The following is a 57,671-nucleotide window of genomic DNA, read 5'->3' as shown; positions in this document are numbered from 1 at the left end:
AAGCTGTTGCCGTTAGCATGGGGCCAGGGTCTTATACAGGTTTGAGGATAGGTGTTTCTACTGCTAAAGGCTTATGTTTTGCTTTGGATATTCCGTTAATTGCTATCAATACTTTAACAGCAATGGCTAATGGATTTATTAAAAAATGCTATTCTGTAAACGGAAATACCATTTTTTGCCCCATGATAGATGCCAGAAGGATGGAGGTGTATACGGCTTTTTATAATAAGGACGTAGAGTTTTTAAAAGTTACAGAAGCAGTAATTGTAGATGAAAATTCTTTTAAGGCTATTTTAGATACTTATATTGTTTATTTTTTTGGTGATGGAGCACCTAAATGCGATGAGGTTTTAGGTAAACATATAAATGCCAGAATAATGGATGATTTTTCTAATTCTGCCGAAGATTTAATAGAACCAGCTTATGAGAAATTTAAAGAAGGTGCTTTTGAAGATATAGCCTATTTTGAACCTTATTATTTAAAGGATTATGTAGCTGGAAAGAAAAAAGCTTAATTTCTTCTTTTACCAGCTTTTTTACTGTTTCTTGCTGCTTCTTTTCTTATAGATCTTCTTTCTTTATTGCTTAACCGATATACAAAGCCCGTTTCTTCGTCATTTAATCCATCAACAAAATCTGCCATTCCATCACTTTGAACTTTTCTGCCAAACTTGATATTAAGACCCATAAAAACATTCATTTGTGTGGGACTTTTACCAATATTACCATCTTTACTTATCAAACCTTTGGTAAAATAGTAGCTAGGAAGAAGTTTTTCAGAGCCTAAATAAAACTCGGTACTTATAGATTGTAACATCAATAAACCACCAATTTGCAAACCATCGGGTTTTTCATACGTGGTATTGATAGCGATATTAAATGCACCTTTTTTAAAATTGTTAAGTAAAGCTAATTGGGTACTCCTACCATCAATATACTGCGTAGCCACAAAAACAGATTTATAAAAACCAAAATTTCGGGAAGCAGCAATTTGTATATGAGCGGGTAAAAAGCTGTTAAACTTCTCTAAACTGGCATTTCTCACAATCATCTCGCTAAGTTCTGTTCTGATATTACCATTGGGTTTAATTTCCTTTATTTTGGTTGGTACCAAAGTATCACTAAAAGTAGAATAAACAGCATTTTTATGCCATCTGATAAAACCTAAATCTTTTAAATGCGCTGTAACATAAATGCCATTTTTAAAAGTATAAGAACTACCAAGGGTAAGGGCTAATCCTGGATTTTTGAAATTAGGTAATAAGTTTTTAATTTTTATAGTATCTGCACCTAAATTAGAACGATAAGTACCATTAAAATAAGCTTCATAACCATCATCTAAAGGGGTAATAGCCGATTCTTGAATATTAATTTTATGATAAGTTGTGCCACTTAAAAAGCTTAATTTAGCACCAAAAGCAAGTTTTTTATTATAATTTTCTCGGTAAGTTAAACCAAATTGCCAGAAAGATTGGTTTAATGTATTGCTATTGAAAACACCTGGAAAGGGATCATTGAAATTTTCGTAGCTATCTAAAAATGCAAATAAAGCATTGGGTAATTGGGTCTGACCAATATTTCTAAATTGTATAGATGCCCCAATCTCTCTTTGATATGTTAGACTTTTAAATAATTTAAACATAGCCAGGTAAGCATTGATATCACCTGATAATTGATTTTGATTGTTGGCTGCTAATAATGGACCGCCTTTGATACTATCTCTATTAAAAATATAAGATTTTAAACTGGTTTCTATATCTCCTTTAAAACGTAGTTGCGCACCAAAGGAGGGGAACAAAAAGCTTACTGCGTATTTGCTACTAAGTTCTGGAGTAAAAGCGGTATTTACAGGGTTTTCAAAAGAATCAAATACAGTTTTAGAATGTATAAGCGATGTTTCCTGAGCTTTAGCTGCTAAACAAGTTAATGATATAAAGCTTATAAACACCCAAATTCTCATGATTAAATTTATCTAAAAATATGGGTTAAATAAAGTTTATTTTAACAAGGAGTCTAAAAGTAAAGAGTCTGCCTGTGTATTTGTATCTTCTAGCTCAGGAACTTTACTCATATAAAGGTTTGTGAAAAATTTATCCTTATCGGCACTAAATTGTACCGATATACCGTAAATATTTTTCCATCCAAAATCATCACTTTTAAATTGTTGATTTACTTTGCTGCTTAAATAAGATTTTATAACAGCCTTAGCATTACTGTTGTGTAAAAAATAAAAGATATTTCCTTGGTTTGATAAATATTGCTGAAACTGCAAATTTCTATCTGTTCTGCTTAAGAAATTTTGCTCCTCATAGTTTTGAAGAAAACCATGAAGTGCCTGCATGCTGTTAGAAACCAACAAATGATTTTCAATTATAGCATAATAAGGTCTTCTAAAGCCTTTGAAAGGATCACCTAGATGGTAGTAGAGGATATCAGAATCATCAAATCTGGATATTTTTGAATTGATGGGTGTACTAATGGTTGATAAAATAAAAGATAGTCTCCCGGTATTGTTAGTTTTAATGATACCAATTTTATTTCCAGATGCTACCTGTATACTTCCAAACTCTTTACCTAACACCAGCGGAAATTCTTTCTCGATATTGATAGAATGTCTTTGAGAGATATTTTGGAGTTGGCTATTCTTTTTGTTACGCTCTTTTCTTTTCTCAAATAAGGCGTTTAAATCCTTTTGAAAAGTTTGCTGATTTGAAACGAAGTAAAATAGGTAAGAAGCTGCATCAAAAGGAACTAAATCTAAAAGTGTACATTTTCCTGATTGTTGGTTTAAAAATAAAGCTGGATAGCTACCTTTTTGTTCTAGCTCTGTTATTCCGCTAAACATAAAAGCATTTTTTTGGTAATTGATGTTTAAGCTAGAAAATGCTGGAAACGTTTTTAAATTCTCTGTTTCTGCGGGTTTGTCTTTTTTAGAAAATCCAGCTAAAAAAGAAGCTAAGTTTGGGTAATTGATATATAAGTTGGCAATAGCATTCTTATTTCTTACCGAGCTAAAACTCTCGCCTTTAAAGAATTTTTGTTTTTTATTTGAGCTTTCTAAAAGAGCTTTTTGAACAAGATTTTCGTTAAAACTACCTATCCAAACATTTTTTGCCAATGTAAAGTAGAATTTGCTTTGGTTATTAAATGTGAGGGTATAACTTGTAGTTTTATTTAGAACTTTTTCTTCTATTTTAAACTTTTGCTTTAAATTCTGGATGCTTTCTTGGCTACTTTCTAGTTGTTTATTATTTAAAGGAGCAATAATTAATACATCGGCTTGGTTTTTATCTGTTTGGTGTACAGAAAAGTAAAGTTCTGATGTAGATAAAGCATCGTTAAAACTTGTATTATCAATAAAAGTATTTTTAAGTGCTGTTAAGTGTTTACTGATATTCTGTCCTAAAACAGCTTCAAAAAGTGTGAAATCTTTAAAAATGTCATAAAAAGAAGTTTCATTCTTATATTCAAAAATCAGAGAAGCATCTGCGGGTATCGTGTTAAAAGCTTTTTCTGTAGTACTTTCAGACGAAGAAATATTATTAAAATACAGCCATGCAGTAGCAAAAGCGGCAATTATAAGCAAGCTAATCGTGATTATTATTTTTCTCATTTTATATTTCCTCTCAACAAAAATAGATTTTTGTATTGAAGCACCGAAAATTGATTGCATCTTTATTAAATTAGCAATTTACACTGCGGGTTTATGAACAAGAGAATTATCATCACAGCAGCTTTTTTTGGAGCTTTAGCCGTAATTTTAGGTGCCTTTGGTGCTCATGCGTTAAAAAAAATATTATCTGTAGATAGCCTTGATGTTTGGCATACTGCTGTTCAGTATCATTTCTATCATACGTTTGCATTATTATTTTTAAGTACTTTTGCCAGGTATAAAAATGCTCTTATAAATTTTTCTTCATACTGTTTTACCGGCGGTATTTTACTATTTAGTGGCTCTTTATACATCTTATCTTTAAAAGATTATATGGGCTGGGATGGCGCTTCTTTTCTTGGTCCGGTTACACCCATTGGCGGCTTATTGTTTATTTTGGGTTGGTTAAGTTTATTATTAGCAGCCTTCAGAGATAAATGATAGATTTTGATCATCACACCTCCAGAAAAACCTTATTTGCTGAGGTAATTTTACCTTTGGCAATACCTAAGTTTTATACTTACCGAGTTCCGTTTGAATTAAATGATGAACTAGCTATAGGGAAGAGGGCTGTAGTGCAGTTTGGAAAGAGTAAGATTTATACCGCTATTGTTGCTTCTATTACAGATAAAGCGCCAGTGGCTTATGAAGCCAAATACCTGATTGATATTATTGATGACCAGCCCATCATCACCCAAAAACAATTAAAACTATGGGATTGGATTGCCGAATACTATTTATGTTTTACTGGCGAGGTTATGGCTGCTGCTTTGCCTTCTGCACTAAAATTAGCCAGCGAAACAAAAATTATTCTGAGTCATGAAGAAAACATAGATAAAAGCAACCTTAATGATAAGGAATACATTGTTGTGGATGCTCTTGAAATCCAAAACGAGCTTAGCCTACAAGAAATTGCTAAAATACTAGGTCAGAAAACTATATTTCCCATCATAAAAAGCTTGCTGGATAAGCGAATTGTTTTTATATCAGAAGAAATAAACGAAAAATTTAAACCTAAAACGGTTAAGCATCTTCGTTTAAATAGTTTTTATGATGATAAAGAACATCTGAAGGCATTGTTTGAACTTCTTGAAAAATCGCCAAAGCAATTAGATGCTTTACTAGCTTATTTGAAACTTCAAAAAGAGCAATTAAAAATCACCAGAGCTACCCTTGCAGAAGCTAGTGGTGCCAGTGCAGCTGTGATAAAAGCTTTAATAGATAAAGGGATTTTTGAGGTTAAAGAAGAAACTGTCAGTCGTTTTAGTTTTGATGATGAAGAAAATACCAATGATTTTATTTTAAGTGAACCTCAGCAAAAAGCTTTTGATGAAATCAGGCTATCTTTTAAAGAGAGGCCGGTTACACTTTTGCATGGTATTACCTCTTCTGGTAAAACTCAACTGTATATCCGTTTAATGGAAGAGTACTTAGCCTTAGGCAAACAAGTACTTTATTTGCTTCCAGAAATAGCTTTAACAGCGCAAATAGTAGAACGCTTAAAGTTCCATTTTGGAAATCAGATTGTGGTTTACCATAGTAAATTTAATGATAATGAAAGAGCTGAAATTTGGCAAAAAGTTTTAAAAAATGAAGCTAAAATCATTTTAGGAGCTCGCTCTTCCTTGTTTCTTCCTTTTGCAGATTTAGGTTTCATCATTGTTGATGAAGAGCATGAGGCCAGTTATAAACAGTACGACCCAGCACCACGCTATCATGCCAGAGATGTTGCTATTGTTTTGGCTAATATTTATCAGGCTAAAGTTTTGTTAGGCTCTGCTACACCATCTTTAGAAAGTTACTTTAATGCAACCACCCAACAAAAATATGGTTTGGTTAGGTTGGATGTGCGCTATAGCGGCGTAAACTTGCCAGAAATAGAGGTAGTGAGTATAACAGAAGAAAAGGCCCGTAAAACCATTAAAGAGAATTTTACAAGCGTACTTATAGATCGTATACAAGAAGCTATAAAAGTTAAAGAACAGGTTATTTTGTTTCAAAACCGGAGAGGTTATGTACCTATTTTAATTTGTAAAACTTGTGGTAATACACCCAAGTGCATCAATTGTGATGTTAGCTTAACTTACCATAAGGCATCAGGCAAACTACATTGCCATTATTGTGGTTACAGAGAAGATAATATTACCGAGTGTCCGGCTTGTGGTTCTAAGCATATCGAGTATAAAGGCTTAGGTACAGAAAAAGTAGAGGATGATTTACGGGTATTACTTCCTGATTTAAAAATTGGCCGCTTAGATTACGATACTACGAGAAATAAAAATGCCCATCAACATATCATCAATGATTTTGAAGAAAAGCGTTTGGATGTTTTGGTTGGTACACAAATGGTTGCCAAAGGTTTGGATTTTGATAATGTTACTACTATAGGTGTTATCAATGCCGATAGTATGCTACAGTTTCCTGATTTTAGGGCTTATGAGCGTAGTTTTCAAATGTTATCACAAGTTGCAGGTAGAGCCGGAAGAAGAGAAAAGCAAGGTAAAGTAATCATTCAAACTTATGATACCAAAAACCGGGTGATACAGCAAATTGTGAATAATGATTATGAAGCCATGTACAGGCATGAGATTTTAGAAAGAAAGCAGTTTAAATATCCTCCTTTTTACCGTTTAATTCATATCGATATTAAACATAAAGATTTTGCTAAAAACCAACAAATTGCAGAAGGTTTTGCCAGAGAATTAAAGAAAACTTTGGGCGATTTGGTTATTGGTCCTCAAACACCGCTTATTGGGCGTATCCGCAACTACTATATCCAAACTATTATTTTAAAAATAGATTTACAACATCAATCTATACCTAAAATAAAAGAATATTTGAGAAAGGAAATTAGCAATTTTGATGCTAATAAACTCAATAAGGGAAGCTATCTGGTGGTTAATGTAGACCCTTATTGATGTCCAAAATTATATTGCAAACTTAGCATACTTAAAGGTAGGTTATTAAAACCCCATCTTCTAAAATTAGCAATAGAAGTTGTTCTATTACCGTCGTTTAAAGTTTTAGTTTCTCTATCATTAGAGTAAAGTATATCTAAACCAGCTTCTGCACTAATGGTAAATTTTGATTTTAATAAATTTACTTTTACACCAATTAAGGGATGAATAAGTGCTCCATTTTTTTCAACAATAACATCATATAAAAGTGCATTGTTACTAACATTGTTGGCAATACCATCAAAATAAATTCTTCTATATCCCAAATCTAAGCCATAAAAAGGTTGGAAAACTCCGTAAATAAGGCTACGTTCAAAACCAGCTTTTAAAGTAAAATCAGAAAAATTACCGTTTACGGTTTCACAATCCCGACAAACATTTTTAAAGCTATAATTATTATTAGAATATTTAGAACCTACAAACCTATAGCTAATTTGGTTATCGTTAAATTTAAATACAATGCCATTTAAATAAGAAGGTGTAAAGCTTTCAGCGTCTCTAACCTCATTCATTAATTTAGGAAAATCGCCAAAGCTGGCGGCTTTAATTCCTATACTATAGCTGTAATTATTTTGAGACTGAGAAAACGCTTGAAAGTAAAATATAATACCTAAAGTTAAGAGTAATATTTTTTTCATTTTATTGGCTGAAAAATTTTTACAAGTATAAAACTTATTTTCCTCTTCCTTGCATAACAATTAGAATTGTGTAGCATAAAATCTTAAAGTCTAATGCTAGCGATCTATTTTCTACATAAATAATATCAAAAGTAAGTCTTTTAATCATTTGCTCTACATTTTCTGCATATCCAAACTTTACTTGTCCCCATGAGGTTATACCAGGTAAAACTTTATGCAAGTAATGGTAATGAGGTGCTTTTTTTTCTATTTGTTTAATGTAAAAAGCTCGTTCAGGCCGTGGTCCAACCAAAGACATTTCTCCTTTTAAAATGTTAAAAAACTGAGGTAATTCGTCTAGTCTCGTTTTTCTTAAAATTTTACCTATTCTGGTAACACGTGGGTCGTTAGATTTTGATAAAGAAGGCCCTTTTTCTTCCGCATCTATAAACATGCTTCTAAACTTGTAAATGTTAAATGGTTTCCCATCTTTTCCAATTCTTTCTTGATGATAAATACCAGGACCTTCACTATCTAGTTTAATCATGATATAAATGATGATAAACAAAGGAGCTAAGAAAAACAGTACTGTTATAGCGATTGTATAATCTAATATTTTTTTTAAGCTTCTTTGCCAAAAAGGCATGTGGTCTGGGTGTAAAGTAATTAAAGGGATAGAAAAAAGATAATTTAGCTTTACAAAGCCCGACAGTATTTCATAAATATCAGGTATGATATTGATAATAACTGTTGTTTGTTCTAATTGATTTAAAATATCTTTAAGTTGATGATGCTGATTGGTTTCTATAGCAATAATAACTTCCTCTATCTGGTAGCTTTCGATGATAACTTTAATATCATCAAAAGAGCCTAGTTTTGGTAGCTTAACCATTGGGGTATCTTCTTCATCTATTAAACCAACATAACCTAAAATATGAAACCCCAGATTTTTCGGCTGTGATTTAATATCTGCCAAAATCTGTTTAGCTTTTTTATTATTACCAATTAAAATGGTATTAAAGCTTATTTTTCCTTTACGTATTTGTCTTTTTATCCAGGTATGAAATAGCAATCTACCAAAACCCATGATAAAAAAATGTGTCAATCCAAAGTTTAAAGCTGCTTGAATGTTGTAACTGTTATGCTTAAATAATAGAATATACAACAGAGTGATGATGATAGATTGATTAAATGTTCTGATAACTTCTTTAAATCTGGATTTTCTAGTGAATTGGGCATAAGTACCCGTAAAAGCATAAATTAAAAGAAGTATAAATAAAGAAATAAGTGTTATTAAGTTGTTTTTAATCAACAAAATTTCTGTAAAAAAGATAAAAATGAGAGCAACAAGAGTATCAAGAAAGATAAAAAGTAAAAGTTTTTTTTGTTTAAGCATTGATGTTCTGCTACTTGTGTATTTTATCATTAAAAGTGAAGAAGTAAAGCTAATAAAATTGCTTTAAATTCGTTTCAGATTCTATTTTTGTAGCAAATGGGATATAAATTTGTAGATAATTATCGCGAAAAGGGCGCAAGGAAGAAGCTGGTAGAAGAACTCAGAAAAAAAGGTATTTCTGATGAGCAAGTATTAAAAGCCATTGGTACTGTAAAAAGACATTATTTTTTTGATGAAACTTTCTGGAGCCAAGCTTATTTGGATAAAGCATTCCCTATTGGCGAAGGGCAAACTATTTCTAACCCCTATACGGTAGCTTACCAAAGCGAATTATTACATATTAAAAAAGGAGATAAAGTTTTAGAGATTGGTACAGGTTGCGGTTATCAAACCTGTGTGTTGTTAGAGTTGGGGGCTAAAGTTTATACCATAGAAAGACAAGAAAAACTATTTGAAAGAACCAGGCAAGTATTGCCTCACATTGGTTATCAGGCCGAGTTTTTTCTAGGCGATGGCTCTAAAGGTATTGCAGAGCATGCCCCTTACGATAAAATTATTGTAACAGCAGGAGCTCCTTTAGTTCCACAAATTTTATTGAAGCAATTAAAGATAGGAGGTATTTTGGTAATACCCGTAGGGGATGAAAAAAGCCAAAAAATGGTAACTGTACTACGCGTTTCTGAAAATGACTTTGATAAAATTGTGTTAGATACTTTCAGATTTGTACCCTTATTAGGAGACCAAGCATGGTAAATATAGCTGTTTGACGTTTAACCAACTAATAAATAACTCCCGAGCTATCGGGACTAACAACCTAACCAACTAACAATCTAACAACCTAAGCACCTACACATACTTCTTCTTCACCATATCTAACTCTCTTTTTACATCTCTTTCTTTGATAGTATCACGTTTATCAAAAGCTTTTTTACCTTGGGCTAAGGCTATTTCCATTTTAGCAAAGCCTCTTTCGTTGATAAAAATGCGTAAGGGGATAATGGTAAGACCTTTATCTTCGCCTTTAACCAGCAATTTTTTGATTTCCTTTTTATTGAGTAGTAGTTTTCGGTCTCTTTTTGCTTCGTGGTTGTAAAAAGAGCCATGAGAATATTCGGCTATATCCATATTTCTCACATACAGCTCGTTATTGATGAAAGAACAAAAAGAATCGCCAATATTTGCTTTTCCTTGTCTGATAGATTTAATCTCGGTACCTAAAAGTTTAATGCCAGCAACAAATTTTTCAAGAATGCTATACTCAAAAGTGGCTTTCTTGTTTCTGATGTTTACACTGGATGTTATTTTATTAGACATACTGCGAATATCGTGAAAAAATTGAGTAATTGAAGTTTTATGAAGGCTACTTTCCTAGTTAGTTTTTAAAATTTCAAGGAGTTTATCACTACTTAAATATTCAAACCACCGACTTTTAACAGCGAAATTACTATCTAAAATAAGTGTTACCGGGGGTATAAATTGTTTTTCTCTAGTACCAAGTAAAATTGCCAGCTCATGAAATTTAGCTTTCTTATTAAATGTTTTCCCATCAAAAAAGATGGGTGTTTTAGTTTCTGCATCAAACTTGACTGCATAATAATGTTGGCTTATTTCTTTAATGATAGCCGCTTTTGAGTAGACTTCTTTATCCATTTTTTTGCAGTAAACACACCAATCAGTATAAAAACTAATGATAACAGGTTTAGGCTTAATTTTTAAGGAATCATCTAGTTGCTCAAAACTTAGCCATGCAATTTCCTGAGCCACTCCAGACTTTATCATCCCTAAGCAAAATAATACAGCTAGCAAAAACCTCAACATGCTACAAACTCCTAAATTTCAAGCCTAAATAAAATGTTCTTGGTCTGGCTGGTCCGTAAACATAATCAGAGTCTCTGGTAGGCCCTGTATCAAAATCTTTTTGGAAACTATTAAATATATTTTGAACGCCTAAACTGCAATCTATCATCAGGTTTTTTAGCTTAAACTGATAGGTATTTTTTAAATTTAATTCTAAAAAACTTGGGGTTTTAACCAATAGAGGTAATCCATCAGCATTGATAACTCTGGCAGCAGTCATATTTCCGGTATAAACAGCACTGATATCAAAACTTAATTTTTGGGTAGCCTTGTAATTACTATTAAAGTAGCCATAGCTACGTGGTGTTTTTAAAAATTCGGTAATACTAACCCTTGTATTTGTTAAATCATTAGGATTATCATAAATAACCTGAGCATCATTGTAAGCAGTTTTTTGCCAGGTTCCGCCAGCTTGCAAGTTAAACTTAGCAGAAGGCACTATATTGAGCTCGAAATTTGCACCACTTACATAAGCACCTTCTCCATTACTTACTTCTTCTAAAATAGTTCCGTTTCCTAAAGAAGCACCAGTATTAATGGTCACAAACTGGTTTTTTAAAGTGGTGTAAAAACCTTCTGTAAGGAAACTTACTTGCGTATTGCCCCAAGTACAAGCATAGCTTAAAGATGCTGTAAAAGCATCAGAAAATTCGGTTTTTAGGTTTTCTGATAGTATCACAAACCTTTGCTCGCCCGCTACAGATGATATGTGCATATCTTCATTAAAAGCCTGTGGCGCTCTAAAACCTCGGGCATAGCCACCTCTAAACTGCCAATCTTCATTAAATTTATACAAAAGCGTAAAACGCGGACTCAATACACCTTTTCTAAGATTTGAGTTGCGGAATATATTTTGTAAAGTATAATTCCCAGTTACATGTGTGATATCGTATCTGCTACCTAACAAAGCAGTTAGTTTCTCGTTTGGCTTCCATTCGTACTGGGCATATAAACCAAAAGTGGTCAAAGATTGATCTATAATTCTGTTGTAGCCAGCAATCTCATCATCAACTTGGTTATGTTGTAGTTCTGTACCCATCACAAAAACAGAGGTGTTTTCTAGATTTTTGGAAAACTGTAAGCCTCCAACAACAGAAATATCATCTGTAAAACCGTAAGCATTATTAGCTCTGGTACTATCTATTGCGGTATAGCTGCCTCCTAAACCACCATAATAGCTGTTTCTTTTTCCTTTTTGTGTTGATATATAAGCAGAGTATTTATTCTTTAGATTTTTACTGTACTGGTCAAAAGTTAACCCCCCTAATAAAATGTTATGGTCTAGCTGCTCAGTAATATCTGTAAATTGTGGTGCCAGATGAAGGCGGTCTCCACCTCTCCTAAATTCTTTTATAGCGCTAAAATCTAGCGTAAGCCTGCTTCTATCGCTGGGTTTTAAAAAAGCTTTTCCGCCAAAGGTATTGTTCTCCATACGGGTGATTTCTGTAAAACCATCTGCATTGGCATCAAAAGGAGAACGATTTCTAAACATCCCATAAAATGTAGCACCACTTTTTAAATCTTCTGCGGCAATGCTACCATTAAAATTTATAACGTTGTCTGGTTCTCTGCCATTTATTAAAGCTATGTTAGAACCTATTTCCCATGAGTTTAATACAGGGTCTTTGGTAATGATATTGATGGTTCCGGCTATGGCATTAGAGCCAAAAAGTGCCGAGCCACCGCTTCTTACCACTTCCACACGCTCTATCATACTGGTGGGGATTTGGTCCAAACCGTAAACGCTACTTAAAGCGCTAAAAATTGGTCGGCTATTGATTAAAACTTGTGAATATGCGCCTTCTAAGCCATTTAATCTTACTTGGGTAAACCCGCAGTTTTGACAATTATTTTCTAATCTTACACCCGGTTGGTAATTTAAACCTTCTGATAAACTTAATGATTGCGTAGCATTAAAAAGTTTAGCACCAATAACATTTACCACAACCGGAGCCTCTTTTCTGGATACACCATATCGGGTAGCACTTACCACCACTTCATTTAAGCCTAAATCATCGTTATTAAGCTGTATTTCTAACGATATATTTTCATCCGGTTTAACCGAAATAGATTTTCTATAATTTTTATAGCCCAATAAGCTTACGCTGATGTGATGCTCGCCTGGAGTAACATCTTTAAAATGAAATACACCTAAGCTATCTGTAATTTGATAATTTAAGCTTTTATCTAATTTAACAACCGCTTGTTTTACAGGCATGCCTGAAGCAAAAACTCTCCCATAAATATTGGCTTTTTGAGCTAAAAGCGCTATCGGGGATAGTAAAAATATTAGAATGAATAGATTTTTCATATTATTTCCTTACCACTAAAACAGGTATGTTAACCTGATGCCTTACGGCATCTACAGTAGAACCAAATAGTAAATCGCTAAAGCCTTTATGGCCATGCGCACCCATCACTAAAAAGTCTATTTCGCTTTTGTTTACAATTTTTGCAATAGCACTTGAGGTAGAACCATAGCCAATTTTATAAGTGCTGTTAAAGCCCAAATCTTTTAAGTTTTGCTGATATTTTTTGAGGTTTTCTTCATCACTGATAGTTTCCATATCCATCACATTTTGTTGATGATAACGGGCCCCAGCTGTTTCAACAATATGAATAAGCGTATAATTGGCTAGTTGGCCACCTTGTAAAATAGCATGTCTGATGACGTTTTTATCGTTTGCAGAAAAGTCTATACTGATACCAATATTTTGATAAACAGGAGTTTTTAAATCGGCTAGATTTAAAGCACTACCGTGGGGTATTGCAGCTTGTTTGTCTTGCGTAGGGAAGAACGGCTTGATGATAATGTATAACAACAACAGGCCAACCGCAATAGCTAAAGGGATTACTGTTAAGTATAACCAGAAGGCATTTTCGCCTGCACTTATCATCCATCCGCTAATTTCATCAATAACTAATTTTACATTTAAACTGATGATGATAACTGCACTTAGCCAAGCTAAAATTTTAACCCATGTTTTGATGGCAAATTCTTTCATCAGTTTAGCATCTGAATTAAAATGGATAAGCGGAATAATAGCAAAACCTAATTGTAAGCTTAATACCACCTGACTTAGAATAAGCAGTGCACCCAAAGATTCCTCTCCAAAATAAATGATGGTAAAAAATGCTGGAGTGATAGCCAGCAGACGAGTAATTAACCTTCTTAGCCATGGCGCAATACGTAAATTTAAATGCCCTTCCATAACAATTTGCCCTGCTAGCGTACCTGTTATGGTAGAACTTTGCCCCGATGCGATAAGCGCAATAGCAAAAAGTGCAGGTGCTGCTTCACCAAATATGTTTCCTAGTAATTTATGTGCATCTTGTATCTCAGCAACTTCATTAAAGCCATTGGTGAAAAAAGCCGCTGCTGCGAGTATTAAAATAGCCGCATTAACTAAAAAAGCCAGATTAAGCGCAATAGTAGTATCAATTAAATTAAATTTTAAAGCTTCTTTAATGCCTTTGCTACTGCGCTCTATCTTACGTGTTTGTACTAAAGAAGAGTGTAAGTATAAATTATGAGGCATTACCGTTGCGCCGATAATACCAATGGCGATGTAGAGAGCACTACCATCTAAAGAGCTAGGAATAAATCCTTTTACAACATCATTTAACTGGGGTTGTACAATAATCATCTCCATTAAAAAAGAAACACCAACAATAAAAACCATAGAAACTATAAAAGCTTCCATGCTGCGCATACCTTTTTTTAATAAAAAGAGTAAAAGAATAGTATCTAAAACAGTGATGCTGATGCCCCAAATTAGCGGTATACCAAAAAGAAGGTTTAAACCTATGGCCATCCCAATAATTTCGGCCAAATCACAAGCTATTATAGCTATTTGAGCCAAAATATACAACGGAATATTTGCCCAATTAGGGTAAGCTTTTTTAGAAGCTTGGGCCAAATCTAAACCTCTTACTATGCCTAAACGGGCACTTAATGATTGTAATAAAAGAGCAATTAGGTTAGACATGAGCAAAACCCATATCAGTTTATAACCAAACTGAGAGCCTCCAGCTATATCTGTTGCCCAATTTCCAGGATCCATATAGCCAACACTAACCAAATAAGCTGGCCCAAGAAAGGCGAAAATCTTTCTCCAACCTGTTTTTTTCTCGGTTTTAACACTGCTATGTACCTCACTTAAAGATTCTGTATGTTTTCTGTTCATATAGCTATCAATAAATTTTTTGCCACTTCTCTGCTAATCATAATGTCGTTTTCTTTGATAGAAATGATAAAAGAGCCATCAAACTCTATTTGCTCTTTAATGGTAATTTCTTGGCCTAAGACCAGTCCGGTTTTTTCAAGGTATTTTAAAAATAGGGGCGAGTGTTCTCTTACACCGCTAATAATTCCTAAAGTTTCATTCTTAAGTTTTGATATAGGTATGAGTTCCGGAACGTTAAATTTGCCGTTCTTATCCGGAATAGGGTCGCCATGAGGGTCTGTTTTAGGGAACTCTAAAAATTCATCTAAACGATTGATCAATAAATCAGAATGGATGTGTTCTAATTCTTCTGCTAAATCATGTACTTCATCCCATTTAAAATTAAGTTTCTCTACCAAAAAAACTTCCCATAAGCGATGCTTACGAATGATGTTTAAAGCTCTCTCTCTGCCCAAAGGTGTTAAAGTAACACCTTGATATTTGATGTAATTGATGAATTCTTTATCGGCAAGTTTCTTCAACATATCTGTAACAGATGCTGCTTTGGTATTTAAAGATTCTGCAATAGCATTGGTATTTACAGCAGTACCTTCATCTGGAGATAGGTGATATATAGATTTTAAATAATTCTCTTCTGTAAATGAAGTAATCATGATACTAAAATATTATTAATGCAAATCTAATTATATTTTTAGATTAATCTAAAAATTATTTTTGCCAATTAATATATTGATATAAGCAGTTTTATAAAATTTTATTTGGTTTAAAGGATTAAAAACTAACTTTGTATAAAAATTTAAGGTTATGGAACTGGATAAGATAGATTTGAATATTCTTAAAATTATGCAAGAAAATGGTAGGATTACCAATTTGCAGCTCTCCCAGATGATTGGTTTATCACCAGCACCAACTTTAGAAAGGGTAAGAAAACTAGAGCACTCTGGTTATATCAAAAGTTACCATGCCTTGGTTGATGAGGAAAAGTTAGGTTTAGGAATTAAAACGTTTATACAAGTTTCTTTAGATTTTCATCAAAACGATACCATTACAATTTTTTTAGAGGAGGTTAACGCCATAAAGGAAATTACAGAGTGCCACCACGTAACTGGTCAATGTGATTTTATTTTAAAAGCATACGTAAAAGACATAAAGGCTTATGAACAGTTGATTATGCAAAAGATAAGCAGAATATCTGTAGTGAAGACTTTCCAAACGATGATGATTATGTCTACTAGCAAAAAGGAGCCTATTATCCCGCTAGAATATTAGGTTGAGCAGCAACATAACCGGGTAGGGTAAAGTAAAAAGTTGTTCCTTTATTAATTTCGCTTTCTACCCAAATTTGTCCTTGGTGTAGTTCTACAAATTCTTTAGCTAGTATCAATCCTAAACCTGTTCCTTTTTCATCGGCAGTACCGGGTTTAGAATACCTGTTTTCTATCTTAAAGATTTCATCAACATACCCTTTTTCTATCCCGATGCCGTTATCGGTGATACTAAATAAAACTTCTTGATTTTTTACATCTAGTTTAAGCTCTATTTTACCATTTGGGTGTGTAAACTTAATGGCATTGGTTATTAAGTTACGTAAAACGGTATTCAGCATTTGCCTATCTGCATTTACGTAAATAAGTTCTCTGTAATTTAAGTTGATGGTAATATTTTTAGCATCGGCGGAAGCCAAAAATAGTTGATGTGTTTCTGTTAGTATATCTACCGCAGATAAGATTTGTATTTTTGGTGCTAGGCTACCAGTTTGTATTCTAGACCAGCTTAGTAAATTTTCTAACAAATTAAACACTTGTTTGGCACTACTATTCATTCTAAATGCGAGTTGTTGTATACGCTCTGTACTATATTTATCTGCGTTTTTATAAATCAACTCGCTAAAGCCTATTAAGGCGTTAAAAGGGTTTTTTAAATCATGAGCAATGATAGAAAAGAATTTATCTTTTGTTGCATTAATTTCTTGTAAATGATTTTCGGTATTTTTTAATTGCGTAATATCATAACAAATAATCAGGTAGGTTTCTATTTGGTTGTCTGATATATATTCTGGAACAATTTGTATAGCAAAAAAATATTTTTTATGCTCTAATAAAATATCTAGTTTGGTTTCCTTTATAGATTTATCTTTTTGGGCACTTAATAAAATTTCTATCAAAGCTTTTTCCAAATAATCAGGCAAGCCCATAGCAAATAATGCTTTACCTAAAAAATGCTGGCTGTTTAGCTTTGTGAATTTACTTAATGCGTTGTTGGTATAAATACATCTAAAATTTTTATCTAAACGGATAATAAGCTCCGGAAGGTTTTCTGCTAAAGTTCTGTAGCTTTCTTCTTTGTCTTTTAAGTCTTTAAATAAAATACCTGTTGGGTTAAGAAAACTGGTTTCTACATTGGCTTTATAAATCAGAAAGAAAGATATGAGTTTACCATAATGTCCAATTTGGTTTATAAATCCATCGTTAGTGGTATACAAGGTGAAACAAAACTCGCTTAAGATAGAAAAAGTTAAAGAGGCAAAAAGCAAATAGAAAACTTTGTTATCAAAGTACTTTTTTCTTCTCACTAAAGTTAAACATGCTATACTTAAAATGATGATAACGATATACTCTGAATAAATTTTAAAAGCTGTTTGACCAATACCCTCTACATAGCAAACAGGAAAATTTTTCCAATAAAGGATAGACAAAATAAGTAAGCCACTAATAAATAGGTAGATAAGGAAAATATAATCTGCATTAAGTCTTTGTTTACGTTTTAAAAACCAGAAACCTACTAACAAAGTAATACTTTCTAAAAAGCGGGTGGCTATCCAAAATTGGTTGGCATAAAATGCTGTACTATTTAGGATGTTCATGCCTTTATAGGTAAGGGCATGTAAAATATCTAGTATCCCAATGAATAAATAGGCTATACCAACCAAGAATAAATAATTGTTATCAAGAATTTTTCTGGAGTTCCAGGTAACGATAAAAACAGCAAAAGCAACCGTTACAGAAAATAACTCAACCAGCGTATGAAAAAGCAGATAACTTTCTTTTAAACTTAGAAACAAAACTAGCAACAGCAAGCTAGATGCAAACAAAGTGCGGTAGTTTTTTTTGATAAGATGGCTTATGGGTAGATTCAAGCTGATTATTTATAAGTGCAAAAATAATTTTAATTTTATTATTTTACGCTTAATTAAAGACAGTAGTTTGTTTTGACCTAAAAAAAATGCCAATTGATAGCTTTTTTACCTTGCTGTACTAAATAATGATTGGTTTTACTAAAAGGCTTTGAACCAAAAAAGCCACTATAGGCAGAGAATGGCGATGGGTGTGCAGATTTAATAATGAAATGCTTACCTGTGTCTATCAAAGCTATTTTTTGTTGTGCAAATTTACCCCATAAGATAAAAACAAGTTTCTCTTTATGTAGCGATAAGGCTTTAATTGCTGCATCAGTAAAAACTTCCCAACCTTGGTTTTGGTGCGAACCGGCTTTTCCAGCTTCTACTGTTAAAGTAGCATTTAAAAGTAATACGCCTTGTTTAGCCCAACTGCTTAAGTTTCCATGTAATGGAATTTTAAATCCCGGGATATCATCACTTAATTCTTTATAAATATTTTGAAGAGAAGGGGGTAATTTTACGTTTTCTTTAACGGAAAAAGATAAACCATGTGCCTGTCCAGCACCATGGTAAGGGTCTTGACCCAGTATCACAACCTTAACATCATCAAAAGGAGTTAAATTAAAAGCATTAAATATTTCTGCTCCGGGTGGGTATATGGTTTTGCCTTTTTTCTTTTCTTCTTGCAAAAATTGCTTTAGTTGAAGCATATAATCTTTTTCAAATTCTTCTTCTAAAACAGCCAACCAAGATGATTCTAATTGTACAGACATATTTCTTTATCTTTTTATTGATTAAAAGCTCAAATAAACGATATTTGCAGCCACTAAAGTATATTAAATACATTTGACATGCCAAATTTCATTAGAATTATATTAGGAGCTTTAATTCTTGGAGCTGCTATTACCTTAATTGTTTTTTCTTATTGGGGATGGGGAATTCTTTTAATCTTCATATCCATCTTAGTTTTTGTTACCTATATCTTTAACGAGAAAATGCTGATAGCGCAATGGTTTCTGAGAAAAGAAAATATGGAAAAAGCAGAAGCTTGGTTAGCTAGTATTAAAAACTACGAAAAAGAGTTGTTTAAAGGTCAATGGGGATATTACCATTTGTTATTAGGTTTAATAGAGTCTAGAAAATCTCCAATGAAATCAGAAAAGTTCTTTAAAAAGGCTTTATCTTTTGGTTTAACGATGGATCATAACATTGCCTTAGCAAATTTAAGTTTGGCTGGTGTAGAGATGGGAAAAAGAAATAAGCGTGAAGCACAAAGATTACTAAAAGAAGCAGAAAAAGCCGATAAGAATAAGCTTTTAGCTGAGCAAATTAAAATGATGAAGGGCCAGATGAGTATGCTAGATAAAACCCAAATGGTACGTGGTGGCAGAGGCGGAAGCGGGTTTAGACAGTTTTAATAGTATAGAAGTTTTATAAAATCAGAGAGGCTGTCTCAAACATCATATTTGTCACATTGAGTGGAGTCGAAATGTTCTCCGATATGCTCAGAAAAGCTTCGACTCCGCTCAGCCTGACACAAATTGATGATTTGAGATAGCCTATTTTTCCTTCCTAACCCTAAAAGAAAAATACCTTTGCGATAAATAGCTAAAGCCGATGATGATTACCGTAGTTAAAATTGCAGATGGTGTAGGATACCAACCAAACTGCTCTACAAATAGTTTTAAAAACAGATAATTTAAAACTACACAAGCCATTACTACCATTATATACCTTACAAATTGTATTCTTCTGCGTAAGTAAGAGCCTTTAAAAACTACAAACATGTTTAAGTAAAATCCTATGGGCATGGTTATAAAGAAGGCTATCAAGAATGCTGCAATGTGTGGGCTTATGGCTATAAAAGGTAAATGAACAATTTGCTTTTTTAAGACGAAGTTATAAGAAACAAAGTAAATTAAAATGTTTAAGGCCGTGTTTGAACCTCCACAAGCAGCATAACGGTAAGTTTGTAGCGGCATAAATCTTCTGAAGATTGGATAGAAAAAATCAACAGTTTTAAGTATGGTTTCTTTAACGAAATAGTGAAGGCTTAAAAGCATAAACAAGAATACAAAAATCTTTAACTTTTTGATGCATGGGTTCTCATGCTTTTTGCAGCAGTAAAAACACTTATCAGAACCAAAATAGAACAAACAAAAAATGGTGCCCCTGGAAAAATAAAGGGAGCTTTATCTCCGGTAAAGAAAGCAAAAAGGTTAGTCATTACTGGCGGTGCTACAATAGTTGTAGCGCTCATTAAGCTTGTTAAAGCACCTTGAAGCTCTCCTTGCTCATTTGTAGGGGCGTAACCACTAATAATACTTTGAAGTGCTGGTCCGGCTATTCCGCCTAAAGAATAAGGGATGATAAAGGCAAACATCATCCAACCTTCTGCAGCAAAGGCAAATAACAATAGCCCCAAACTGTAAAAAGCTAAGCCCATATATAAGCTTTTCTCTTGTCCAAACTTAGGAATTACCCACCTGATGATACCTACTTGTACAATACCTATCATTAAGCCTATAAAGCCTAAAGAATAGCCCACCCAAGCCTCGTTCCACTTAAATTTTTCCATCCCATAAAAAGACCAAGTACTTTGTAAACCATTGTTGGCAATGTACATCAGAATAAGTGTTAATACTAACCCATAAACGGCAGGATATTTTTTTAACTGATATAATGAGCCTAGTGGATTTGCTCTTTTAATATCAAAAGGACGTCTTTTTTCTACTGGTAAGGATTCTGGTAACACAAAGTATCCGTAAATAACATTTAAAAAACTTAGACCTGCAGCAGCAAAAAATGGTATTCTGGAACCAAACTGACCTAAAACTCCGCCTAATACTGGACCTAATATAAAGCCTAAACCAAAGGCAGCGCCAATTAATCCAAAATTTTGAGCTCTTTTTTCTGGTGTGCTAACATCCGCAATATAGGCCGATGCTGTTGTAAAACTTGCTCCGGTAAAGCCAGCAATGATACGTCCTATAAATAACCATCCTATGGTAGGGGCAAAGGCTAATAGTAAATAATCAATCCCAAAACCTAATAAAGAAAATAGTAAAACAGGTCTTCTACCGTATCTATCACTTAAATTTCCTAACAATGGGGCACAAATAAATTGTACAAAAGCATAAGCAAAAGTTAACCAGCCGCCAATACTTGCTGCTTCACTAATGTTTCCATGGATAAGTTCAGAAATAAGGGTGGGTAATACAGGGATGATAATACCTAAACCTGTTACATCTATCAATAAAGTAATAAAGATAAACCCGAGTGCTGTGTTTTTAGGCTCTTTCATTATATAGAGATGATATTTTTATTTAGACATCTGGCTGCTCTCATGAAAATAAATCTCCTTAAAATCGGCTTTAAAGGGTTATATATTCAATTTTAAACGTAATTCTCGGGAAATTTCATCAGTTAAATCTAAAATGTTTCTAAGCTCATTGGTAGAGTTATCTGCAATTTTATCACAACGGTTACGATGAGGTAAAAGGTATTCTTGATAAGCTGGCATAACATGATTTTCCCATTTGTACATGACATCATCTTCCGAATATCCTCTTTCTATTAAATCTCGATTCAAACGCCTTTCCAGTGCTATTTCTGTTGCAGCATCAATGAAAATGCGATAATCAAAAAGTGGATCTACGCTAGGATAATGGTAAATAAATAATCCCTCGATAATTAAAATAGGGGCAGGTTTTATCTCTAATATTTTAGGTACAGCACTGCTATTATTAAAAGTATATTCTTTTTTATAAACCGTTTGAAAGTTTAATAAACTGTTGATATCCCTCTCAAAAGCCTCGATATCAATACAAGAAGGTAAATCAAAGTTGTAAAGCTTGTTTTCTTCGGCAGATAAATCACCTACCGGAATATAATAGTCATCTTGAGAAACTAAACAAACTTCTTCTGGTGTAAAATGGTTTAGAAAACAGTTTAAGAAAAATGTTTTGCCAGAGCCACTACCACCAGCAACTCCTATTACAAAAGGCTTATTGTTCATTTGGAAGTCCGTATGTAATATTTACTAAAAACCTTTTATCTAAAGCACCTAAAGCGTCAGAAGCTGCTTTGGTAATCACGATGATAACATCTTTGGTAGTTTCGTTCTCGGTATACTTACCTACAACTTTAGCAAAAACGCTTCTATTAGTCATAGGGTTGGTAATTTTTACAATAGTACCTACAGGGGCAAGCTTGTGTAAAGCGTAGCTTTTGGTGGCGTCTAAGTTTTCGTCGTTTATCCAAACAGCAATGCCTTTTTCATTTTTCTCAGTAATGCCATATCTGTTTCTTGGTATTTCTATACCTGAGTTAGAGTCTGTTGAGTCTATGTATTTAATTTTAACTTCAGGCTTTGTAATTTGTTCTTTAACTACTTCTGGTTTACCTGTTTGGGCATTTTTAACTACTTCTGGTTTTAAGCTAACTTCATCATTAACTAAAATTTTTAATGTTTGGCCAATACTTAAGCCTGTAGTTTTAAGGTTGTTAAGGAGCTTTAAATCATCCACACGCATATTGTATTTACTGGCAATACTGTAAAGTGTTTCTTTAGCTTGCACAACGTGTATTGATTCTCTTTTACCGTTGTTTTGTGCAGTGTTTGATGAAGAGTTAAAACTTACAGGTTTTTGCTCTGCAAAAGGTCTATCGGTTGGTATTTTAATCACCTGACCAATGCTAAGCGCAACATTATTATTGAAATCCATAATCGCTTTTGGCGAAACATTATATTTTCTGCCTAAAGCATAATAGTTTTCTTTTGGTTCTATTTTATGTAGGATAACTTTTTTTCCGGCAGAATTTTCTATACCTACAGAGTCTACTAAGGTAGTTGCAGATGCAGAAAATGATAGTATAGAAAAGGTTATTAATAAGATTGTTTTAAGCTTCATGTATTAAGGTCTTCTCTGAAAAACTTTGCAATTATAGTAAATAACTCACAATTTCTGATTTGTTTCTGATGTATACCAGTTTGCCAAGCCACACAAAGAACGTATCTTCTGCTAGTTTTTGTATGTTGTCATTTAAAATATCAGAAAGTAAAATATTGTTTTCTTTATTATAAACTTCAATTATTTGGGTGTAGCTGTCTTTATTTTTAAGATATAAGCTTCTTATAAAAAGGTCTTTGTAAATTAATTGTTGCGCTGTATCCCAGATATTTTCAGCTAGTTGATGTTCTGGTAGGATAATTTGATTTTGAAGCTGTTGTAGGGTACCATCTGCTTTAAGCAAACCTAAAGACTTTCCCGTATTTAGATCTAATAACTCTAGTTTACGAGGCATTATTTTGGCATTATAGGCTAAAATACCTTCTTTATAAACGGCTTGTGCGGTATGACTATAGTTTTGCCAGCCAATATTTTTATCAATTAAATTAAAGACCAAGATGTTTTTTTGTGTAGGCGCAAATTCGTTCTCAAAACCATGTAATATCAATTTGTGTTGATACAGTGCTAATAATCCCAATTGCCACTTTTCTTCAAAAGGATAGTTAAGGATAATGAAGCATTGTTGGTTAAAATCATAAACAGAAAATAAAACCTGTTTTGTTAAAGTTCTGCTTTCTATAGCCATGCAATTTAGCTCGTCATCTAAAACTATTTTCCAGATAATTCCCTCTAATTGCTGTTTTAATAAGGGCTTTAATGTATCTTTATTTAACATCTTATTCAAAAATAGAAATTAATATCATGAAGCATATCTTTTATCTCTTTATAAGCTTGTTTTTAAGCAATCATCTAGTGATAGCGCAGCCAAAAGTTTATCAGTTTAACTTAAAGCAAGAAATAAATCCGGCTGCTTGGCGTACCACCAGAATTGCTATAGAAAATGCCAAACAACAAAAGGCCGATGTTTTATTGATACACATGAATACTTTTGGCGGAATGCTGGATTATGCAGACTCTATACGCTCTGCTATTTTGACTGCACCTATGGAAACTATTGTTTTTATTGATAATAATGCAGCATCAGCAGGGGCTTTAATTGCTATAGCTTGTGATAAAATTTATATGCACAAAGGAGCTAGTATTGGTGCTGCAAGCGTAGTTAATGCAGAAGGAGAAGTGCTGCCAGAAAAATATCAATCCTACATGCGTGGCTTAATGCGAACAACGGCAGAGAGTAAAGGTAGAAATCCTAAAATAGCAGAAGGTTTTGTTGACCCTGATTTAGAAATACCCACTATTAAACCAAAGGGTAAAGTGCTTACTTTTACCACTACAGAAGCTATTGCTAATGGTTTTTGCAATGCTGAAGCAAGTTCTGTAAAAGAACTACTAGCTAAAGAAGGATTAAAATCTTACGATTTAGAAGTTTATCAGCCTACTTTAATAGACTATATTATAGGGTTTTTAATTAACCCTGCTGTAAGTGGTGTTTTAATTTTATTGATTATTGGAGGCATTTATTTTGAGCTGCAAGCACCCGGAATTGGCTTTGCCTTACTTGTATCAGTAGTGGCGGCCTTACTTTTCTTTGCTCCTTTATATTTAGAAGGTTTAGCCGATAATTGGGAGATTTTATTATTTATTGTTGGGATAGCTTTACTCGTGTTAGAAATATTTTTCATTCCTGGGTTTGGTATTTTTGGTATTTTAGGTATTGTAATGATGATTAGCGGATTGGCTTTTAGCCTTATTTTAAATGATTTTTTTGATTTTAATGTTACCAGCGGAGAGCGTTTAACAAATTCTTTTTTACTGGTGCTTCTTTCTATGATTGGGGCTATAGTGGTAGGTGCTTTCTTTGGGGGCAATGTTCTAAAATCTAAAATGTTTAAAAGGTTAGTTTTGGAGGATGAACAGCAAGCTACACAAGGTTATCAAGTAAGAAAACCAGATACGTCTTTTATTGGTAAAATTGGTTTTGCTAAAACTGATTTACGCCCATCAGGTAAAATAGAAATAGATGGGAATTGGTACGATGCTGTATCTAACGATGGCTTTATTGAGAACGGAACGAATATTGTTGTAAGTAAAATTGAAAATTATAATCTGGTAGTTAGAAAAGCATAAGGCTAATTACCCTTTAATTTAAATTATACTTATTATGGCAACAAACAAAATAGGATTAAACGACAAGAAAGTAGTAGCGCTAGTAGACCAACTGAATGATTTATTAGCTAATTATCAAGTACATTATCAAAAACTTAGAGGCTGCCATTGGAATGTGAGAGGAAACGATTTTTTTACCCTCCATGTAAAGTTTGAAGAACTGTATAACAATGCACAACTCACCATTGATGAACTTGCCGAACGTGTGTTAACTTTAGGCAAATCTCCATACAGCACTTTTAAAAGCTATACAGAAGTTGCAAAAATTAAAGAGATAGAAACAGAAGGAATGGCTCCGGCAAAAATGGTTGATGCGATATTAGAAGACTATAAAACCCTTATTGATTTGGAAAGAGAAATCATTGAAAATGCCTCAGAAAATGCAAATGATGAAGGTACCGCCGATATGATTACAGGTTTTATGAAGTTCCAAGAAAAAACCAGTTGGATGTTGAGAGCTTATAACGGGAATAAGTAATTTTAATCATGATGATTTAAAAAAGGTGTCTACTTTTAGTAGATGCCTTTTTTTGTGTCTAGAAAATGCTTTATAGCACTTTTTAAACGCTAATTTGAGTGATAAATCTGCCAATTCAAGTTAGTTTTTCATTCTTTTTAATCTTGATATTTGAAATAGCTCATAGTGGCAAACCAATTATTTCATGTAAATCTATTTTAATTATCATAATCAGGTTTTAAAAACGCTGTTATGAGTTCTTAATAGTTTTATGATTTCTCATTTTTTAAACTCAATAACTATGAAATTAAAACTGCTACGCTCTTTTAAGACTTTAATAACTTTATTACTTACTTCACAATTTCTTTTTGCCCAAGAAGGCACAGGTTGGAATGATATTACAACTGTTCAAGAACAAGCACAACGTGTGCATTTACAAAATTATGAAGGAAGTTTAATTACCAGAGCGTGGAATAATGGCGATGCAAGTTACATGGATACAAACGGTGCTACTTCAAGTAATTTCAATACAATTAATTCTACAAGTGGTTATTCTTTTATTGAAAATGGGGTTAATAGAACCCATACTTTTTCGCTTTTTAAATTTCCAGGAAATCGCTCTGAGATAAGAATACATGATGACTATGTTGACGGAACAAGACAATTTGAAGGTTTTGTTACTATAAATGACAATGTTTTTTCTGATAATGCAGTATTTCAAATATTTGGAGGTATTATAGAAAACGGCGTACAAAGAGCCACTTTACTACAAATTAGAGGAGACGCTTTTTCAAATGGAGGAACTTTAAGGGTTGTTTCTAATGGAACATTTGATATGATCGGGAATACAACCATTGCAACAAATATCCTCAATCAAGAAGTCAAAATTAACGTTATTCACGAACAACAAACAGCTACAAAAGCAGGCAAGATTTACTTCTTCGTGAATGGTGTTTTAAGACTCACTTTGTCAGAAAATTTCACTCCTAACAATGTGGATGGAAATTATTTTAAATATGGATGTTACGGGCGTGAAGATGAGCCAAGTACAAATAGCATTGTAAATTCTCAAGTACAATGGAGAAATGTAAGGCTTTGGGAAGGAGGAACATATGCGCCTAGTAATACGCCTAATCCTGCTGTGCCTACAGGTTTGTCAGCTTCAATTGTTAGCCCAACTGCTGTTAACCTTTCTTGGACAGATGTAAGTCATGATACTGGTTATACCTTACAAGTATCAACTACAAGTGCAACTACCGGTTTCTCAGATTTAACAACTACAAATTTTAATGTTAAAACGTTTCAAGCAACAGGTTTAACAGCCGGCATTGACTATTGGTTTAGAGTAAGAGCTAATGGTGTTAGTAACTCTGCCTTTTCTAATGCTATATTCGTTAATACAACTAATATGCCTTTTGCTGATGCTTCTAATGCTATTTGGCAATATAATTTTGGTACACAAGCAGCAACATTTACAGTAGGGGCAGCAACATATACCACAGGTGGTACTGCTAGTGGCGGTTCAAATCCTTTAACTTCTCCAGGAGAAGGTCAAAGTGCAACTATTAGAGTCAATAGTACCGCAAATGGAGGTTTTAGGTTAGTTACATCAGGTACAAATTTTACAAATGGAAGTAATGGAGCAAGGTTGGCTATCTATCCTTCAACAGGTAATAATGTTAATAAGTTCTATATTACCAATATTGGTGCTACCAATCAAACACCAAGAATTGCGACTAATTTATTTAGCCTGAGTATGAATGTGAAATTTGTATCAGGAACTAATGGTACCTACCAGTTTTTGATAGGCGATGGCGCAGCTACTGATGCAGGATCCAGCGGCTCTAATTTGCAAAATGCAAATCCTGTTTTTGCAGTTATTAGATGGCAACCACAATCAAATGGTAACTATAATTTTGCGACAAGAGTAGGGGCTACAAGTACTTACACCAATATTTCTGGAGTTACTTTGAGTAACGGTACAGAATTTAATATGAGAATGTTTTGTAATAATTCGGCACAGCCATTAGACTATACTATCGGTACTCAAAGCTATACTGTAACAGCAGGCTCTTACCATATTTGGATTAATAACACACGCTTAACTACAACAGGAAGTAATCATAATTTTAGCGCTGCGGGCTTATCAGCCGATGCTAAATTAGATTTTATTTCTCTTATTGTTAATAACAATTCTAATGCAGATGGAGAGATTATCTTGGATGATCTCAGATATGCAAATTTTTTAGCAGATTTAAATGACCCTACGGTTTTACCAGTTTCTTTAATAGGTTTTGATGCCAGAAGAGTTTTCAATAGCGTAAGTCTAAATTGGAGTACCGCGTCAGAGTCTGATAACGCTAGGTTTGAGATAGAAAGAGCTAATGATGATGGGATTTTTGTTAAAATAGGCGAGAAAGAAGGAGCTGACAATAGTAATAGCACTTTAGATTATCATTTTATTGATAATAATCCCTTTAACGGAAATAATTACTACCGTTTAAAGCAAATAGATTTTAATGGCAAATATGAATATTTTGGGCCTAGAGTAGTTAATTATAGTTTAGAAAATCTAAACACAAGCTATATATATAAATTATCTGCTAATGAGTATCATGTGATTATTCACGCTATAAGTCAACATCAGGGTACTTTAAGTATAAGTAATTTAAATGGTCAAAAAGTATACGAGCAAAAGATTATACTTAAAGAAGGTGAAAATACTTATCCAATTTCTTTAGCAGGGGTAGCAGATGGTATTTACTTGTTAAACCTATCATCTAAAGAACTTGCTAACAGCATAAAATTTGTAAAGAAGCTATAAATTGAAATATTTTAATCATGAAAAAAATCACCTTAACTACGATTTTGTTGGCCGTATCTCTACAGCTAATTGCCCAAATTCCCGTAAGTCAAATTACTTGGGAAAACTATAATCCTAAAAAGAAAATACACTTGTGTAACGAGGTTGGTAAACACATGATGTACGATTGGACAGCGCATCAAGAGTTGCATACTTCAGTAGGTAAAAATGCTAGTTATACCTATAATGCTCAAGATAAAACCGAAACATTTCAGTTATATGATAAGAAATCTAACCGGGCAGAAATTAGGTTGATAAACGAGTATGAATACGGAGCCCGTCAGTTTGAAGGCTATGTAACGATTTTTAAACCTTTAGATGATGAATGTTTAATGCAGATATGGGGAAGCCATGAAGGTGCTACTCAATTTATGTTGAGAGGTTTTTATGAAGATAATGGAAGCTTAACCATTAATTGTGGTTCTTCTTCCAGAATTAAAGTGATGGATAATATTTACGGAAAAGAGGTGAAAGTAAACGTAATACACTTACAAGAAGATGTAGGTAATAAATTTATGGTTTATTTAAATGATAAGAAGGTTTTTGAGTTGGCAGATAACGAAAAAGCTATCAACAATTTCAACGGAAATTATCATAAATATGGTGTTTATGGTACAGTAAGAGATGGTCATGAAAGTCCTAAGGTAATATGGCGTAACGTACAACACTTTAAAGATAAAGGTGGTAAGATGTATGATAAGCAAGAGCAAAAAATTAATTATCCGACCTTAGCGGTGAAAAAAGTAGGCGATGCTGATTTTGATGCAGGAGCAAGTTCTAGCGCAAAATTGCCTTTAATTTACAGAAGTTCTGATTTAACTGTAGCTACCATTACGCCAGAAGGTAAAGTTCATATTGTAGGGCCTGGCAAGACACTTATTCTGGCTTTCCATGAAGGTAATCATGAATATCACCCAAATAGCGAGTTAAGAGAGCTGGTGGTACAGAAATAGATTTTTTTTATAATAGATTTTAGATTGATCTAATTTCAATTAAGAAATGGGATCTGAAAATCATTATTTAAACTTCTATCATACTTTTATTAATTTTGTATCATCTTAAAACTTAAAGAAATGGACAGTATCACTATATATCCTAAAAATGATAAGCAGAAATCCTTACTGAAGTCCTTATTGGAAGAAATGAAAGTCCGTTTTGAAGTAGTAAAATTAGACGATGAGACTTTTTTAAGTGAAGATGAATTTGTTGCTAAAATAAGTAAATCAATGAAGCAAGCAGATTTAGGAAAAGTAAAAAGCTTAACCAAAGAAGAACAAAAGAAGTTTTTAGGGTTATGAGTTATGTTTTAGAACTAACTGATGAAGCTGTTTTAGATATTGAACGACATAAAAAAGCAGGTGATAAAAAAGTTCTCACAAAGATTGATAAGCTTTTAAATGAATTACGAGAGCATCCTACAAAAGGAACAGGTAAGCCAGAGAAATTAAAGCACTTTAAGTCTATGATTTGGTCTCGTAGAATTACAGATAAACACCGTTTAGTATATCAGATAATAGATGATAAGGTAATCGTTTTAATTCTTACTTTTTGGGGACATTATGAAGATAAATAGAAACAATCCTTTCTTACCTAAAACCTCATATTTAGCAAATTTTAACAATTATTCCATCTGATATAGAAAAGCCTTAAATGCTTAACGCATTTAAGGCTTTTTTTATGATTTAAGTTTTTATTTAAAACCTAGCTCCAAAAGTGATACTAACAGCCGTTACGTTAGTTTTAGTATCTGCAAACGGCGTAACTTGTGGATTATTAAAAGTATAAAAAGAGGTAGATAAAACGCTGTTTTGTTGATGCTGAACCGCAAAATCTAGTGTATAAGAACCAAAGCGATAACCAATTCCTCCGGTATATCTATTAGCTTTATAAGCTAAATCTTGATAAGGGCTTCCTAAATTTCTATAACCCGCTCTTAAAGCTACATTATTGGTTACTTTATACTCGGCACCTAAACCAATATTGATGCTTTCTTGATAAGTAGAAGCTATTTGCCTATTGGTATTGATGTTTAAAGCGTTTTCATCAGATTTAAATTTAATGGTAGAAAAATCCTGATAATTAATATCAGCACTAATAAAACCTTTATTACCTATAAAGAATGAAATACCTCCGTTTAGTTTTAAAGGCGTATTTAAGCGATAAGAAAAAGGATATGAATTATTATCAGTGATGAAATTATTGTCTGGATCTCTTAAAGAAAGTTCCTCATAATAATCATCATCTATGCTATAATAAGTTGGTGTTTCTAAGGATAATCCTAACCTAATTTCTTTAACAGGTTTTAAAATAGCGCCAATTTTAAAATTTACACCAGAACCTCGGGTATCAAAACTCTTGGAGAAATTGGTGTTATAGTCAACATTATCTACATCATTAAATCCTTGCTCATTTAATAATTCTTCTGAACGGTAATTGATAGATGCTAAACCTAATCCAAAACCTAGATAAAATTTATTGCTAAAGTTCATGCCTAAAGAGAAATCAACATTAGACTGCCCACCTTTTCTATCATAGGAAACAACTTGGTCTGCTCCTGATCTAGTGTTGGATGAATAACTATTGTTGTTTGTATTGTAATCCATTAAAAAACCTTCATAAGCTGCAAATACTAGATTATCTAAAATTTGATCAGGCGCATAAGGTTGATTAGTGCTTGGATTCTTATCATTATTAGCAAGATTAGCAAAATAGTTTCCTAGTCCATTAGCATTGGTAACTCCGCTAAAAGAAAGTTCATTTCTAAAAAAGTTGTTTTTTTGGTAGCCAATACCAAAGTTTATGGATACAAGACCTTTCTTTAAATCGCCTGTTCGGTACGTTGGGCTATGAAAAACAACACCCAAATTATTAATGTTTAGATTACCCAAAGAGGATTCGGAGTTCTGCCCTAAATAGGTTGTTTTATTTGACGAGTTAACGTAGCCGGGTGTAAAGCTAAACTCAGAGCTACTAAACATACCCAAGCCTGCTGGGTTGCCGTATAGAGAGCTTAAATCTCCGCCCAAAGAGGTATGTGGGCCACCTAAACCTCCAAATCTGGCAGTTACGCTGCTTTCTGTTCCCGAGAATTTAAGTGCATCAGATGTGTATTGCGCAGAAACACTTGAAATAGTGCCTACTATAAAAGTTGAAAGAACAAATATTTTTAATTTCATGTTTTTATGTAAGGATAATCATCAGCTGTATAAGTTTTAACCACTGATATTTAATGAAAATACATCTCTTATAAATTGAGCTTTATCAACACATTCTTTTTTATGTCAGGCTGAGCGGAGTCGAAGCCTTTCTGTGGTCTTCAGACTACATTTCGACTCCGCTCAATGTGACAAAAAATTTATGATAAAACTATCTTGAAGGCCTTCCACCACCAGAGCTACTGCCTCCAGATGAACCTCTGCTACTACCGCCGCTGCTACCACTGCTAGAAGGCGGACTATAACTAGGAGAAGGAGAGTAACTAGGTCTTTCAGTTCTGGCAGGTCTACTACTTTCAGTACGAGCAGGTCTGCTTTGTTGAGCTTCGGATCTTGTAGGTCTGCTACTTTCTGTTGGACGAGATGAGCTTCCACTAGAAGCGGGTCTTGTACCAGAAGTTGCTGGGCGACTATAATCTCCTCCATAACTTTCTCTTGTTGGTCTAGACGATGTTCCGGCTGGTCTGCTTGAGCTAACAGGTCCCGTAGGACGAGGAATTCTACTTACACTATTTCCATCAGCGCCCACAGGTCTAGTTGCTACACTTCCTCTTGATGGCCTTGGGTTATTAGGTCTGGTAACAACACCAATACCCGGATAAAATCCGCCACCCCATAAACCACCATTGCCAATCCAGCCACCACCCCAAGGGTTGTTAAAAGAATATATTCCCCAATATGGAGATCCTAGAGGACTGTACCAAGGGTTATAAGCCCAGCTATTCCATCCCCAACTGTTCCAACCCCAGTTATTCCAGCCTAAGTTCCAATTATTCCAACCCCAGTTGTTCCAGCCTAGATTAAAACCAAAACCGGGTCTGTTCCAGCTATTCCATCCCCAATTATTCCATCCCATAGAAAATGCTGGGTCAAAATAAGGGTCAAAAGCTAAATTGTTATTATAATAATGGTCTCTCCAATTGTAATCATTGCGATTTTCTATATCCAAACGTGATCTAGACTCTTCCTCATAAGCGTAATTATCTGTAGAATATTCGCTATCAGGATTTGAATTAATTGATGGTCTTGGCGTAAATGTCAAGGCTCTGGCTTCTACTTCCGAGTTGTAAACATCATCGTACAAAGCCGTTTGTGTAGCGATATTGCCGGTAGCACAACCACCTAGAATTAGAGCAATCCCCCCACTCATTACCGATAAAATAACTCTATTTTTCATGTTGTATATTTTTTAAGGTCTTAAAGACAATTTTGGTCTATTTATAACATACGTTTATTAGACGTAAAATATTACAATTGGTTGCATCAAACCTAAAATTATTAGTGTAATATTTTTATAACTTTGAGCATTAAAATCAATCATAAAAATACAAAAATTATTCCAAATCAGCTCATGAGTAAAGGATTAACAAGCAGATCAGAAGACTATTCACAATGGTATAACGAATTAGTAGCAAAGGCCGACCTTGCAGAACACTCTGCCGTTAGGGGTTGTATGGTGATAAAGCCCTATGGATACTCTATTTGGGAGAAAATGCAGGCTGTTTTGGATCAAAAATTTAAAGAAACAGGGCACAGCAACGCTTATTTTCCTTTATTCATCCCTAAGTCATTTTTTTCAAAAGAGGCTTCTCACGTAGATGGTTTTGCAACTGAGTGTGCCGTGGTTACACATTATCGATTAAAAAATGATGGAAACGGCAATATCATTGTTGATGAAGATGCCAAACTTGAGGAAGAATTAATCGTTAGACCAACATCAGAAACCATTATCTGGAATACTTATAAAGGTTGGATACAATCTTATCGAGATTTGCCTATATTGGTAAATCAATGGGCAAACGTAGTCCGTTGGGAGATGCGTACCCGTTTATTTTTACGTACTGCCGAGTTTTTATGGCAAGAAGGACACACTGCACATGCAACTGCCGAAGAAGCCATAGCAGAAACCGAGCAAATGCTTGATGTATATGCAGATTTTGCAGAAAACTGGATGGCTTTACCCGTAGTAAAAGGCAAAAAAACCGCTAATGAGCGCTTTGCCGGAGCTTTAGATACCTATTGTATTGAGGCTTTAATGCAGGATGGTAAAGCCTTACAAGCTGGAACTTCGCACTTTCTTGGTCAAAATTTTGCAAAAGCTTTTGATGTAAAATTTACCAGTAAAGAAGGTAAACAAGAGTTTGTTTGGGCTACTTCTTGGGGGGTTTCTACCCGTTTAATGGGTGCTTTAATTATGGCTCATTCTGATGACAGTGGGCTGGTATTACCTCCAAAATTAGCTCCAATTCAGGTTGTTATTGTACCTATTTATAAAGGAGAAGAAGAGTTATCCAAAATATCTGAAGCTGTTGATGTAATCATCAAAGATTTAAAGAAAAAAGGAATTTCGGTTAAATATGATGACCGTGATACCCAAAGACCAGGTTTTAAGTTTGCAGAATATGAGCTAAAAGGTGTGCCTGTACGTTTAGCCATGGGAGGTAGAGATTTGGAAAACAACACTGTTGAGCTTGCCAGAAGAGATACTAAAACAAAAGAAACGGTATCAAGAGATGGTATTGCAGACAGAATTGAGCTTTTATTAGAAGAAATTCAACAAAGCATATACCATAAAGCTTTACAGTTTAGAACAGAAAATACTAAAAAAGTAGATTCTTATGATGATTTTAAAAAGGCTTTAGACGAAACGCCAGGCTTTATTGCCGCACATTGGGATGGAACTTCTGAAACCGAAGCTAAAATTAAAGAAGAAACAAAAGCTACTATCAGATGCATTCCTTTAAATAACGAGCAAGAGGAAGGTGTTTGTATGGTAACAGGAAAACCATCTAGCCAAAGAGTATTATTTGCGAGGGCTTATTAGGGTGGGAAGTCCGAAGACCGATGTCCGAAGACCGAAGTCTGGAGTTGAAAGTGCAAAGTTGAAAGTACAACGTAGAAAGACGGAAGACGGAAGTTTGAAGTCTGCTGTCTAAAGTATGGTCTACAAATAAAGGAGTAGAATTAGCCTAAAGCAATAAATCATAATTCTACTCTTTTTCTTAAGCCTTCTATCTAAAATCTAATTATCTAGCATCTAATGTCTCAAATTACAAATCTCAAAGTTTTTTTAGATCAAAAGGTAATGCAGTATAACCAACCTGGTTTTATTGTTAATGATCCAATATGTATCCCACATTTATTTTCTAAAAAGCAGGATATAGAAATCATGGGTTTTTGGGCTTCTATTTTGGCTTGGGGGCAAAGGGTTACCATCATTAATAAATGTAAAGAGTTGATTGACTTAATGGATGGTGTTCCCTATGATTTTATCCTTCATCATCAAGAACATGATTTAAAAAGATTTCAGCATTTTAAACATCGTACCTTTAATTATACTGATACTTTATATTTTATCCATTTTTTTAAACATCATTACAGCAATTTTGAGAGTTTAGAAGATGCGTTTTTACCTTTTCCATTACAGCAAGTTTATCAGGATGCTTATGTGGAAAGTCCGCAATTAAAAAAGCCAATTAAAAACCATTCGTCAGTTTGTTTACAAGAAGATTTAGCAGTTGAAACCATTGAAGGAAACCTCAATTTCTTTAGGTCTTATTTTTTCTCTTTACCAGATTTTCCTCACCGTACCAAAAAACATATCTCATCGCCATTACAGAAATCTACCTGTAAGCGCTTAAATATGTTTTTGCGGTGGATGGTCCGTAAAGACGATAAAGGTGTAGATTTTGGTATCTGGAATAGAATAAAACCTTCCCAGCTAATCTGTCCATGCGATTTACATGTAGATAGGGTAGCCCGTAAACTTAATTTAATTACCCGTAAACAAACCGATTGGCAAACCGCTTTAGAGCTTACCCATCAGTTAAGAATGTTAGATAAAGACGACCCCGTAAAATACGATTTCGCCTTATTTGGCTTAGGAATAGAAGAGAAGTTTTGATAAATTTATTCTTTACTTGTATTTGTTATTAAAATAAAAAATCATGAAAAAACATAACTACTTCATTTTATTATTCTTATTCATTATCAGTGCCTGTGCTGTTAAAAAGGCGGCAGAAGATAAAAATCAACTCAATGGTACTTGGGAGCTTAATTATATCTCTGGTCCTAGAATAGCTTTTGAGGGTTTATATCCCAACCAAAAACCACAACTCACCTTTGATGTAGCAAGTAATAAACTTTACGGTAATACCAGTTGTAATAGTTTAAGTGGTGCTTTGGTTATTACCGATAATCGTATAGATTTTAATACTCCAATGGCATTAACCAAAAGATTTTGCGAAGGACAAGGAGAGCAATTATTTCTTGAAAGCTTGAAAAAATCAACACGTTATAGTGTAAATGAAAATACTTTAACATTTTTAATGGATGATATTGCCATCATGAGATTTATCAAAAAACCATAAAAAAGCAGTATCAAAATTAGAAAATAAACTATTGTTTATTTTCTTTCGTTTAGGATTCTTGTAAATGGTAATATCATATATGCTAAAATTCTTTTTGATAATATTAACAGGACTATTATTTACTTCATGTTCTTCTCTTTACCTGCCCAATGTGCCAAATACCCCAATGTTGCGTAACAAAGGCGAGTTTAATGTAGATGGTCATATTGGTTTAAAAGGTAATATAAGTGCTAATGCAGCTTATGCAGTTTCAGATCATTTAGGGGTAATATTTAGTGGTGCTTATGTAGACCAAGTTAAAGATAAAAGAGATTTTACTTCTGATTTCTTTGAAGTAGGTGCTGGCTATTTTACAACCTTTGGTGAACAAAAAGAGCGTGTTTTAGAAGTTTACGGCGGCTTTGGCTTTGGCAACTCAAGAAGGGTGTATAAAGATTTAACTTTTGACGGACCTGTTGTAACAGAAATACAGGATGCAGCTTTAAATAAAGTTTTTGCTCAGGTTAACTTTAGTAAAAATAAAAAGAATGATTTGAGATTATTTGGTTCTAAATTTCCTCTAAGTTATGGTACTGCCATACGCGTAAATTATATCAGTATGAAAGATTTTACTATTAATGATATTAACGCACCTTTAGAAAACAATGTTTTTATTGAGCCAATTTTCTTTACCAGGATGAAGGTTGGCAAGAACCTTAACTTACAATACACCAGTGGTAGTAATTTTGGCTTGATAAAAAATGAAAACCTAAAAGGAGGTTATACTACGCTAAGTTTGGGAATAGTTTATAAAATGTGAGCTACGCTTGAATAATTTTGGCAGATAGTTTGATTAGTAGAAAAAATCAAATTTGGCTAAAATTAAAAATATGAACTCAAAATCTTTTTATACACTACTTATAGCTCTACCATTCTTGTTTCAAACATCATGGGCACAAGAAAAAACATCTCCCTATAAAACCAGTTTTAAAACAGACGCTCCTATAGTAGCAGGTTTAGTTGGTCTAAATGTTTTAGGACTTAGCGTCATTAAAAATAAAGATGAGCTTACTTTGGCCGAGCTAAATGCTTTAAACAAAGAAGACGTTTTTTTCATAGACAGAAGTACTGCCGGTAATTTCTCTGATAAAGCCGATAAAGACAGTTACATTCCTTTTTACGCTTCTTTTGCAGCTGCTCCTATTATGGCATTCTTAAATAAAAATCAGCGCTCTCATACCGGGCAAGTTATGGTTTTATTTGTTGAAACTATGGCGGTTACCGGTGCAGCATTTACCTTAACAGCAGGTTTAGTAGATCGTAGTAGACCTTTGGTTTACAATACCAATTTGCCCACTGCAGATCGTATAGATAAAGATGCCCAACGTTCTTTCTTTGCTGGGCATACGGCCGCAACAGCTGCCGCATCTTTTTTTGTAGCTAAAGTTTTTCAGGATTTTAACCCTGATTCTAAAGCAAAACTTTATGTTTGGGCAGCTGCCGCGGCGGTGCCTGCTACAGTAGGTTATTTAAGGCTGAAAGCGGGTAAGCACTTCCTCTCTGATAATATTTTAGGTTATGCTATAGGTGCTGGAGCAGGTATTTTAGTGCCTCAGTTGCATAAAAAAAACAACCAAACAAATTTATCGCTTACACCAGCTATGGGTTTTAACTATCAGGGATTAAGCCTTAGATATCAATTTAAACATTGATATTTCTGAATAATTTATACTTTAGTATAGATGATTACTTTTGATACGCTCATTAAAAAATACGGTAAAATGGGCGATAAAACCGGTTGGACTTATATCGATATTCCTAAGCATCTTGCTGCCGAGTTAAAACCATCTTGTAAAGTTAGTTTTAGAGTAAAAGGAGAAATAGACCATTATAAGTTTAGCGGTTTGGCGCTTTTACCTGTTGGCGACGGAGATTATATACTACCTTTAAAACAAGCCATTAGAAAAGCAATTGCTAAAGAAAATGGAGCTATGGTTAAGTTATCTTTAGCAGAAGATATTGATTTTAAAATAGAAATTCCGGAGGATTTAAAAGCTTGTTTGGCAGAACAAGACGAGTTTACAGTTAACTTTATGAAGCTAAGTAAAGCAGAGCGTAACTACTTTATCAACTGGATTAACGAAGCAAAAACAGACCCTACCAGAGTAAAAAGATTGATGCAAACTGTAAAAGCTATGGAATTTGAGATGGATTTTGGAGCTATGATACGTAGCCATAAAGCAAATAGAAATGAACTATAAATTATACATCGTTTTAATAAGCATTGCTTTATTATTTAGCTGTAAACAAAGCGTAAAAACAGCGCAAATTGAGGGAAAATGGCTTTATCAAAAAGTTGAGTTTGTAAGACAAAATCCTGTTATCGTTATAGAAGGGGAAGAACTTGAAGCTGATAAACCTTATATTATTTTTGAAAAAAGTGCTAAAGCTAAAATTATATCTTCCGGAAAAATATTATCAGAAGGTACATTTGTTTTAGATGGTGATATCATCCGTTATGATGAAATATTGCCAGACGGACAAAAAAGAGCTATACCTTTTCTTATCATAGAAATTGATGAAAAGCATTTGATTTTTGAAAGTATGGATCGGGATACCAAAAGAATTACAGCTATAAAGAACTAATATTGGTCGTGTTTTTGTATTTGATACTGAAAAACATGATATGAAACCACAGAAAAATAAAATCATTACAGAAGACATTCCAGAACAAGAACCCCTAGAAAGAGCTCCCTTTCATCCGCAAGATGAAAACCAACACCAACCCACTAATAAAGAACAATGGGTTGATGATGTTAATGCAGAGTTTCAGGGTCACCCACCTATTACTGGCACTTCAGAAGAATATGACAATCCTCAAAAAGGGAAGTTGGAAGATGAATAATCAAAATATGATTTTTAGATCCAAAGCGTTATACTTCAAATTTTAAAATCATGAATCCGAAATATAAAGCTGTTATTTTTATTGCCTTGGTATCACTCCTATCAGCTTGTGGTTTAAACAGGCAGAAAAGAGAATTAAAAGCCCTTGAAGATTGTAAATACCAGATAGTTTCTGCTGATAGTATTTATATAGCTGGATTAGCTATAAAAGAATTTTCATCAGCAGATGAAATCAATTTAGCTAAACTTCCAAGCGTTGCTCTAGGTTTTTTAAGAAAAAATATTCCCTTAACAGGTAAAGTAAATCTTCAGATTAGTAATCCTACTGCAAAACAAGCATCAATAAATCAATTTGACTATATCATATTAATTAAAGACAGGGAGCTGATTTCTGGTTTAGTAGATCAGAAAATTAGTATAGCCCCAGGATCAACTATAAAAGTTCCTATTCATTTAAAGGCAAATATCTATCAGTTAGTGGCAGACCCTGAAATTCAGCAAGAAGTGTTTGATTTTCTAAATACGAATCAAGAAAGAAAAGGTTTAGTAACCATAAAAATTAAACCAACCATAACCATTGGCCATCAGCAAATCAAATATCCTGGTTACATCTCTATTGATAAAGAGCTAAGTAATCAAATACTTTTATAAGTTGGCACTATTTTTTCTTACGTCTATGGGTAATCTGAACATTTAGATTAACTCAAAAATTAGAAATAAATTAAAGAATATGAAACTAATCATCATGTCGCTTGCAGTTGCCGTAGCGGTATCTGCATGTAATAGTAACGCAAAAAACAATCAGGGTAATCAAACCTATACTTTTAAAGATTCTGTAAAAATAATCAGGGATAGCTTAAGATTAGATAGCTTTGAAAGGGCAGAACAAGCCAGAAAAGACGAAGCGAAAAGAGCAGAAGAAATAGCAGCAGCCAAAGCTGCCGCAAGAGAAGAAGTTCGTAATAGCAATTATAAATCTTCATCTTCTGTATCATCAGGAAATAATACTGTTGCTACACAACAAGAGAAAAAAGGTTGGAGCTCTGCCGCAAAAGGTGCTGTTATTGGTGCAGGTGCAGGCGCAGTAACTGGTATTTTAGTAGATAAAAAAGATGGTAGAGGTGCTGCAATAGGCGGGGTTGTTGGTGCTGGTACGGGTTACATCATCGGAAGACAAAAGGATAAACAAACAGGAAGAGCACAATAATTTTTTGTTCTTAGATGTTAGTCATAAAAGCAGCCTAATTTTTTTAGGCTGCTTTTATATTTTAAACATTTCTTGGTGGAAGGTCAAAAGCAGTAGCATCGTGTTCAAAATGACCTTTATGTGCACCATCACAAAAAGGTTTATTTTTAGATAAGCCACATCTGCATAAAGAAATTATTTCTCTGCCTCCTAAATGATACACATTTCCGGCTTTATCTACAATTTCAAAGTCGCCTTCTACTTTTAAAGAACCATTATTATTTACAGTAAGTTTAGTTTTCGCCATAGCTATTTTTATATAAAAAGGTGTTTAAATTTCATAAATCTAAAGATTTGCTGTAAGGTAACAAAAAAGATAACCTTACGTTGATGAAATTTAAACACCTTAAAGAAAGATAGTTTATTAATGTTCTTTTATTTTTCCGATAGCACTATCTAAAGCACTTTTCATTTTATTGATGGCGCCGTCTACCGCTTTATGTAAATTTTCTGCAAAGTTGGTAACCACTACCGGTTTTAGGCCTTCAACCCTTGCTTCTAATAAACAACGCTTATCATCAGCGCCTTCTTTTTGCCCATTTTCATCACTTAAATGCACTTCAACTCTGGTAATATGACCGCTAAATCTGTCTAAGCTTTCGCTTATTACACCTTTAACGTATTCGTTCAATCTCTCTTTACCTTCAATGTTGTTGTCTGTATTAACCTGTATAATCATAACATATATATTTTAATGTTTAAATATATCTAAAAGTATGCCTTAAATAGATTATATTATATCACAATATGGTATAATTTTAGTGATATATATCATAAATCATTAATTTTCTTACAGTATAAAAAAACTAATTTATTTGATGATAGCTCTAACTATTCTTAGCTTATGAATGAAAAGAAAGTTTACCAAACCCTTGAGATAGCATCAGTAGCACTTCTTTTCATTATTTCTATTACCGTTATTTTATTTTTTATAGATAGCCTTGATTTAATAATTTTTAAAATTATTATAGCTATTCTAATGGTAGCAGCTATTTCATTTTTCTTATTACTTAGAAGAACCATCAGCGTTACTATACAAAATGCTAAGTATAAATTTAAAAGTGCAGAGCATAAATTTGGGCGTATTTACGATGCTAATGTATTGGGTATTCTCATATCAGATTTTAACGGTTTAATTTTAGATGCTAATGATGCTTTTTTGGATATTATTGGTTATACCAGAGAAGAATTAGAAAATGGTTTTATCCGTTGGGATCAATTAACTCCTCCAGAGTTTAAGCAAGAATCCCTTCAAGCGCTGCAACAATTAAAAGAGCAAGGGGAGTGTTTACCTTTTGAAAAACAGTATTATCATAAAAATGGTAGTAAAGTGTGGGTTTTAGTAGGTGCTGCTAGGTTGTTAAATGATAAAAGAGGAGATGCCATTACTTACGTGATAGATATCTCTGCAAAAAAAGAGGTTGATATAAAAACCAAGCAGTTTAACAATATTATCAAACGCCAGCAAGAAGAATTTAAATCTGTTTTCATGAATGCTCCGGCTTACATATTGATAAGAAGAGGTCCTGAGCTGAGATATACTTTTGTAAATAAAGCCATTACAGATTTTACCCAACGTGAGGATTATTTAGGGAAAACACCTGAAGAGCTATTTCCAGATTTAGTGAGCGATGAAGATAAAAAGATAAGTGAACAGGTTTATAAAACAGGCATAGCTGCTAAAGGAAAACGCCATAAAGCCAGATATAAGAATGAACATGGCGAAATGCAAAATATCTATTTAGATTATCTAATAACACCTGTTTATGATTATGAAGGTAGGGTAGACGGTATCGCTACTTTTGGCTTTGATGTAACAGATTTGGTTTTGGCTAACCAAGAAATGGAAATAAGTAAAGATCGTTTTGCATCCATGGCCGATACGATGCCTGAAAAAGTTTGGATGACTTCTGCTAGTGGTAAAGAACTTATCTATGTCAATAAACTTTGGCTAGATTATGTAGGTCAACCATCTTCAAATGGTTGGAGTTGGTATGATACTGTACATCCAGAAGATAAAGCTATCGTTCAGATACTTTGGTCGCAAGCCATGAAATACGACCAGAACTTTACTATAGAAGCTCGTCTTCAAAATACAAAAGGAGAATTTCGTTGGCATTTGATTAAAGGAGTTCCGCTAAAAAATAAGGAGAATGAAGTACTGGTTTGGGTAGGTTCTAATAGCGATATTCATGATCAAAAACAACAACTTAAGCAGTTAAAAGACAGCGAAGAATATTTCAAAACTTTAGCAGACGAAACACCTTTTATGGTTTGGAAGTCTGATGCAGAAGGTCATTTCGTTTATGTTAACAAACAATGGACAGCTTTTACCGGACTTAGCGTAACCGAAAGTTTAGGTGAAGGATTTAGAAAGGCTATCCCGTCTGTAGACGATGAAGAGCGTAAACTAGGCTGGGCAAATGCAATAGCCACTAAACAATCATATCAAGACAAATTTCAACTTAAAAGAGCCGATGGTGCTTTACGTTGGGTGTATGCGCAAGCAAATCCTTATGATATAGACGGGGAGTTTGCCGGATTTATTGGGAGTATTATTGATATCACAGAACAAGAATTGGTGCAACAAGCAGAAAAAGAATTATCAGCTAAAAAAGATGAATTTTTAAGTATTGCTAGTCATGAGCTTAAAACTCCTTTAACCAGTGTGAAAGCTTTTATTCAATTGATAGAAAAATCATTAAATAAACATGATAAGGCTTATCCATTTGTGTTAAAAGCTTCTAAAAACTTAAAAAGATTAGAGATTTTAATTGCAGATTTGTTAGATGTTTCTAAAATAAATGCCGGTAAACTTACTTACCATATTAAATCATTTGATTTTCATCAAATGCTTGAAGAAAGTATTGCCAGTATTCAAAATATCTCGCCTACACATCAAATCAATTTAGTAGAATCAGCAAAAGTTAATCTTTGTGGAGATAAATTTAGGATAGAGCAGGTTATTTATAATTTTTTATCAAACGCTATCAAATATTCGCCCAATGCTAAAGAGGTAAGCGTAACTTCTAAAGTGCATGATAAGCACTTGGTTGTAGCTGTACAAGATTATGGTATAGGTATTTCTGATCATCATATCGCACATATATCTGATCGTTATTTTAGGGTTGATAAAACAGCTATGCAATTTCAAGGTTTGGGTTTAGGTTTGTTTATCTCTAAAGAGATTATACATAGACATGATGGCAATTTTTGGATAGAAAGTGAATTAGGTAAAGGTTCTACTTTTTATTTCTCTCTGCCACTAGAAGCTCAACATCCTAAAATAAATTCTTCTATAACATAAATTCTTAGTTGTTTTGTTCCTCATAACCTAGGCGTTTTGATAGAGATTTTTTCCTTTTCTTATGATATCACCCAAGTTTGGGTAATTATACTAGTGGCATTTTTAGTTGGAATGTCTAAAACCGGTATTCATGGTACCAGTATGCTCTCTGTGCCAGTTATGGCTATCTATTTTGGTGGACAATCATCAAGTGGTATTATTTTACCCATGCTCATTATAGCCGATATTTTTGGGGTTATATATTACCACCGCCATGCAGAATGGTCTTATCTAAAGAAATTATTTCCTTGGGCAGCAGTAGGTATTATTCTAGGTACTTGGGTAGGTGCTTATATAAACGATGCTATTTTTAGAGCCTTTATGGCTATTATCATTGTTTTAAGTGTTATCGTAATGATTTGGATGGAGCGAACAAACAGAGAGAAAATTCCTAAACATCCCGCTTTTGCCGCTTCTATGGGCATAGCCGGAGGTTTTACTTCTATGATAGGAAATTTAGCAGGTACCGTAATGGCAGTATATTTTTTGTCGATGAGGCTTAATAAAAACTCATTTATAGGTACAACAGCATGGTTTTTCTTTGTTATCAATGTTTTTAAAGTTCCGTTTCATGTTTTTGTGTGGCATACCATTCATTGGGATGGTTTTGTGTTAAACCTTTTAACCATACCTGCCATTTTATTAGGTGCTTATGTAGGCATAAGCGTTGTAAAACAATTAACCGATAAAACTTTCCGCTGGTTTATCATTGCCATTACTTTACTAGCTTCTGTACTCATGCTTTTAAAATAGTTACAAGCATTAGGTATAATTTGCTATTTTTTTTAGCTTTAGCGATGTAAATTTGTAAATTCTAACATCAAAATATTATTCATGTCTACAGAAATTAAATGTCCTAACTGCGCTCATGTTTTTCCTATGGAAGAAGCTATGACAGAGGAGTATAAGAAGGAATTGAGAGAAAAAATGCTCTCTTTTACAAAGCAAAAGGATGAGGAATTTAAGAAGAAACTAGAAGATCTTGCTAAAGAGAAACAACAGCAGGAGCAAGCTTTTGAGCTACGCTTACAACAAGAAAAAAAGCTGTTGCAGCAAAATGTAGAAGAAAATTTACGTAAGGCAATTGCTAACGATTTTGAAAACAAACTGGCTTTGCTAGAACAAAATAATAAAGAAAACGAAGAGAAATTAAAGCTTGCCCGCCAAAAGGAATTAGAGTTTTTAAAACAAGAACAGTCCTTAAAAGATAAAGAAGCAGAACTTGAAATTCAGCTACAAAGAAAGTTGCAAGAGCAGCGTCAAGAGCTTGTGGAGCAAATAAGAAAACAAGAGGCAGAAAAAAATAGTGTGAAAGATACCGAGTACCAGCTTAAAGTTAGAGAATTAGAAAAGCAAATTGAGGATCAGAAGAAGCTGGCAGAAGAAATGCGTAGAAAAGCCGAGCAAGGCTCTATGCAATTGCAAGGTGAGGTTCAGGAACTTATTTTAGAAGAACTCTTAAAAAACAGCTTCCCTTTTGATGTAATTTCAGAAGTAGGGAAAGGTGTTCGTGGAGCAGATTGCGTACAATTGGTACGTAATAAATTTGGGCAAGATTGTGGTAAAATCATCTATGAAAGTAAGCGTACCAAAGATTTTTCTATGGAATGGATAGAAAAACTCAAAAGAGATATGCGCAGTACTGGAGTAGATGTTGCGGTTATTGTTAGCCAAGTTTATCCAAAAGGCATGGATTGCTTTGGCGAAAGAGACGGCGTTTGGATTTGCTCTTTTGCGGAAGTTAAAGCAGTTGCTCATTTATTAAGAGATGGTATCATCAAAATAGCAGGAGTAGCCCGTTCTCAAGAAAATAAAGGAGATAAAATGCACATGTTGTATGATTATCTTACGGGTAATGAATTTGCTGAGCAATGGAAAGCTATCCGTGAAGGTTTCCTAAGCATGAAAATGAGCATCCAAAGAGAACGGGATGCTATGGAGAAATTATGGAAAGCTCGCGAAAAGCAATTGGAAAAAGTTATGTTAAACGCAGCCCACATCCATGGTTCTGTAGAAGGTATTGCCGGGACAGATAATAACCAATTTAGCTTAACGGATGATACAGAAGATTCTTTACTGATAGAGTAGGGAAGTGTTGGCTTTAAAATTGTAAATCCATAACCATGGAGGAATTAGCCAAAAAATGCTGCCAATTGTTAAAAGATAAAAAGTTAACCATAGCTTTTGCAGAAAGTGTAACCTCAGGAGCTTTATGTGCAGGTTTAGGGGCAGTAGAGGGTTCTGGCGCTGTGTTCAAAGGCGGTTTAGTTTGCTATGATGGCGATTTGAAAAAGCAATATCTCGGCGTAAGCGATGCCTTAATTGAGCATTATACGCCAGAATCTGCCGAGGTTACCAGGCAAATGGCTATAGGCTTAAAACACTTCATACATGCAGATATGGTTGTGGCTATTACAGGCTTATGTAGCCCAGGAGGTAGCGAGGCAACAGATAAGCCAGTAGGAACAATTTTTACTCATATTCTTTATCTGGATAAAAGTATAGCATACCGAGAGGTGTATGCAGGGGATTCATTAGCTATCATTGCTATGGCTGTTAGTCAAACCTATCAAAACATTATTCAGCTTTTGAAATCTTAATAATATTCTTTGTATCAATTGCTTAATTTCAATTAATTAATGCCCAATTCATTTAATTTTATAATTTCGCATTCGTCAACTAAAAGACACAAAACCAATTTAATGATAATATGATGATGAACAAAAATAACCCTTTCTCTCTGGAAGGTAAGGTAATTATTGTAACCGGCGCAACAGGTGTTTTAGGCGAGTCTTTTGTAAACGCTATTGCAGAAGCGGGTGGTAGCGTTGCTATTTTAGGGAGAAATGAGGCTGTGGCAAAAGAAAGAGCAGAAGCTATTAAAGCTAAAGGTGGTAAAGCTATAGCTGTAGTTGCGGATGTTTTAAATGAAGAGAGCCTTTTAAAAGCAAAAGAACAAGTTTTAGCAGCCTTTGGTAAAATAGATGGTTTGGTAAACGGTGCTGGTGGTAATATGCCCGGTGCCGTGATAGACCCATCAGCAGATATTTTTAAGTTGGATATTCCAGCCTTAAAGCAAGTTTTAGATCTTAACCTTTTTGGAAGCGTTTTACCTACACAAGTTTTTGGTGCCGAGATAGCTAAAACCGGTAACGGTAGTATCGTTAACATATCTTCTATGGCTTCACAACGTGTTATTACCAAGGTTTTAGGTTATAGCATGGCAAAAACAGCGATAGATTCTTATACCAAATGGTTTGCAGTAGAACTGGCTAATCGTTATAAAGACCAAATCAGAATGAATGCTATTGCGCCAGGTTTCTTCTTAACAGAGCAAAACAGAACTTTACTAACCAAAGAAGATGGTAGCTATACAGATAGAGGAAATTTAGTTATTAAACAAACTCCGTATAAACGCTTTGGTAAAGCAGAAGAACTAGAAGGGGCTTTAATTTGGTTATTAAGTGATGCTTCTAAATTTGTAACAGGTACAATTGTTAATGTTGATGGTGGTTTTGCTACTTTCGGAGGGGTTTAATTTACATATTTAGTTTAAATGTCATATCAAATGTTGCCAACCATGCGTTGGTATGGTCCAAATGATCCGGTAAGCTTATCAGATATTCTACAAGCCGGATGCATGGGGGTTGTTACAGCACTTCATCATATTCCTAACGGACAAGTTTGGACAGTTGAAGAAATCAAAAAACGACAAGCAGAAGTACAACATGCTGGTTTAGTTTGGAACGTTGTAGAAAGCGTACCTGTATCAGAAGCTATCAAAACCCAAACCGGCGATTATTTATTGCATATAGAAAATTATAAGGAATCTCTTCAAAACTTAGCTGCTTGCGGTATTTATACGGTTACGTATAACTTTATGCCAGTTTTAGACTGGACACGTACAGATTTAGCTTTTACTGTTGCTGATGGTTCTAAAGCGCTACGATTTGAAAAAGCAGCTTTTATTGCTTTTGATTTATTTATCCTGAAAAGGAAAGGAGCAGAGCAAGATTACACAGCCGATGAAATTGCCAGAGCTAAAGAGCGTTTTGCTGCCATGAGTGATGCTGATAAAGCTTTGTTAGAAAGAAATATTATTGCTGGATTACCAGGTAGCGAAGAAAGCTTTACGGTAGAGAAATTCCAATTGGCATTAGACCAATACGCTGGTATTGATGCTGCTCAACTTCGTAAAAATTTAATTTTCTTCTTAAAGCAGGTTATCCCAGTTGCCGAGTCATGCGGTGTGAAAATGGTTATACACCCAGATGATCCACCTTACGCTATTTTAGGTTTACCACGTGTAGTAAGTACCGCTTCAGATATTCAAGCTTTGGCTGATGCTGTACCATCTTTAAGCAATGGTTTATGCTTTTGTACAGGTTCTTTTGGTGTAAGACCTGATAACGATTTACCAGCAATGGTTCGCCAGTTTGGAGAGCGTATCAACTTCCTACATTTAAGAAGCACCAGAAGAAATGAATTTGGTGATTTTTATGAGGATAATCACCTAGAGGGTGATGTAGATATGTATGCTGTAGTTGCAGAGCTTGTTCAATTAATGCAAAAAAGGCAAGTAAACATCCCGATGAGGCCAGATCACGGTCATCAAATGTTAGATGATTTAACTAAGAAAACCAATCCGGGTTATTCTGCTATTGGTCGCTTACGCGGATTAGCAGAACTTAGAGGATTAGAATTAGGGATTTCAAGAAGTATCTTATAAATCAAAAATGCCGGTTAAGCCGGCATTTTTTATGCGTTAAGCTTTTTGTTTTTCAACAAATAGATGATACTTCTAAGCCTTAAAAGTTGCTTATTTGTAAATTAAATAGCTAGATAGTATGATAACCTTAAGCGGAATAACTTATACTTATCCTAATACTAAAACCATCCATTTTAAAGATTTAACCATTAAATCTGATGAGCATTGCCTTGTTTTAGGTAATTCTGGTAGTGGTAAAACCACGCTACTAAATATCTTAACGGGTTTATTAAAGCCATCTTCTGGTACAGTTAACATCAATCAACAAGATTTGTATCAACTTAAAGGAAATGATTTAGACCAATGGCGAGCTAGACATTTGGGTATTGTTTTTCAAAAATCATATCTCATACCTAGTTTAACTGTTTCAGAAAATTTGCGGGTAGCACAAAAATTTGCCAAGCTTAAAGAAGATAAAAATCGCATCTTGGAAGTTTTAGAACAATTACAGATTAGCGATAGGCTAAACCATTATCCCAAACAATTAAGTATGGGACAATTGCAAAGAGTTTCTATTGCCAGGGCAGTTTTAAACAAGCCCAAATATATCATCGCAGACGAACCTACATCAAGTTTAGATGATGAAAATGCTAAAGCAGTTTTAGATCTTTTTCTAGCCCAGGCAGCTGCAAATCAGGCAGATTTAATTATCGCAACACATGATAAAAGAGTTAAAGATTGTTTCCCAAATACTTATCAAATTTAGGTTATGACGATTGTAGGGATAAGTATTAAAGCATTAAAAGCTAAAAAGCTATCATCTTTTTTGAGTGTATTGTTGGTAGCTTTTGGGATGGCTATCATCACTACACTCATCTTAGTATCTCATCAGCTAACGCAAAAATTAGAACGTAATGCAGCAAATGTTGATGCAGTTGTAGGTGCCAAAGGCAGTCCTTTACAATTGATATTAAGTAGCGTTTATTTTATTGATTTCCCAACGGGTAATATTCCTTTAAAGAACTTTGAGGAAATTAAGCGAAATAGAATGGTTAAAACGGCTGTACCTATTGCTTTGGGCGATAGTTATGAAGGTTATAGGATTGTAGGTACCGAGCCATCTTTTTTACAATTGCATCAATTACAAATAGCAGAAGGTAAACTTTGGAGTAAAAATTTTGAAATTGTTATTGGTGCCGATGTTGCCAAAGCTAAGAATTTAAAATTAGGGGCTCTTATTTACGGCTCACATGGTTTAACTACTGGGGCAGAAGTACATGAGGAACATCCCTACCGAGTAGTAGGTATTTTAAGCAAACAACATACTAGTGCCGACCAATTGGTGCTTACACCATTGTCTAGTATTTGGGGCATGCATCATCATGAAGAAATTGTTGAAGAAGAGCAAGATATTACCTCTATTTTAATCCAATATCGTTCTCCGGTATCAACCATTTTATTCCCTAAAATGATCAATGAGCAAACCAATTTACAGGCAGCATCGCCAGCTATAGAAAGCGCTCGTTTATTCTCTTTGGTAGGTATAGGCTTTGATGTTTTACATTATTTTGCCATTTTAATTATGGTTATTGCTGCTATTAGTGTTTTTATCACTTTATTCTCTTCACTTAAAGAGCGTAAGTATGATTTGGCTGTGCTACGCATCTTAGGCGCCTCAAAACAACAGCTTTTTACGATGATGCTGATAGAAGGTGTTATACTTACTTTTATTGGTGCTTTGTTAGGTTTAGCTGCTGGGCATATATTAGTAGAGGTTTTAGGTAGTTTAGATGGAGCATCACAAGTTTTATTTTCTGGCTATTTATTCTTAAATGATGAATTTTATGTTTTATGGGCTGGTATTGGATTGGGTATTATAGCTGCTATCATACCAGCTATACAAGTTTACCGTTATGATATTGCCAAAATTTTAAATAATTGATGAGAAGGGTTTTATTTTTATTGTTTTTTATTGGAGTAGCTACATACTCATCTGTTTTTGCACAAGCACCTAAACACATCCCTTTAATGAATAAATATTGGGATTTACTAAGTACCAGAACCATTAAGAAAAATGCTACAGGAAATTATGAACCATATTTTCCGCCACCTTTAATGGCGTTAAACGGAACAGTTATTACCTTACCGGGATATATCGTTCCTCTTAAAACTGCTGCTTTACACAAAACGTTTTTACTATCTGTTTTACCCATTATGCAATGTCAGTTTTGTGGCGAGGGTGATATCCCAGAAATGTTAGAGGTGATGATGGATACCCCAGTAAAATTCTCCAATAAGCCTATCACCATTAAAGGGAAATTAAAAATTAATGAAAATCCTGATGGTGCAACTTTTCAATTGTTAAATGGGGTTGTTGCTAAATAGCTTATGAAAATTTAAGTTTTCCCTAAATTCATGGGGCTTTCTTCTGGTTTATCATCACCTAGTAAAACGCCCCAATGTTTAAACATTTCTGAGCGATCAAAAATAATTTTAAGTACGGCAATAATAGGTAAGGCCAAAAACATACCTGATATACCAGCAAGCGTACCACCTATAATAACACCTAAAATAGCACTTAAAGCATTTATTTTGACTTTTGAGCCTACAATCTTCGGCATTAAAATATTATTATCTAAAAACTGTACAGCAGCAATAACAACCAGAACTGTTATTACTGGCCATAACTCTTCAGATGATGTTAGCGTAAGCAAAACACCAATGATGTTACCAAATAAGGCCCCTATATAGGGGATCAGATTTAAGAGCGCAAAAATAACCCCAATCAGTAAGGCGTGTTTAATGCCAATGAGCATTAAAATGCCACCTAGTAGAATAGTCATATAGGTTACTTGTATCAGTAAACCAATTAAATAACTTTTAATGATAGTTTCAGTTGCTTTAAGGCTTTCTTTCACTTTCTCATGGCTATCATTTCTAAACCACATGAAAATAAATCTTAGGAACAAGTTTTTATAAAACAGGAATAGATAAATATAAATAGGTAAAAGTCCAAAGAACAAGAAAAAACCAGAAACAGAGCCTACTGCGCCAGATAGGATATTACCGGCAGAGCTCAATAGTTTATTGCTTTGTTCATTAATAAAATCTATTTGTTCTTTAGATGAGATATTGAAGGTTTTATTAATCCAATAGCTTAAAGAGTTTAAATGGGTGTTTACATTTTGTTTAATCTGAGGGAAATCATCAACCAGAACAGCTATTTGAGAAGATAAAAACCAAATGAGTCCTGCAATAATAATTAGTAAAGTGATGATGGGGATGATGATAGCAATAATGTCTGGAAATTTATAGTTTTTGAAGAAACGATAAACTGGTAACAGCATAATGCTGATGAAAAAGGCCATCAATAAGGGCATAATAATATCGCTACCTAAAAAGATAACGGTCATGATGAGTACTAATCCTAAAAGCTCTATGGATCTTTTAACGGTTAAAGGAATATCTTTCATTTGTAAAATATAGCTATGGTTTAGGCCTAAATAAATTTGCTGATTGTAAATTGCAAATTTTTAGGATGATCTGGATGTTTTCAAAAAAAATAATTCTGTTTTATATATTTCTGTTTAGCAATGTTTATGCCGAAGCGCAACCTCTAGAAAACTGGATGAGTTTTAGAATAGCTAAAAAACTTACCTCTAAATTTGCTATGTCTGTAGAGTATATGCCTCGTTTTACTGGTTTTTTTAATCAAGAGCAGCTTTGGTTATTAAGGCCAGATGTTAAATACAATTTTAACAAAAGCTTAGAATTAGGTATTGGATACGCATATTTTGAGACATCCCAAGAAACTTTTTATAGCAAAGAAAATAGATTTTATATCCAAGCTAATTATAAAAGGAATTTAGGACCTTTTAATACTGTTAATAGGTTAAGAATTGAGCAAAGATATTTTGATGAACACGCTAACTTAAGCTCCAACTTAAGAGTTAGATTTCAGATTAATTTGGTAAAAAAATTATTAGAGCTTAATAAGCAAAATGATTTAAGCTTAATTTTTGGAGATGAAATCATGTATAACTCAAGAAATAATGCGGTGGGTTCTCATTTTGATCAGAATAGAATCCACATAGGGTTTCAGTTTTCTTTAAGAAAAGAGTTAAAAATTAGTCCGTTTTACCAATTTACCCAACAAGAGTCTTTTAGGGGGGAGGATAGGTTCATATCTGCATTGAGGGTAAATACCATTTACAGTTTTTAAAATTGGTTTGAAGCAAAAAAGACTGCCTTTTTTGGAGACAGTCTTTTTGAATGTTTATTCTTAAAAAAGATAGTTATCCTAAATAAGATTTTAAAATTTTACTTCTTGAAGTATGACGAAGTCTTTGTAAGGCTTTGTCTTTAATCTGACGAACACGTTCGCGAGTTAAGTTAAATTTCTCGCCAATTTCTTCTAAAGAAAGCGGATGGTTGGTGCTTAAACCAAAGAAAAGAACAATAATTTCTCTTTCTCTTTCTGTTAAAGTTGATAAAGAACGTTTGATTTCTTCAGATAAAGACTCATCTATTAACATGCTATCCGTATCTGGGTTATCGTTTTCCAGTACATCCAGAAGTGTATTTTCTTCACCTTGTACAAACGGCGCATCCATAGATACGTGACGACCAGAGTTACTTAGCGTATCTGAAATTTTGTCAACCGTAGTTTCTAAAATGTCAGCAAGTTCTTCTGGAGATGGCTCTCTTTCATATTCTTGTTCTAGTTTTGAGAACGCTTTACTAATCTTACTTAAAGAACCTACCTGGTTAAGCGGCAAACGTACAATACGTGATTGCTCTGCAATAGCTTGTAAGATTGATTGGCGAATCCACCAAACTGCATAAGAAATGAATTTGAAACCTTTAGTCTCATCAAATCTTTTTGCGGCTTTAATTAAGCCTAAATTACCCTCGTTTATAAGGTCGCCAAGGGTAAGACCTTGATTTTGGTATTGTTTTGCTACGGAAACAACGAAACGTAAATTTGTCTTTGTAAGACGTTCTAGGGCTGCTTGGTCGCCCTCTCTGATTTTTTGTGCGAGGATTACTTCCTCTTCTGCTGTAATTAGATCAACTTTTCCGATTTCGTGAAGATATTTATCTAATGATTGTGATTCACGATTGGTAATGGATTGCGTAATCTTGAGTTGTCTCATCTATTTATTGTATATGCTCTATTTTTCTGAATAACGAAAGCTTGCAAAGCTAATAAAACTTTGTCTGATTTAACGTTAATTGTGTGAAAATGTTGGAGTTATTTTAGAAAAATTTTCATTAATTATTTAAATCGTTTACCACAAAAATCATTCCATCTGTACTTTATTGTCAGATAGTGAAGAGGTTGTTTTTGATTGTAAAATGTTGATAAATAAAAACTTAAGGGCAATTAATTACTTAAAAATAAATTCTACTGCCAAAACCTAGTTTAAAAATGTCATGAAGCTTTAAGTATGTTGAATTTTGAAATAAGCTAACAAAATAAAGTTCATTTGTATTGAACTCACTATAAAAACTTAATTTCTTGATACCTATTGACTTGAGTTTTTTCTCCGATTTTAAGCTTAGCTCTGTACTTAACGATAGGTGTGGCCTAAAAGCTGTTGACCACCAATAATAGCCTTTTGGATAGTTATTATCATCCCATGTCGAATCAAAATTACTACCTGCATGATAAGATAAAAAGAAGCCTGGATTTAGTGGGCTTAGGGTAGTATGCTGATTGATTTTAACATGAAATGGGCGATAAGCAAATTTTGCTGTTACAATATGTAGGCTGCCTCCTTTTGAAGCAGGTACATGACCATAATGTATATCTAATGTGCTATTACCACTTTTATTTAAGTTATAACCAACTCCTGCACTTAAATACCCTATACTTCCTGCGTATTGCGTAATTACAGATTTTGGTATTAACCAATGTTTGGTTTGCATCGTATCTTGTTGAGCTGTAGCTACTTTTGCTAATAAGAAAACGATAATTATATTAATACTTAATATTCTCATATTTAATAAGTTTACCGTTTGCGATTTCCACATACAAAAACTCTCGGTTTACAACAGCTTCGGATACAATAAAGGGAATACTTCCTTCGAAAGGGAAATAAGCCGCATTATCGTTTTCATGAGAATGTAGAGAAACAATAGTTTTTGGGTTGCTATTTAATAATTCTTCGTATGGTGTTCTTAAATTCATGTCAAAATCTCCTGACCTTGGTGGGATATGGGCTACAGATACAATTCCTTCAACATCATCTGTATTTTGTAGCTCTTTTCTTATCCAGTTTAAGTCTGGTACTTTTCCATTAAAATTATATTCTCTGCTATTAGTGTCATGACAAATAAATTTGATGCCTTTATAGGTAAAACTGAAATTAAAATCGCCAAACATTCTCTGATAAACCAATACACCATTGGCAATCAAATCATGATTGCCTACAACTCCGATATAAGGGACTTTTAATTGCTTGAAAATATCATAAATCCATTCTTTCTCTTGTAAGAGGCCAAAATCAGAAATATCTCCATTAATGATTAGAAAATCTAGGTTTGGGATGTTATTGGCTTCCTTTACTAAATCAACAGCTTGGTCATAAGCTCTTTGAGTGTCTCCACTAAGTATAAATCTTAGTGTATCTGAGGTAACTGGTTTTTGATAAAGTAATGCTAGGTTTTTATGATTTAAATTTGTGGGGCTATTTTTATTAAAAGCTTGATTAGGGCTAAATTCTATATTATCACAAGCACTTAAAATTGTTGTAAAAAAGAGGAATATGAATAAGTATTTCGGCATATATTTTTTAGGTTTTACAATCCCAAAAATATTGCCATTAAATGCTTGTTTTGTTTAAATGACGTTTTGTTGATAATCTTTTAAATGGAAGGTGTTTTTTAATCTTATTCCTTTATCTGTCATCTGTAAAGTACAACATTCATGAATAGGGTCATGTTCTAAAATTAGGATATAATTGTTTTTTTCTGCTAATTCTAGGATTCTTTTTTTCTCTTCCAGGGTTTTTAAAGGAAACATATCATAAGCCATCACATAGGGTAGTGGAATATGCCCTACGGAAGGAAGTAAATCTGCCATATATAAAAATGTTTTACCATCAATGGTAATTTCTGGGAGCATCATAGCATCCGTATGACCAAAGGCAAAGCGTATTTTTATATTTTCTGAAAAAACGTAACCATCTTCTACGGGTATGAATTTTAGTTGTCCGCTTTCTTGTATGGGTAAGATATTTTCTTTTAGAAAAGATGCTTTTTCTCTCGCATTAGGTAAGACAGCCCATTCCCAATGTTGTTGATTGCTCCAATAAGTTGCATTTTTAAATGCTGGAACTAGATGATTGTCTTTTTTAATGATAGAACCCCCGCAATGGTCGAAATGTAAGTGTGTTAAAATAACATCTGTAATATCATCTTTACTGTAACCAAGTTTTGCCAGCGAGCTTTCTAGAGTAGCATCGCCATGTAAATGATAATGACTTAAAAATTTTTCATCTTGTTTATCTCCAATACCGTTATCAACTAAAATGAGTCTATCACCATCTTCAATCAATAAACAACGCATAGCCCAAGTGCATAGGTTGTTTTCATCTGCTGGGTTGGTTTTATTCCAAATGACTTTAGGTACAACACCAAACATAGCACCACCGTCTAATTTAAAAAAACCGGTATCTATTGAGTGAAGTTTCATGGTAGTTGGTTTGTTAGTTATTAGATGGTTAGTTATTAGTTAGTTAGTTTGTTAGGGCTTACTGAGATTTTAGTTGGTTAGTTATTAGTTGGTTGGTTTGTTAGGGCTTATCGAGATTTTAGTTGGTTAGTTATTAGTTGGTTGGTTTGTTAGGGCTTACAAGTGGATTAGTATAAATCAACTAACTATCTAACAAACCAACCATCTAACAAACTCATTTATAAATGAATCACTTCTCCGTAAGCATCTGCAGCGGCTTCCATAATGGCTTCGCTCATGGTAGGGTGTGGGTGTACAGATTTGATGATTTCCATACCTGTAGTTTCTAGTTTTCTAGCTACTACAACTTCGGCAATCATTTCGGTAACGTTAGTTCCTATCATGTGTGCGCCAAGGAACTCGCCATACTTAGCATCAAAAATAACTTTAACAAAACCATCTTTAGCACCAGCTGCACTTGCTTTTCCTGAGGCAGAGAATGGGAATTTACCTACTTTAATTTCGTAACCTGCTTCTTTAGCTTTTTTCTCGGTATAACCAACCGAAGCAATTTCTGGAGAGCAGTACGTACATCCTGGGATGTTGTTATAGTCTAGAGGCTCTGGGTGATGACCAGCAATTTTCTCAACGCAAATAATACCTTCTGCGGAAGCAACGTGTGCTAAAGCTTGACCCATTACGATATCGCCTATAGCATAAACACCTTCTATATTGGTTTTGTAAAATTTATCTACTAAAACTTTTCCTTTATCGGTTTTAACACCAACTTCTTCTAATCCAATTCCTTCTATATTGGTGGTTACACCAACAGCAGATAAAACAACTTCAGCTTCTATTTCTTTAACTCCGCTTTCTGTTTTAATGGAAACTTTGCAAAGTTCTCCGCTGGTATTAACAGCTTCAACAGAAGATTTGGTCATGATTTCTATACCCACTTTTTTGAAAGAACGAGCTAATTGTTTTGATATCTCCTCATCTTCAACTGGCACAATATTATCCATAAACTCAACAATGGTAACTTTGGTTCCCATGGTTGCATAAAAATAGGCAAACTCAACACCAATAGCGCCAGAACCTACAACTACTAAGCTTTTAGGTAATTTTGGAAGTACCATAGCATCGCGGTAGCCAATGATTTTTTTGCCGTCTTGTTTTAAGTTTGGAAGTTCTCTAGAACGGCCACCTGTTGCTAAAATAGTATGTTTTGCAGTATATTCTTTAACAGAACCATCAGCTGCTTTAACTTCTACTTTACCACCTTTTTTAATTTTACCTAATCCCATGATGACATCAATTTTATTTTTCTTCATCAGGAACTGGATTCCTTTGCTCATGCCATCTGCTACGCCACGACTTCTTTTTATAACGGCTTCAAAATCAGCCTCGGCACCGTTTACTTTAATACCATAATCAGCAGCATGGTTGATATATTCAAAAACCTGAGCACTTTTCAACAAAGCTTTTGTTGGTATACATCCCCAGTTTAGGCAAATTCCACCTAAAGATTCTTTTTCTATAATAGCTGTTTTTAGGCCTAGTTGTGCAGCTCTGATTGCAGCAACATAACCACCCGGACCGCTACCAATAACAATAAGATCGTAGTTCATATCTATTTAAATTTGGCTTCGAATTTAAGAAAATAATCTAAAAGGGGAGATAAGTATTCACATCCAAACGCATTTAGCTTTATTTAAGATGTGATATTTGTAAAATGTTAATAAATTCTTTGTGGATTTAACATTAATTTAATGTAAATGTTAATGCAATGTGATTTCTTCAACTTATCTTTGTTGACAATTAACACTAACTTATTAATTTATGAAGAAGTATTTACTAACACTAAATTACTTGTTTGTTCTGATGCTGGCAGTTACGTCTGTGGCTTATGGGCAAATTACGACAAGTAGTATGACTGGAACGGTGCGAGACTCTAAAGAAACTATTATTGGAGGTACTGTAAAAGCAACACACTTACCAACAGGTACGGTTTATGCAACTACTACCAATGCAGACGGTAGATT

General features: G+C 33.9%; 59 protein-coding genes (2 of these 59 running past the window's edge). 33 read left to right on the top strand and 26 right to left on the bottom strand.

What is annotated here, in order from left to right:
- Positions 1 to 515, top strand: the 3' portion of a protein-coding gene (gene tsaB, locus B2745_RS10160) for a tRNA (adenosine(37)-N6)-threonylcarbamoyltransferase complex dimerization subunit type 1 TsaB (protein ID WP_304066051.1). 175 nt of this gene lie to the left of the window's left edge; the window shows 515 of its 690 coding nt (coding positions 176-690); the start codon falls outside the window, past its left edge; the stop codon is at positions 513 to 515.
- Here the strand turns inward: tsaB and B2745_RS10155 are convergent.
- Together B2745_RS10155 and B2745_RS10150 are read right to left on the bottom strand one after the other, a co-directional pair.
- A complete protein-coding gene (locus B2745_RS10155) occupies positions 512 to 1,960 on the bottom strand; it encodes a DUF5723 family protein (RefSeq protein ID WP_304066049.1) in 1,449 nt (482 codons plus the stop codon). The two genes, tsaB and B2745_RS10155, sit on opposite strands and share 4 nt — an antisense overlap.
- 36 nt (positions 1,961 to 1,996) lie before the next feature.
- Complete coding sequence (locus B2745_RS10150; protein ID WP_304066046.1) at positions 1,997 to 3,613, bottom strand: hypothetical protein; 1,617 nt, start codon at positions 3,611 to 3,613, stop codon at positions 1,997 to 1,999.
- A 93-nt stretch (positions 3,614 to 3,706) separates the two neighbouring features.
- On the opposite strand from B2745_RS10150, the gene B2745_RS10145 reads away from it, so the two are divergent.
- Both B2745_RS10145 and priA read left to right on the top strand, forming a co-directional pair.
- Complete coding sequence (locus B2745_RS10145; RefSeq protein WP_026904031.1) at positions 3,707 to 4,093, top strand: DUF423 domain-containing protein; 387 nt, start codon at positions 3,707 to 3,709, stop codon at positions 4,091 to 4,093.
- Entirely contained in the window at positions 4,090 to 6,570 is a 2,481-nt protein-coding gene (gene priA, locus B2745_RS10140) for a replication restart helicase PriA (protein ID WP_304066044.1), read from the top strand. Before B2745_RS10145 ends, priA begins: the two co-directional genes overlap by 4 nt.
- Here the strand turns inward: priA and B2745_RS10135 are convergent.
- A complete protein-coding gene (locus B2745_RS10135) occupies positions 6,564 to 7,247 on the bottom strand; it encodes a hypothetical protein (protein ID WP_304066042.1) in 684 nt (227 codons plus the stop codon). The two genes, priA and B2745_RS10135, sit on opposite strands and share 7 nt — an antisense overlap.
- Positions 7,248 to 7,281: 34 nt before the next feature.
- Positions 7,282 to 8,622, bottom strand: a complete 1,341-nt coding sequence (locus tag B2745_RS10130) for a sugar transferase (RefSeq protein ID WP_304066334.1) — start codon at positions 8,620 to 8,622, stop codon at positions 7,282 to 7,284.
- Between the two features lie 96 nt (positions 8,623 to 8,718).
- Here B2745_RS10130 and B2745_RS10125 point away from each other — a divergent pair, with 96 nt between their 5' ends.
- Positions 8,719 to 9,375 (top strand): protein-L-isoaspartate(D-aspartate) O-methyltransferase, encoded by a 657-nt coding sequence (locus B2745_RS10125; RefSeq protein WP_304066040.1) that lies wholly within the window; start codon positions 8,719 to 8,721, stop codon positions 9,373 to 9,375.
- Between the two features lie 93 nt (positions 9,376 to 9,468).
- Here B2745_RS10125 and smpB read toward each other — a convergent pair whose 3' ends face one another.
- The 5 genes from smpB to B2745_RS10100 are packed head-to-tail and all read right to left on the bottom strand — an operon-like array spanning position 9,469 to position 15,319.
- Complete coding sequence (smpB, locus tag B2745_RS10120; protein ID WP_304066037.1) at positions 9,469 to 9,936, bottom strand: SsrA-binding protein SmpB; 468 nt, start codon at positions 9,934 to 9,936, stop codon at positions 9,469 to 9,471.
- A gap of 54 nt (positions 9,937 to 9,990) precedes the next feature.
- Positions 9,991 to 10,401: a thioredoxin family protein gene (locus B2745_RS10115; RefSeq protein ID WP_304066034.1), complete on the bottom strand. Its 411-nt coding sequence runs from the start codon at positions 10,399 to 10,401 to the stop codon at positions 9,991 to 9,993.
- Positions 10,402 to 10,441: 40 nt separating this feature from the next.
- Complete coding sequence (locus B2745_RS10110) at positions 10,442 to 12,790, bottom strand: TonB-dependent receptor (protein WP_304066031.1); 2,349 nt, start codon at positions 12,788 to 12,790, stop codon at positions 10,442 to 10,444.
- A 1-nt stretch (position 12,791) separates the two neighbouring features.
- Positions 12,792 to 14,666, bottom strand: coding sequence for an Nramp family divalent metal transporter (locus B2745_RS10105; RefSeq protein ID WP_304066028.1), 1,875 nt, complete (start codon positions 14,664 to 14,666; stop codon positions 12,792 to 12,794).
- The gene (locus B2745_RS10100; protein ID WP_349681782.1) at positions 14,663 to 15,319 is read right to left on the bottom strand and encodes a metal-dependent transcriptional regulator; all 657 of its coding nucleotides are present in this window, start codon (positions 15,317 to 15,319) and stop codon (positions 14,663 to 14,665) included. The genes B2745_RS10105 and B2745_RS10100 overlap by 4 nt, the downstream gene beginning before the upstream one ends.
- A 151-nt stretch (positions 15,320 to 15,470) precedes the next feature.
- Between B2745_RS10100 and B2745_RS10095 the strand changes: the two genes are divergently transcribed.
- A complete protein-coding gene (locus B2745_RS10095; RefSeq protein WP_026904039.1) occupies positions 15,471 to 15,935 on the top strand; it encodes an Lrp/AsnC family transcriptional regulator in 465 nt (154 codons plus the stop codon).
- Here the strand turns inward: B2745_RS10095 and B2745_RS10090 are convergent.
- Both B2745_RS10090 and ung read right to left on the bottom strand, forming a co-directional pair.
- Positions 15,916 to 17,802, bottom strand: a complete 1,887-nt coding sequence (locus tag B2745_RS10090) for an MASE3 domain-containing protein (protein WP_304066025.1) — start codon at positions 17,800 to 17,802, stop codon at positions 15,916 to 15,918. The two genes, B2745_RS10095 and B2745_RS10090, sit on opposite strands and share 20 nt — an antisense overlap.
- Before the next feature lie 77 nt (positions 17,803 to 17,879).
- Positions 17,880 to 18,557 carry a uracil-DNA glycosylase gene (gene ung, locus B2745_RS10085; protein WP_304066022.1) on the bottom strand — a complete coding sequence of 226 codons (678 nt, stop codon included), beginning with the start codon at positions 18,555 to 18,557 and terminating at the stop codon, positions 17,880 to 17,882.
- A gap of 78 nt (positions 18,558 to 18,635) precedes the next feature.
- Between ung and B2745_RS10080 the strand changes: the two genes are divergently transcribed.
- Positions 18,636 to 19,202, top strand: a complete 567-nt coding sequence (locus B2745_RS10080; RefSeq protein ID WP_026904041.1) for a membrane protein — start codon at positions 18,636 to 18,638, stop codon at positions 19,200 to 19,202.
- Between the two features lie 141 nt (positions 19,203 to 19,343).
- On the opposite strand, the gene B2745_RS10075 is transcribed toward B2745_RS10080, so the two are convergent.
- The 5 genes from B2745_RS10075 to B2745_RS10055 form a co-directional block, all read right to left on the bottom strand.
- Positions 19,344 to 19,847 carry a GtrA family protein gene (locus tag B2745_RS10075; RefSeq protein ID WP_304066019.1) on the bottom strand — a complete coding sequence of 168 codons (504 nt, stop codon included), beginning with the start codon at positions 19,845 to 19,847 and terminating at the stop codon, positions 19,344 to 19,346.
- 20 nt (positions 19,848 to 19,867) lie between these two features.
- A complete protein-coding gene (locus tag B2745_RS10070) occupies positions 19,868 to 21,088 on the bottom strand; it encodes a TCR/Tet family MFS transporter (RefSeq protein WP_304066016.1) in 1,221 nt (406 codons plus the stop codon).
- Positions 21,089 to 21,166: 78 nt separating this feature from the next.
- Entirely contained in the window at positions 21,167 to 21,802 is a 636-nt protein-coding gene (locus B2745_RS10065; protein ID WP_304066013.1) for a uridine kinase family protein, read from the bottom strand.
- Positions 21,792 to 22,697, bottom strand: coding sequence for a DPBB and LysM peptidoglycan-binding domain-containing protein (locus tag B2745_RS10060; RefSeq protein WP_304066010.1), 906 nt, complete (start codon positions 22,695 to 22,697; stop codon positions 21,792 to 21,794). Before B2745_RS10060 ends, B2745_RS10065 begins: the two co-directional genes overlap by 11 nt.
- 31 nt (positions 22,698 to 22,728) lie before the next feature.
- A complete protein-coding gene (locus B2745_RS10055; protein WP_304066007.1) occupies positions 22,729 to 23,472 on the bottom strand; it encodes a DUF4905 domain-containing protein in 744 nt (247 codons plus the stop codon).
- A gap of 26 nt (positions 23,473 to 23,498) precedes the next feature.
- Here B2745_RS10055 and B2745_RS10050 point away from each other — a divergent pair, with 26 nt between their 5' ends.
- The 6 genes from B2745_RS10050 to B2745_RS10025 all read left to right on the top strand — a co-directional run bounded on the left by B2745_RS10050 (position 23,499) and on the right by B2745_RS10025 (position 29,756).
- Positions 23,499 to 24,824: an NfeD family protein gene (locus B2745_RS10050; protein WP_304066004.1), complete on the top strand. Its 1,326-nt coding sequence runs from the start codon at positions 23,499 to 23,501 to the stop codon at positions 24,822 to 24,824.
- A 34-nt stretch (positions 24,825 to 24,858) separates the two neighbouring features.
- Positions 24,859 to 25,341: a Dps family protein gene (locus B2745_RS10045; RefSeq protein WP_026904048.1), complete on the top strand. Its 483-nt coding sequence runs from the start codon at positions 24,859 to 24,861 to the stop codon at positions 25,339 to 25,341.
- A gap of 280 nt (positions 25,342 to 25,621) precedes the next feature.
- Positions 25,622 to 28,144, top strand: coding sequence for a fibronectin type III domain-containing protein (locus B2745_RS10040; protein WP_304066001.1), 2,523 nt, complete (start codon positions 25,622 to 25,624; stop codon positions 28,142 to 28,144).
- Positions 28,145 to 28,161: 17 nt separating this feature from the next.
- Entirely contained in the window at positions 28,162 to 29,136 is a 975-nt protein-coding gene (locus tag B2745_RS10035) for a hypothetical protein (protein WP_304065998.1), read from the top strand.
- Positions 29,137 to 29,256: 120 nt separating this feature from the next.
- Positions 29,257 to 29,481 carry a DUF2683 family protein gene (locus tag B2745_RS10030; protein ID WP_304065995.1) on the top strand — a complete coding sequence of 75 codons (225 nt, stop codon included), beginning with the start codon at positions 29,257 to 29,259 and terminating at the stop codon, positions 29,479 to 29,481.
- Positions 29,478 to 29,756, top strand: a complete 279-nt coding sequence (locus tag B2745_RS10025; protein WP_304065992.1) for a Txe/YoeB family addiction module toxin — start codon at positions 29,478 to 29,480, stop codon at positions 29,754 to 29,756. Before B2745_RS10030 ends, B2745_RS10025 begins: the two co-directional genes overlap by 4 nt.
- Positions 29,757 to 29,877: 121 nt before the next feature.
- Here B2745_RS10025 and B2745_RS10020 read toward each other — a convergent pair whose 3' ends face one another.
- Both B2745_RS10020 and B2745_RS10015 read right to left on the bottom strand, forming a co-directional pair.
- The gene (locus B2745_RS10020) at positions 29,878 to 31,359 is read right to left on the bottom strand and encodes an OmpP1/FadL family transporter (RefSeq protein WP_304065989.1); all 1,482 of its coding nucleotides are present in this window, start codon (positions 31,357 to 31,359) and stop codon (positions 29,878 to 29,880) included.
- A gap of 190 nt (positions 31,360 to 31,549) precedes the next feature.
- Positions 31,550 to 32,575 carry a hypothetical protein gene (locus tag B2745_RS10015; protein ID WP_304065986.1) on the bottom strand — a complete coding sequence of 342 codons (1,026 nt, stop codon included), beginning with the start codon at positions 32,573 to 32,575 and terminating at the stop codon, positions 31,550 to 31,552.
- 174 nt (positions 32,576 to 32,749) lie between these two features.
- Here B2745_RS10015 and proS point away from each other — a divergent pair, with 174 nt between their 5' ends.
- The 10 genes from proS (at position 32,750) to B2745_RS09965 (ending at position 39,858) form a co-directional block, all read left to right on the top strand.
- On the top strand, positions 32,750 to 34,222 hold the full coding sequence (gene proS, locus B2745_RS10010) for a proline--tRNA ligase (protein WP_304065984.1): 1,473 nt from the start codon (positions 32,750 to 32,752) through the stop codon (positions 34,220 to 34,222).
- A gap of 216 nt (positions 34,223 to 34,438) precedes the next feature.
- Positions 34,439 to 35,302: a TIGR02757 family protein gene (locus tag B2745_RS10005; RefSeq protein WP_304065982.1), complete on the top strand. Its 864-nt coding sequence runs from the start codon at positions 34,439 to 34,441 to the stop codon at positions 35,300 to 35,302.
- Positions 35,303 to 35,345: 43 nt separating this feature from the next.
- Positions 35,346 to 35,768: an META domain-containing protein gene (locus B2745_RS10000; RefSeq protein WP_304065979.1), complete on the top strand. Its 423-nt coding sequence runs from the start codon at positions 35,346 to 35,348 to the stop codon at positions 35,766 to 35,768.
- 166 nt (positions 35,769 to 35,934) lie between these two features.
- Positions 35,935 to 36,567 (top strand): hypothetical protein, encoded by a 633-nt coding sequence (locus B2745_RS09995; RefSeq protein ID WP_304065976.1) that lies wholly within the window; start codon positions 35,935 to 35,937, stop codon positions 36,565 to 36,567.
- Between the two features lie 70 nt (positions 36,568 to 36,637).
- Positions 36,638 to 37,459 carry a phosphatase PAP2 family protein gene (locus B2745_RS09990; RefSeq protein ID WP_304065974.1) on the top strand — a complete coding sequence of 274 codons (822 nt, stop codon included), beginning with the start codon at positions 36,638 to 36,640 and terminating at the stop codon, positions 37,457 to 37,459.
- Between the two features lie 30 nt (positions 37,460 to 37,489).
- Entirely contained in the window at positions 37,490 to 38,008 is a 519-nt protein-coding gene (locus B2745_RS09985; protein ID WP_304065971.1) for a YdeI/OmpD-associated family protein, read from the top strand.
- Positions 37,998 to 38,393 carry a hypothetical protein gene (locus B2745_RS09980; RefSeq protein ID WP_304065968.1) on the top strand — a complete coding sequence of 132 codons (396 nt, stop codon included), beginning with the start codon at positions 37,998 to 38,000 and terminating at the stop codon, positions 38,391 to 38,393. The genes B2745_RS09985 and B2745_RS09980 overlap by 11 nt, the downstream gene beginning before the upstream one ends.
- Positions 38,394 to 38,433: 40 nt before the next feature.
- Positions 38,434 to 38,652, top strand: a complete 219-nt coding sequence (locus B2745_RS09975; RefSeq protein ID WP_304065966.1) for a hypothetical protein — start codon at positions 38,434 to 38,436, stop codon at positions 38,650 to 38,652.
- A gap of 50 nt (positions 38,653 to 38,702) precedes the next feature.
- Entirely contained in the window at positions 38,703 to 39,302 is a 600-nt protein-coding gene (locus B2745_RS09970) for a hypothetical protein (protein WP_304065964.1), read from the top strand.
- A gap of 79 nt (positions 39,303 to 39,381) precedes the next feature.
- Positions 39,382 to 39,858 (top strand): YMGG-like glycine zipper-containing protein, encoded by a 477-nt coding sequence (locus tag B2745_RS09965; protein ID WP_026904062.1) that lies wholly within the window; start codon positions 39,382 to 39,384, stop codon positions 39,856 to 39,858.
- 61 nt (positions 39,859 to 39,919) lie between these two features.
- On the opposite strand, the gene B2745_RS09960 is transcribed toward B2745_RS09965, so the two are convergent.
- Together B2745_RS09960 and B2745_RS09955 are read right to left on the bottom strand one after the other, a co-directional pair.
- Positions 39,920 to 40,144, bottom strand: a complete 225-nt coding sequence (locus tag B2745_RS09960; RefSeq protein WP_026904063.1) for a CDGSH iron-sulfur domain-containing protein — start codon at positions 40,142 to 40,144, stop codon at positions 39,920 to 39,922.
- Between the two features lie 117 nt (positions 40,145 to 40,261).
- Positions 40,262 to 40,576 carry an HPF/RaiA family ribosome-associated protein gene (locus B2745_RS09955; RefSeq protein WP_026904064.1) on the bottom strand — a complete coding sequence of 105 codons (315 nt, stop codon included), beginning with the start codon at positions 40,574 to 40,576 and terminating at the stop codon, positions 40,262 to 40,264.
- A 165-nt stretch (positions 40,577 to 40,741) separates the two neighbouring features.
- Between B2745_RS09955 and B2745_RS09950 the strand changes: the two genes are divergently transcribed.
- The 9 genes from B2745_RS09950 (at position 40,742) to B2745_RS09910 (ending at position 50,336) form a co-directional block, all read left to right on the top strand.
- Positions 40,742 to 43,204 (top strand): PAS domain S-box protein, encoded by a 2,463-nt coding sequence (locus tag B2745_RS09950; protein WP_304065961.1) that lies wholly within the window; start codon positions 40,742 to 40,744, stop codon positions 43,202 to 43,204.
- Positions 43,205 to 43,240: 36 nt separating this feature from the next.
- Positions 43,241 to 43,996 carry a sulfite exporter TauE/SafE family protein gene (locus B2745_RS09945; protein WP_304065958.1) on the top strand — a complete coding sequence of 252 codons (756 nt, stop codon included), beginning with the start codon at positions 43,241 to 43,243 and terminating at the stop codon, positions 43,994 to 43,996.
- Positions 43,997 to 44,077: 81 nt separating this feature from the next.
- A complete protein-coding gene (locus tag B2745_RS09940) occupies positions 44,078 to 45,331 on the top strand; it encodes a DUF2130 domain-containing protein (RefSeq protein ID WP_304065955.1) in 1,254 nt (417 codons plus the stop codon).
- Between the two features lie 35 nt (positions 45,332 to 45,366).
- Entirely contained in the window at positions 45,367 to 45,843 is a 477-nt protein-coding gene (locus tag B2745_RS09935; protein WP_304065952.1) for a CinA family protein, read from the top strand.
- A 113-nt stretch (positions 45,844 to 45,956) separates the two neighbouring features.
- On the top strand, positions 45,957 to 46,781 hold the full coding sequence (locus tag B2745_RS09930) for an SDR family oxidoreductase (RefSeq protein ID WP_026904069.1): 825 nt from the start codon (positions 45,957 to 45,959) through the stop codon (positions 46,779 to 46,781).
- A gap of 18 nt (positions 46,782 to 46,799) precedes the next feature.
- Positions 46,800 to 47,972 (top strand): mannonate dehydratase, encoded by a 1,173-nt coding sequence (gene uxuA / locus B2745_RS09925; RefSeq protein WP_304065949.1) that lies wholly within the window; start codon positions 46,800 to 46,802, stop codon positions 47,970 to 47,972.
- Between the two features lie 118 nt (positions 47,973 to 48,090).
- Positions 48,091 to 48,717: an ABC transporter ATP-binding protein gene (locus B2745_RS09920; protein ID WP_304065946.1), complete on the top strand. Its 627-nt coding sequence runs from the start codon at positions 48,091 to 48,093 to the stop codon at positions 48,715 to 48,717.
- Between the two features lie 3 nt (positions 48,718 to 48,720).
- Positions 48,721 to 49,893, top strand: coding sequence for an ABC transporter permease (locus B2745_RS09915; RefSeq protein WP_304065943.1), 1,173 nt, complete (start codon positions 48,721 to 48,723; stop codon positions 49,891 to 49,893).
- Entirely contained in the window at positions 49,893 to 50,336 is a 444-nt protein-coding gene (locus B2745_RS09910; RefSeq protein ID WP_304065940.1) for a hypothetical protein, read from the top strand. The genes B2745_RS09915 and B2745_RS09910 overlap by 1 nt, the downstream gene beginning before the upstream one ends.
- A gap of 11 nt (positions 50,337 to 50,347) precedes the next feature.
- Here the strand turns inward: B2745_RS09910 and B2745_RS09905 are convergent, their stop codons facing one another.
- Entirely contained in the window at positions 50,348 to 51,424 is a 1,077-nt protein-coding gene (locus B2745_RS09905) for an AI-2E family transporter (RefSeq protein ID WP_304065937.1), read from the bottom strand.
- Positions 51,425 to 51,498: 74 nt separating this feature from the next.
- On the opposite strand from B2745_RS09905, the gene B2745_RS09900 reads away from it, so the two are divergent.
- Complete coding sequence (locus tag B2745_RS09900) at positions 51,499 to 52,173, top strand: DUF2490 domain-containing protein (RefSeq protein WP_304065934.1); 675 nt, start codon at positions 51,499 to 51,501, stop codon at positions 52,171 to 52,173.
- A gap of 73 nt (positions 52,174 to 52,246) precedes the next feature.
- On the opposite strand, the gene B2745_RS09895 is transcribed toward B2745_RS09900, so the two are convergent.
- The 5 genes from B2745_RS09895 to lpdA form a co-directional block, all read right to left on the bottom strand.
- On the bottom strand, positions 52,247 to 53,107 hold the full coding sequence (locus B2745_RS09895; protein WP_026904076.1) for a sigma-70 family RNA polymerase sigma factor: 861 nt from the start codon (positions 53,105 to 53,107) through the stop codon (positions 52,247 to 52,249).
- A gap of 238 nt (positions 53,108 to 53,345) precedes the next feature.
- Positions 53,346 to 53,954: a hypothetical protein gene (locus tag B2745_RS09890; RefSeq protein ID WP_304065931.1), complete on the bottom strand. Its 609-nt coding sequence runs from the start codon at positions 53,952 to 53,954 to the stop codon at positions 53,346 to 53,348.
- Positions 53,935 to 54,741 carry a metallophosphoesterase family protein gene (locus B2745_RS09885; protein WP_304065929.1) on the bottom strand — a complete coding sequence of 269 codons (807 nt, stop codon included), beginning with the start codon at positions 54,739 to 54,741 and terminating at the stop codon, positions 53,935 to 53,937. The genes B2745_RS09890 and B2745_RS09885 overlap by 20 nt, the downstream gene beginning before the upstream one ends.
- Positions 54,742 to 54,795: 54 nt before the next feature.
- Entirely contained in the window at positions 54,796 to 55,650 is an 855-nt protein-coding gene (locus tag B2745_RS09880; protein ID WP_304065926.1) for an MBL fold metallo-hydrolase, read from the bottom strand.
- 218 nt (positions 55,651 to 55,868) lie between these two features.
- Positions 55,869 to 57,257, bottom strand: a complete 1,389-nt coding sequence (gene lpdA / locus B2745_RS09875) for a dihydrolipoyl dehydrogenase (protein WP_304065923.1) — start codon at positions 57,255 to 57,257, stop codon at positions 55,869 to 55,871.
- A gap of 211 nt (positions 57,258 to 57,468) precedes the next feature.
- Between lpdA and B2745_RS09870 the strand changes: the two genes are divergently transcribed.
- A protein-coding gene (locus B2745_RS09870) for a TonB-dependent receptor (protein WP_304065920.1) crosses the window boundary here: on the top strand, positions 57,469 to 57,671 show its start. The gene runs 3,118 nt beyond the window's last position; 203 of the gene's 3,321 nt are visible here — the first part of the coding sequence; it begins with the start codon at positions 57,469 to 57,471; its stop codon lies off the right edge, out of view.

This window comes from Pedobacter glucosidilyticus, assembly GCF_002483235.1.
Taxonomy (GTDB): domain Bacteria; phylum Bacteroidota; class Bacteroidia; order Sphingobacteriales; family Sphingobacteriaceae; genus Pseudopedobacter; species Pseudopedobacter glucosidilyticum_B.
This window is presented reverse-complemented; position numbering and strand designations above follow the sequence as displayed.

Bases quoted from the DNA above. Each gene is read 5' to 3' on its own strand.
- B2745_RS09935 (WP_304065952.1), top strand. From the start codon at position 45,367: ATGGAGGAATTAGCCAAAAAATGCTGCCAATTGTTAAAAGATAAAAAG.
- B2745_RS10070 (WP_304066016.1), bottom strand. From the start codon at position 21,088: ATGAAAGAGCCTAAAAACACAGCACTCGGGTTTATCTTTATTACTTTA.
- B2745_RS09975 (WP_304065966.1), top strand. From the start codon at position 38,434: ATGAAACCACAGAAAAATAAAATCATTACAGAAGACATTCCAGAACAA.
- B2745_RS10015 (WP_304065986.1), bottom strand. From the start codon at position 32,575: ATGAAAAATAGAGTTATTTTATCGGTAATGAGTGGGGGGATTGCTCTA.
- B2745_RS09980 (WP_304065968.1), top strand. From the start codon at position 37,998: ATGAACTATAAATTATACATCGTTTTAATAAGCATTGCTTTATTATTT.
- B2745_RS10135 (WP_304066042.1), bottom strand. From the start codon at position 7,247: ATGAAAAAAATATTACTCTTAACTTTAGGTATTATATTTTACTTTCAA.
- B2745_RS09985 (WP_304065971.1), top strand. From the start codon at position 37,490: ATGATTACTTTTGATACGCTCATTAAAAAATACGGTAAAATGGGCGAT.
- B2745_RS09895 (WP_026904076.1), bottom strand. From the start codon at position 53,107: ATGAGACAACTCAAGATTACGCAATCCATTACCAATCGTGAATCACAA.
- B2745_RS09955 (WP_026904064.1), bottom strand. From the start codon at position 40,576: ATGATTATACAGGTTAATACAGACAACAACATTGAAGGTAAAGAGAGA.
- B2745_RS10080 (WP_026904041.1), top strand. From the start codon at position 18,636: ATGCCAAATTTCATTAGAATTATATTAGGAGCTTTAATTCTTGGAGCT.
- B2745_RS09965 (WP_026904062.1), top strand. From the start codon at position 39,382: ATGAAACTAATCATCATGTCGCTTGCAGTTGCCGTAGCGGTATCTGCA.
- B2745_RS10035 (WP_304065998.1), top strand. From the start codon at position 28,162: ATGAAAAAAATCACCTTAACTACGATTTTGTTGGCCGTATCTCTACAG.
- B2745_RS09920 (WP_304065946.1), top strand. From the start codon at position 48,091: ATGATAACCTTAAGCGGAATAACTTATACTTATCCTAATACTAAAACC.
- lpdA (WP_304065923.1), bottom strand. From the start codon at position 57,257: ATGAACTACGATCTTATTGTTATTGGTAGCGGTCCGGGTGGTTATGTT.
- B2745_RS09940 (WP_304065955.1), top strand. From the start codon at position 44,078: ATGTCTACAGAAATTAAATGTCCTAACTGCGCTCATGTTTTTCCTATG.
- B2745_RS10030 (WP_304065995.1), top strand. From the start codon at position 29,257: ATGGACAGTATCACTATATATCCTAAAAATGATAAGCAGAAATCCTTA.
- B2745_RS10040 (WP_304066001.1), top strand. From the start codon at position 25,622: ATGAAATTAAAACTGCTACGCTCTTTTAAGACTTTAATAACTTTATTA.
- B2745_RS10065 (WP_304066013.1), bottom strand. From the start codon at position 21,802: ATGAACAATAAGCCTTTTGTAATAGGAGTTGCTGGTGGTAGTGGCTCT.
- proS (WP_304065984.1), top strand. From the start codon at position 32,750: ATGAGTAAAGGATTAACAAGCAGATCAGAAGACTATTCACAATGGTAT.
- B2745_RS09960 (WP_026904063.1), bottom strand. From the start codon at position 40,144: ATGGCGAAAACTAAACTTACTGTAAATAATAATGGTTCTTTAAAAGTA.
- B2745_RS10025 (WP_304065992.1), top strand. From the start codon at position 29,478: ATGAGTTATGTTTTAGAACTAACTGATGAAGCTGTTTTAGATATTGAA.
- B2745_RS10050 (WP_304066004.1), top strand. From the start codon at position 23,499: ATGAAGCATATCTTTTATCTCTTTATAAGCTTGTTTTTAAGCAATCAT.
- B2745_RS10000 (WP_304065979.1), top strand. From the start codon at position 35,346: ATGAAAAAACATAACTACTTCATTTTATTATTCTTATTCATTATCAGT.
- B2745_RS10045 (WP_026904048.1), top strand. From the start codon at position 24,859: ATGGCAACAAACAAAATAGGATTAAACGACAAGAAAGTAGTAGCGCTA.
- B2745_RS09970 (WP_304065964.1), top strand. From the start codon at position 38,703: ATGAATCCGAAATATAAAGCTGTTATTTTTATTGCCTTGGTATCACTC.
- B2745_RS09910 (WP_304065940.1), top strand. From the start codon at position 49,893: ATGAGAAGGGTTTTATTTTTATTGTTTTTTATTGGAGTAGCTACATAC.
- B2745_RS09995 (WP_304065976.1), top strand. From the start codon at position 35,935: ATGTTGCGTAACAAAGGCGAGTTTAATGTAGATGGTCATATTGGTTTA.
- B2745_RS10095 (WP_026904039.1), top strand. From the start codon at position 15,471: ATGGAACTGGATAAGATAGATTTGAATATTCTTAAAATTATGCAAGAA.
- B2745_RS09905 (WP_304065937.1), bottom strand. From the start codon at position 51,424: ATGAAAGATATTCCTTTAACCGTTAAAAGATCCATAGAGCTTTTAGGA.
- B2745_RS09930 (WP_026904069.1), top strand. From the start codon at position 45,957: ATGATGAACAAAAATAACCCTTTCTCTCTGGAAGGTAAGGTAATTATT.
- B2745_RS10105 (WP_304066028.1), bottom strand. From the start codon at position 14,666: ATGAACAGAAAACATACAGAATCTTTAAGTGAGGTACATAGCAGTGTT.
- B2745_RS10005 (WP_304065982.1), top strand. From the start codon at position 34,439: ATGTCTCAAATTACAAATCTCAAAGTTTTTTTAGATCAAAAGGTAATG.
- B2745_RS10100 (WP_349681782.1), bottom strand. From the start codon at position 15,319: ATGATTACTTCATTTACAGAAGAGAATTATTTAAAATCTATATATCAC.
- B2745_RS09890 (WP_304065931.1), bottom strand. From the start codon at position 53,954: ATGAGAATATTAAGTATTAATATAATTATCGTTTTCTTATTAGCAAAA.
- B2745_RS09990 (WP_304065974.1), top strand. From the start codon at position 36,638: ATGAACTCAAAATCTTTTTATACACTACTTATAGCTCTACCATTCTTG.
- B2745_RS10125 (WP_304066040.1), top strand. From the start codon at position 8,719: ATGGGATATAAATTTGTAGATAATTATCGCGAAAAGGGCGCAAGGAAG.
- B2745_RS10075 (WP_304066019.1), bottom strand. From the start codon at position 19,847: ATGCTTTTAAGCCTTCACTATTTCGTTAAAGAAACCATACTTAAAACT.
- B2745_RS10060 (WP_304066010.1), bottom strand. From the start codon at position 22,697: ATGAAGCTTAAAACAATCTTATTAATAACCTTTTCTATACTATCATTT.
- B2745_RS10150 (WP_304066046.1), bottom strand. From the start codon at position 3,613: ATGAGAAAAATAATAATCACGATTAGCTTGCTTATAATTGCCGCTTTT.
- priA (WP_304066044.1), top strand. From the start codon at position 4,090: ATGATAGATTTTGATCATCACACCTCCAGAAAAACCTTATTTGCTGAG.
- B2745_RS10055 (WP_304066007.1), bottom strand. From the start codon at position 23,472: ATGTTAAATAAAGATACATTAAAGCCCTTATTAAAACAGCAATTAGAG.
- B2745_RS10110 (WP_304066031.1), bottom strand. From the start codon at position 12,790: ATGAAAAATCTATTCATTCTAATATTTTTACTATCCCCGATAGCGCTT.
- B2745_RS09915 (WP_304065943.1), top strand. From the start codon at position 48,721: ATGACGATTGTAGGGATAAGTATTAAAGCATTAAAAGCTAAAAAGCTA.
- uxuA (WP_304065949.1), top strand. From the start codon at position 46,800: ATGTCATATCAAATGTTGCCAACCATGCGTTGGTATGGTCCAAATGAT.
- B2745_RS10020 (WP_304065989.1), bottom strand. From the start codon at position 31,359: ATGAAATTAAAAATATTTGTTCTTTCAACTTTTATAGTAGGCACTATT.
- B2745_RS09885 (WP_304065929.1), bottom strand. From the start codon at position 54,741: ATGCCGAAATACTTATTCATATTCCTCTTTTTTACAACAATTTTAAGT.
- B2745_RS10130 (WP_304066334.1), bottom strand. From the start codon at position 8,622: ATGCTTAAACAAAAAAAACTTTTACTTTTTATCTTTCTTGATACTCTT.
- B2745_RS10155 (WP_304066049.1), bottom strand. From the start codon at position 1,960: ATGAGAATTTGGGTGTTTATAAGCTTTATATCATTAACTTGTTTAGCA.
- B2745_RS10115 (WP_304066034.1), bottom strand. From the start codon at position 10,401: ATGATAAAGTCTGGAGTGGCTCAGGAAATTGCATGGCTAAGTTTTGAG.
- B2745_RS09900 (WP_304065934.1), top strand. From the start codon at position 51,499: ATGTTTTCAAAAAAAATAATTCTGTTTTATATATTTCTGTTTAGCAAT.
- smpB (WP_304066037.1), bottom strand. From the start codon at position 9,936: ATGTCTAATAAAATAACATCCAGTGTAAACATCAGAAACAAGAAAGCC.
- B2745_RS09950 (WP_304065961.1), top strand. From the start codon at position 40,742: ATGAATGAAAAGAAAGTTTACCAAACCCTTGAGATAGCATCAGTAGCA.
- ung (WP_304066022.1), bottom strand. From the start codon at position 18,557: ATGTCTGTACAATTAGAATCATCTTGGTTGGCTGTTTTAGAAGAAGAA.
- B2745_RS09880 (WP_304065926.1), bottom strand. From the start codon at position 55,650: ATGAAACTTCACTCAATAGATACCGGTTTTTTTAAATTAGACGGTGGT.
- B2745_RS10145 (WP_026904031.1), top strand. From the start codon at position 3,707: ATGAACAAGAGAATTATCATCACAGCAGCTTTTTTTGGAGCTTTAGCC.